Below are 55944 nucleotides of genomic sequence, written 5' to 3'. Positions count from 1 at the left end.
TGGCTTTCTGGCGCACCCCGGAACAGGCTCATCAGCTGGCTCTCGAACTGTCCGGTGCCGACGCCGCGACCTCCCGTGAGGTCGTGCGGCACAAGGCCCACGTCCATGTCGGTACGAGCACCTTCGAGGCACGTGATCTGGACGAGGCCCGCAGCATCGTCGACGAGGGCGACGGCAGCAACCAGGACCTCCACCAGCTGATCGAGGCGGGGTCGTTGCCGCAGCGGCTTCCCCGCACCATGGTCGGAGCCGCCGCCGGACTCGTCATCCTCAGCCTCGCCCTCACCCTCGTCGCCGGACCGCTGTTCGACTACACCGATCGCGCGGCGCGCGACCTCCTCGACCGCGGGATCTACATCTCGTCGGTGCTCACCCAGGGATCCCGATGAGGCCGACGATGAACCGGAAGCGTGACGAATCGAACCGGCCGGCGCGACCGCGGGGACTGCAACTCCCGGTCCTCCTCTGGTTGACGCTGGTGTGGGTCGCGTTGTGGGGAGACCTGTCGGTCGCCAATGTCCTGGGAGGGCTGGCCGTGGCGCTGGTCGTCTGCCTCGTGTTCCCGCTGCCGCCGTTGCGGATGCACCTCCACGTGCGGCCACTGTGGCTGGGCTGGCTCGTCGTCCAATTCCTGGCGGACGTCGTCGCGGCGAGCGCCGAGGTGGCCTGGAAGACCCTTCAGTTTCACCGGCAGCCACGCAATGCCGTGATCGAGGTCGACCTGCGGACCCGCTCGGACTTCGTGCTCACGATCGTCGCCGAGATGGTGTCGCTCGTCCCGGGCAGTCTCGTCGTCGAGGCGCGACGTTCCACCCACACTCTTTTCCTGCACGTCCTCGACGCCCGGGACACAGCGGGCGTCGACAAGATGCGGAAGCAGGTCTTCGCACTCGAACGCCGGGTCGTCCTCGCGCTCGGGGCCGAGATCCAGCAACTCGACGAACCCCCGGGAGGACCGCGATGACCGTCGTACTCACCATCTGCGTCATCATGCTCGGAGTGTCCGCACTTCTTCTGGTCACCCGGATAGCGCTGGGCCCGACGATGCTCGACCGGTTGGTCGCGCTCGACGTCCTGCTCGCGGTGATGATCTGCGGCTTGGCGCTCGAAGCCGCGATCAACCGGCACACCACGACACTGCCGATCCTCGGGGTGCTGTCGCTACTCGGTTTCGTCGGATCGGTCAGCGTCGCCCGGTTCACCCGTGGCAGCGACGATGTCGAAGCGGAGGAATCGTGAACTGGACCGCCGTCGCTGACCTCGCCGCGGTCAGCTGCCTGATCCTCGGCGCGCTTCTCACCGTGATCGCGGCGATCGGGATCCTGCGCTTCCCGGACGTGCTCAGCCGGATGCACTCGGCCACGAAGCCGCAGGTCCTCGGCCTCCTCCTGGTACTGCTGGGACTCGGCCTGCGGCTCCGCGACCCGAGCAGCCTCGGACTGCTCGCCCTCGTCGCGCTGTTCCAGCTCGTCACCTCGCCGATCGCAAGCCACATGGTCGGCCGAGCGTCGTTCCGGGCCGGCCAGGTCCGCCACGACCTACTGGTGGTCGACGAACTCAGCGACGTACTCCCCGACCGTCAGGACCCGCCCCGCGAGTGAGCAACCGCCTTCACCTGTCCGTGCCCTGGATGAGGCGGTCCCAATCGATCCGTGCATGGCCCGGAGCGCCGTCACCCGCGACGAACCTCGTCGGGTTGCCGGCGGCTCGTGCGCCTGAGGCAAGCCATGCGGCCACGCCGGAGGGGTTGCGTCGTTCCAGTTCGTCGAGGTACGCGCGGCGGGCGTCGACTATGCGTAAGCGCTCCGCCGGCGAGGTGGCTCTCTGCAGAGCGGAGAAGCTGGCACGCCAGGCCAGGACCAAGGCGTCGTCGCTCAGTTCGGCCGCCTCGTCGACCGGTTCCGGTTCGAGGCTCATCGCAGTACGAGCGGGTATCGCCTGATGTGCATCAGGATGTCCGGGACTCGGCCGATGCTCGTGTTCTCTGAGCCGTCCGAACCAACGTCGAGCGACGTACGGCGATCCGCCGGCAATCAGCACCAGCATCAGCACCGCCATCGGCGCGCCAAGCAATGTGCCGAGGCTGACGAACGCCACCGTTCCTGCTCCGGCGACGACCCCGCTCCAGGCAACGGTCGGCCATCGATCCCGAGCGATCGGAGTGTTGTCCGCGGGGATCAGGGCGATCATCGCAACGACACCACCAGTGATCGCGGCGAGGAGGAACAAGAGGATGACTGTCGGCGGTGGCAGTGTGAAGGCGGCCAGTCCACCCATCAGTCCGACGACGCCGCAGAATCCCAGCCAGGCGGCCCGATACGCCCTCATCCTTCCTCCTCCACCATGCATCGCTCGTACAAACAACTCTGCACTCACGAAGTCGCGGAGCGTATGGGTGCGACCGGCCATTCCTGGCCCGCCCTGGTGGCCGACGCCCGGCAACCAAGGCCCGGTCAGACGCCTGCGGGCAGGTCCTGTGCCGGCCAGTCCAGGAGGCGTGCGCCGAGTACGGCGGTGTGCAGCACGTACCGCTGGATCGGGTCGCCGGGATCGTGCCCGGTGAGATCCTTCACCTTGGTCAGTCGGTACGTGACAGTGCGGACCGAGATGTTGAGCCGGCGTGCCGCCTCAGTCGCGACCTCACCGGTCGCGAAGTACGCCTCCAACGTCTGCAGAAGCGGCTCGGCGCCGCCGCGCGCCAGGGCCAGCGGCGAGAGCACAGCCTGGATGAGATCGACGATGGCAGCCTGGTCACGAATGACCACCCGGTACACGAGCATGTCGCGGGCGTCGACGACCGAGGCCTCCAGTTGCAGCCGGTTGGCAAGCACGAGCGACTCACGTGCTTCCTCGTACGAGCGCGCGATGCCATAGGCACCGGGATAGGGCCGGCCCGCTGCGACGCGCCACTCACGCCCGGCCCGATGCCGGACCAACTCGTCATGCACGAGGCTCCCCGCATCCTTGGTGACAGTGCGCGGTGCGGTGCTCGGTGCGGTGGCCGGGACCAGCACGACCAGCAGCCCCTCCTTGGTCGCGACGAGCACCTCGCGGTCCCCGAAGCGGTCGAGGATGAACCTTTCCAACAGGCCGGCGCTGGCGTCATCTTCGGCGAGTCCGTCGGCCGGCCTGGCCAGCACCACCTGATGCGGCCGGCCGAGGTCGAGTCCGAACGGCTCGGCGCGCTCGACGATCCCGGAGAGATCGGGGTCACCTCTCAGCAGGTCGTCGACGAGCTCGCGGCGCAGTGACTCCTCCTGCCGGATCAGCTGCTTGGTGGCTGCCTGGTAACTGTCCACCAGGATGGCGATCGCTCGCCCGACCGCCTGCAGGACGGACTGAGCCGATGCCCGAACGGTGTCACGATCGCGGTACGGCACGACATCCGGTAGATCGCGCCACATCCGCCAGGCGGCGGACAGGTAGAGGTCGACCACCCGCCCGGCGGGGATGCCTTGCTCGGCGGCCCGGCGCCCGAGTTCGCGCACGATCGCCAACTCGTGCTCCTGTGGGCGTCGCCCGGAGATGGCGGCGTCGGCAAGCAGGGAGAGGTACTCGACCAACAGTTCGATCGGCGCGTGGGAGTCCCCGGCGGCTGCCTGCGCGATCGCCGTCAGCCAGGCTTCGTCCGCGCTGTTCCCGGGTCCGGAACCCGGCAGCGGCCGACCTTCGGTGGCGCTCATGTCCCTTCCCTCCGCGCTGGACGGGTGCGAGGTTGGGCGTGCTCCCAGTAGACCATCGTCGCCGCTGCCCGACTGCGAGACCATTCACGGAGTGCTTTTATATCGTAACACGATACAATTGGTTTGACGTGGCCGGCCGGCAAAGCCACCGTGAAGGTGATCACTGACGGATCGACAGGACGGAAGACAGTCGCGTGGCCGAACCACTGACGAAGGCGGATTTCGAGGCTCTGGCACGCTTCCGCTTCGGCATTCGCCGGTATCTGCGGTTCAGCGAGCAGACCGTTCGCGCGCACGGACTCACGCCGCAGCAGTATCAGTTGCTGCTCGCATTGAAGGGATATCCCGGTCGCGAGTGGGCCACCCTCAGCGAACTGGCCGACCGCCTCCAACTGCGTCACCACAGCGTCGGCGAACTCGTGAACCGGGCTCAGGCACAAGGACTTGTGGATCGGACCCCACATCCGGGCGACGCCCGCGCCGTCCGGATCCAGCTGACGCCCGAGGGAGACCGTGCCCTGGCTCGCTTGAGTGCCTTGCACCGCGACGAGCTCCGCCGGATGAGAACCGCACTGGCAGTGCCCGACTGGGGCGGTCCCGTCGACGACGACGACTGACGACGTCCCCGCGGGCTATTCCTCCGGGCGCCTCCTGATCTGCAGGCCGGGCCGACGGCGATGGACGGTCAGGTACGACAGTCCGGCCGGGCCCGCGGTGAGCTCGCGGGCGGCGCCGTGGGGCAGCCAGATGAGGTTGCCGTTAGCAACTTGTTGGCGGCCCTCCGGCGTGCCGACCGAACCGTCGCCCGCAACGACGACGAGGACGACGTCCAGATCCGGCTCGACGTGAGAGTCGACCTGCCGGCCGGGCGGGAGATGCACCAGGTTGGCGTCGAGCTGGCGACCTGGCTCGGCCAACGTCCACCGCGCGCCGGCCGGCACGCGCGAGTCGCCGGCCAGCGCGTGCAGGTCCGCCAGGACCCGAGCTGTGGGTTCCTGCGTGATTCCGTCCATCGCCATGCGACCAGGCTGACCGATCGTCCGGTCAACTGCCAGTGGAGTAGTGGCAGGGCAGGCAGAGGCCGGCCATCGGGACGATCTCCAACCGCTCCGCGGAGATCTCGTGGCCGCAGCGTTGACACCTACCGAAGGAGCCGATCGCGAGCCGGAAGAGCGCAGCGTCAATCTCCGCCAGCACGGTCCTCGCGCCGGTCATCAGGGCCTCGGTCACCTCACGCTGGGCGCCGGCGGCGGCGACCGCTTCGTACGACAGGTCTCTGAGCTGGTCGAGCCTGAATCGGCGCTGCTCCTCGAGCTCCCTGCGGAACCAGTCCAGGTCAGTGTCGCGCCGGCCGGGTGGGTCACTGGGTTGCGCTACCTGATTCAGCTGACTCATCGAATCCTCCTCACGGCGGCACTCCACTGCGCCGCCGGCACCTGCGGCGAGCTCGGGGTCCGCACAGACCACAACCATCGCCGCTCCCCGGCGGACTCAGTACGGCGCCGACCGGCGAAGCCAGGACGCCGAGATTGCCGGGGATCGGCAACCCTCGCACGGTTCCTTGGTTTCTATCGCACTACGACATAGTTTCGGAGTGAGCCTTTGCCGGTGACGGTGCATCGGATCGAGTGCGGCGAGTAGGAGGGCTGGGTCTCGCCATGCGCCGTCCGGCAGGGTTCGATCGAGCCGACCCGTCAGGGCTCGATCAGACCCGCCCGGATCGCGTAGCGGGCCAGCTCGAGACGGTCACGCAGCCCGAGTTTCTGCAGCATGTTGGCCCGGTGCCGTTCGACGGTCTTGATGCTGATGAACAGCAACCCGGCGATCTCCTTCGACGAATGTCCTTCCGCCACGAGCTTGAGGACTTCCTCCTCGCGGGCGGTCAGCACCTGCTCGGGGATGTCACGACCGTCGCGGGCACGATCCAGGTAGTTGCGGATCAGCGCCCTGACGGCGCCCGGGTAGAGGAAGGGCTCACCGCGCATCGCCGCCCGGCAAGCCTCCACCAGGTCACGATCAGCGACCGACTTCAGGACGTAGCCGGCGGCTCCGGCCCGCAGTGCCTGGAAGAAGTACTGCTCGTTGTCGTACATCGTCAGCATCAGGATGCGCAGCCCGGGACGCTGCGCCGAGATCTCGCGAGCGGCCTGAAGACCGGTCAGGCGTGGCATGGCCACATCGAGGATCGCAAGGTCGACGTCGCCGGACAGGGCCAGGTCAACGGCTTCCCTGCCGTCGGCCGCTTCGGCGACCACGGTCAGATCGGGCTCGCCCTCCAGGATCAGCCGTACGCCGCGACGTACCAGTGCATGGTCGTCGGCCAGCAGGATGCGCGTCACCGGGTCCGCCTCAGGCATGCCGATCCTCCACTCCCGCCAGCGGCACCCGGAGCTCCACCTCGGTACCGCCGGCCGGCTCGGTGCGTAGCTCGAGGGCGGCGCCGACCAGAAGGGCGCGTTCGCGCATACCCCGGATCCCAGCCCCTTCATGGGAGAGCCCGAGACCTCGGCCGTCATCGCGGATCCGGAGGTTCACCACGTCCCCGTCGTGGGCGAGGCTGATCTCGACCCGGGTCGCGTCGGCGTGGCGAGCGACGTTCGTCAGGCCTTCCTGGGCGACCCGGTACAGCACAAGCTCGGTCTGCTCGTCCAGCGGCGGCAGACCGGGCTGGAAGCGTTGACGGATCGACAACCCGGTGTGGGTGGACAACTCCTCGGCCAAGGCCGACAGCGCACTGACGAGTCCGAGGTCCTCCAAGACGCCGGGCCTCAGTCGTTGAGCCAGCCTGCGGACCTCGTCCAGACTTGCACGGGTCGTCTCCTGCGCGTGGTGCAGCTCGGCGCGCAAGCCTGGCTCGTCGACCCGGTTGGCCGCCCGCTTGAGCTCCAGCAAGACCGCGGTCAGGCTTTGGCCTACCTCGTCGTGCAGCTCCTGCGCGATCCGCCGTCGCTCGGCCTCCTGCGCGGACAAGGCGCGGGTGGTGCTGGCCGCACGCTCGGCCTCCAGCCGGGCCAGCATGTCGTTGAATGCCTGGATCAGGCGCGACACACCACCCTGCCCGGCGATCGGCAACCGCTGGCCGGGACGGAGCAGATCGACAGTCGCCATCCGGCGGGTCAGCCGCTCCAACGGAGCCAGCCCGATCTGCAGCAGCGCGGCGTTGGCCACCAGCATCACGGCCAGGCCGCCAACCAGGACGACGGCTTCGGTGAACAGCACCGGCACAGACACGGTGACCGGCGCCCAGAGCAACAAAGCCGTCGCAGCGGCGAGCACCACCGCGTTCAAACCGAAGATGCGCCAGAACAACGGCGACGAAGGCGCCCTCAGCTTCACCACCGCGACATCACCGCAGCTCCACAGTTCAATTCCGGGCGGTCGCCCGAAATTGCATACCGTACAGCCTGCCCTCTTCCCGATGACAAGTCGATCCGGAGCCGGGCTGCGCGACCGCCGGCGTCTACAGCCCGCCCACCCGCGGAAATGGGTGTCAGGCCCGATGGCCACCGCGCACCGCGTCGGTCATGGTGGTGGCACGACACGGTCCCCAACCCGACCGACGTCGTACGCCGGCCGGCGTGCGCGATGCCTCCTGAGGCGCACGCCGGCTCTCATCATTCCCGAGCACGTTTCGAAAGGACCCGGATCCAGATGACCACGGATGTGGGCCGGACCCAGCACCCGACAAAGCACGAAGCACGCCAGCGCCTGGAACACGAGCGGAACTCCCGGCTCGCCCAGCTCCGAGCGATCGAGGAAAGCGCGCCGCACGCCGACAAGGGCCTGCAAGCTGCTCAGACGTCGGCGATCCGACGCGTCCTCGAGGAGATCGACGCCGCGGGCGAGCGTCTGACCGACGGATCCTACGGAACCTGTCGGAGCTGTCGCAGTGCCATCCCCGCCGAACGGCTGGAGATCCTCCCCTACGTCGCCCTCTGCGTCGGCTGCCAGCAACGCGCACTCTGATCGATGAGGCCACCACGATGATCGAGCTTCCGCGGCGGGGCGTGTTGCGCGACGGCGGTGTCTCGGCCGGCCGGGGTCTCGCACTGGATCTCGGCAGTGCGCGGACGCGGGCCTGGCTGCCCACGGTCGGCCTGGTTGTCGACGCACCCACCATCGCACCCCCGTTCGCGGAAGCCGGTTACCCCGTACGTCGGGGCACCATCGTCGACCCCGCCGGCGCAGCCGCCCTGCTCGGCCACCTGCTGAGAAGCCACCGTGCCCCCAGGTATCGGCCGGCCCTCGTCGTCGTGACCCATCCCGTCCTCTCGACGGATGCCGACAGAAGCGCGGTCCTGACCGTGGTCGAATCCCTCCGGCCGCGGGCTGTACTCACCATCGAGAGCGTCAGAGCCGCTGCCCTCGGAGCAAACGCCGATCTCGTCAGGCCCCTGCTGGTCATCGATCTCGGCGCCGACCTGACCGAGGTGGCCGTCCTGACGGGCGGCGCGCTGATCGAAGCACGTCGTGTCCCACTCGGTACCAGCGACTTCGGCTCGATCACCGTCGACGATCTTGTCGACGCGGTGGGCGAACTGGTGACGGTCCTGCTCCACCGACCCTGTGGCCCTCAGGTGGTCGACGCTCTGGACAGAGGTCCACTCCTCACCGGCGGCGGTGCGATGCGCCCGGCGATCACGTACCGACTCGCCAAGCGACTGTCCAGCCCGATCCAAACAGCTTTCGCACCACACACCGTCGCCGTACGCGGCGCCTGCGCAGCCCTCCTCGCCGCCAATCGCCATCCGGGCACCTCCGCCTAACCCGGCCTCTGCTACTGGTCGACTGATGGAACGGCGTCCGATCTGCAGGCGTTCGATCTCTGCGGGACTGTCCAAGTGCAGGATCTCCCCGACCCGGAGCAGCAGTTCGGCGGCCAGGGGGCCTTCGGTGCTGACACCAAGCGCGGGGTCGGCAAGGCTGTCGGGGTCTAGGGCCCTCACCCCGCGGCCGCGTCCACCTCATCTCCTCTACCCGCCTAACGCTCGTCATCCCGCGACACCGGAGGCCCTGTCGCTCGGTTGAGCGACAGGGCCTCTGGGCCGAAGAAGCGGCGTGGTGTCGTCCGGACAGTGCGGCGTCACTTCACCTCTGACTTCATGAGCAGCCGCAGGCCGAGAAGGGCCGGCAGAAGGATCCAGGCCGACGCTGTGACGGCGACGTTGGCCCACTGCTCAGCAGTCAGGGTGCCTTCGAACAGGGCGGCCTGGGCGTAGTTGAGGTCCACCCACGGCTGCAGGTCCCGGAACCACTCCTGACTGGATGCCAGGACACCGGAGACGGTGGGCAGCAGGAACGCGTAGACGAAGTACGCCACCAGTGCCCCCGCCGACCTGCGGATCACCATGCCCAGCATGGTGCCGGTCAGCAGGCAGAGCAGGCTCCCCAGGACGATGTTCAGCCCCTCGGCGAGCGACACGTCCCACACCATGTCCGTGCCGGCGATCGCGGTGCCGACAACGTTGCCGATCGCACCGATCACGAAGGCGAACAGCATCGAGACGACGCCCACGGCGATCGACGAGACCACCTTGGCCGCGATCACCCGGGTACGGCGCGGAACCAGCGTGAACGTCGTCAGACCGCTGCGTTGGCTCCACTCACCGGTGATCGACAGGATCGCGATCATCGGCAGCACCACGGTCATCGGGAATCCGATCGCCTTGGCGAAGGTGTAGTAGGTGAGGTCCGCGTCGGGGGCGAACGCGATCGTTCCGATCGTGGTCAGCAGGGCGGTGATGACGATGCTCGCCATCAGCCAGAAGCCGGAACGGGTGTCGAACATCTTCCGCAGTTCGACGCCGACGACTCGTCGAAGAGGTACGGCGTCAACGTCGGTGCGCTGGTCACCGACGGGGCGGACGGCGATGGCGGTCATGCTGCTTTCCTTTCTCGTTGGGTGTCGGCCGTGAGCTGGAGGAACATGTCCTCCAGTCCGCCGTCGGCGGTGCGCAACTCGACCAGAGGCACGGCTGCCTGCTGTGCCACTCGTCCGACCTGCGCCGGGTCCGCGTCGGTGTGCAAGGCCCCGTCATCCGCGACGGCGGCGTGGATACCGGATGTGTCGAGTGCCCGCTTGAGGGCGTACACGTCCGCTGCGCGGACAACGGTGCCGGCGGTTTGCAGGAGCTCCGTCTTGGAGCCCTGGCAAACGATCCTGCCCTTGCCGATCATCACGATGTCATCGGCGATGACCTCGATCTCGCGCAGCAGGTGCGAGGACAGCAGCACGGTTCCGCCGTCGTCCGCGTAGTCGCGGAGCAGGTCCCGCATCCAGCGGATGCCGGCCGGATCGAGCCCGTTGGCCGGCTCGTCCAGGATCAGCACGGCCGGGTCGCCGAGCAGGGCGGTGGCGATGCCGAGCCGCTGGCGCATCCCGAGCGAGTAGTTGCCCACCCGGCGGTCGGCCTCGGTCTCGGTGAGGCTGACCAGCCCGAGCATCTCCTCGACCCGGTGGCCGGGTAGCCCCATCATCCGCTGGGCGATGGTGAGGGTCTCCCGGCCGGTCCGGCCGGCGTGCTGGGCGGAAGCGTCGAGCATCACGCCGACCTCACGTCCAGGGTTCGGCAGGTCCGCGAACCTGCGGCCGGAGATGGTGGCACTTCCCGAGGTCGGCGAGGTGAGGCCGACCATCATCCGCATCGACGTCGACTTGCCGGCCCCGTTCGGACCCAGGAAACCTGTCACCCGGCCCGGCGGCGCGACGAAACTGATGGCGTCGACGACTGTGGCGGCGCCGTACTTCTTGGACAGCGAGTCGATGGTGATCATGCGCGATCGCCCCCTCGTGCCCAGACCCGATCATGGTGGTTCATGGCGTTGCTCCTAGCGTGATGGGACTGGTTCGCCCCCTTACCTCGACGTTAGGAACGCGGCGGTGTGCGCGCGTCGTCACGAGGTCGCGCGCTGCTCCGACCAGCCGATGAGTTGTGGGTCCTACTCAGGTAGGACCCTCAGGCCGAGCGGGTCAGGGTGCGCCGTCGGCACCCTGGTCGAACATGCCCGTCTGGTAGGCGAGGACGATGGCCTGTGCGCGATCGCGCAGGTCGAGCTTCTGCAGCAGGCGGGTGACGTGCGTCTTGACCGTCGTATCGCTGATGAAGAGCTGCTGCCCGATCTCCGCGTTGGAGAGCCCCTGTGTGATCAGGCGGAACACCTCCAGCTCGCGCGTGGTCAGGGTGTCCGCCGCCTTCGGCGGAGCCTGCCTGTGAAGGCGGGTGAAGTGCTGGATCACCCTCTTGGTGACGGTCGGCGACAGCAGCGCGTCTCCGCCGGCGACGGTGCGCACGGCGGCGATCAGCTGTTCGGGAGGGTCGTCCTTGAGGACGAAGCCGCTGGCTCCGGCGCGCAGCGCCTCGTAGACGTACTCGTCGAGGTCGAAGGTGGTGAGGATCAGGATTCGCGCAGACCCGTCGGTCGCCAGGATCCGCCGGGTTGCCTCGAGCCCGTCGAGCTCGGGCATGCGGATGTCCATCAGAATGACGTCGGGGTGGAACCGGGCCGCCTGGACCACAGCTTCGCGACCGTTGCTCGCCTCCGCCACCACCTGGAGGTCGGGTTCGTCGGCGAGCAGCAGCCGGAATCCCGCCCGGACCATCGACTGGTCGTCGACCACGAGGACACGGATGGTCATCGGGCACCGCCGTCCAACGGAAGCCGGGCGCGGAGCACGAAGCCGCCGGTGGGCACGGCGCCCGCGGTCATGTCCCCGCCGAAGATCTTGACCCGCTCACGAACACCGACCAATCCGTGGCCGGGGCCGGCCGCGGCGGATGCACCGCCGGGCCCGTCGTCTCGTACTTCGAGCCGCACCTCGGTCGCGGAGTAGTCCACGTCCACCTCCGCCTGGCGCGCGCGGGAATGCTTGAGGGCATTGGTCAGCCCCTCCTGCACGATGCGGTAGGCGGAGAGGTCGAGGCCCGGCGGCAGCGTGAACGGCTCACCACGGATCTGAAGCTTCACCGGCAGCCCCGCAGCCCGTACGTCGTCCACGAGGGTGTCGAGATGGTCGAGACCAGGGTGTGGCAGGAGCTCGGGCGCTTCCCCGTCTTCCCGCATCGCGCCGAGCAGGCGGCGCATCTCCGCGAGCGCCGTACGTCCGGCGTGCTCGACGTTCCTCAGGGTCTCCCGGTCCTCCGTGTCGGTCACGGGCATCCGGTGGCGCACGGCTCCCACCTGAAGAACCATCACACTGACGGCGTGTGCGACGACGTCATGGAGTTCTCGCGCGATCCGTCCGCGCTCCTCGGCCACCGCAACGCGCGCCGCTGCCTCCCGCTCTCTCTCGGCTCGGGTCGCGCGTTCCTCAGCGGCCTCGATCCGCTCGCTTCGCTGCCGCAGCGCGAAGCCGACCATCCAGCCGATCGCGAACAGTACCGGCGTGAAGATGATGTCGCCGGTCTCGTGATACGGGTCGTTGTAGATGACGATCGCCGCGCCACAGAGCACGATCGCCAGACCGACCCGTGCCTGCCGGTCGCTGCGCAAGTTCCCGAGCAGCAGGGCAGCACCCAGTCCGGCGACGAAGAGCCCGGCCTTGTCGACGATGAGCCGGCCGTCCACGAAGGACAACGCCGCACTCGCCAACCAGGTGACCGCCGGTGCGGCGAACGGAAAGCGACGGCGAGCGAGCAGGGTCAGGACGACGGCAGCCACCGCGACCACCTCGAACCACAGCCGCAGCCCGGTCGGATGGCCCGGGTCGTCGCTCAACGCCGTACTGATCGCGCTCTCGACCGCCGCGATCACGATCAGCAGGTCGAGACCGTACTTCGAGAAGAACAGCCGCGCTCGGCTCACACCGTCAACGTACGTCAGCACAACGTTGTCGGCGTCCTACCAAAGTTGTACGACCACTCGTCGCCTGGTGCCCACCCGAACACGGCCTTCCGACGACGCGCCCGAGGAGTGCTCGCCCCTAGCGTCGTGACCACCAGAACCTGAAGGGAAGTGGACGACATGGCGGCCTCGGCGATCCTCGAAATCGACTCGGGCACCTGGACCGGCTCGACCCACCCCCACAACGGCTACTACGCCGGCAACTTCAGCGACGTCCCTTCGCCCACGCAAAGCGACTTGGACGCGATGATCAGCGTCTACCGCGACCTGGCGTCGGAGGGGATGAGCAGCTGACCGGCGACGCCCAGCAGCTGCGCCGCCTCCTGCGGTCAGGGTTAGTAGGCGTGGTTTCGAGCACGACGAGGCGCCGCGGAGCGGACGCGCGGGGAAACACCAGACGTGGAGTCGCCCGACGATGAACGTCCAGGCGACTCCACGGGCTTTCGATCAAGCGGGCGACAGCACGCGCACTGAGCGGGCGATAGCCCGCGCACCTCGGGGCGGGTGGGAGCGGCCGGCGAGCACGGCGACGAAGGAGCCGCGCGTAGCGGACGCGTGGGGAAACACCCGTCGTGGAGTCGCCTGACGATGAAGGTGCAGGCGACTCCACGGGGCTTTCGATCAAGCGGGCGACAGCACGCGCCCGTGGGCGGGCGGGAGCGGCAGCGAGCACGGCGACGAAGGAGCCGCGCGTGCTGCCGCGTGGGAAAGACCTAGTCGTACATCTTGTCCAGCAGGTCGGCGTACTGCGCTTCCACGTGCTTGCGCTTGAGCTTCAGGCTCGGTGTCATCTCGCCGGTCTCCACGGTGAGGTCCCGGTCGAGGATGGTGAACTTCTTGATGGTTTCCCAGCGGTTCAGGCCGGCGTTCAGCTCGTCCACGTAGCCCTGGACCATCGCCCGTGCCGCGTCGGAGCTGACGATCTCGTCGTACGGCTTGCCGCCCAGGCCGTTCGACGCGGCCCAGCCCTGGATGGCTTCGGGGTCGAGGGTGACGAGCGCGCTGACGAAGTTGCGCTTGTTGCCGTGGACAACGAACTGGCCGACGTACGGGCAGATCATCTTGAACCGGCCCTCGATCACCTGCGGGGCGACGTACTTGCCGCCGGAGGTCTTGAAGAGGTCCTTCTTCCGGTCGGTGATGAAGAGGAACTCGTCCTCGAAGTGGCCGATGTCGCCGGTGTGGAACCAGCCGTCGGCGTCGATCACCTCGGCGGTCTGCTCGGGCTGGTTGTGGTAGCCGCTCATCACGCCGTCGCCGCGGATCAGGATCTCGCCGTCCTCGGCGATCTTCGCCTCGGTGGCCGGGAAGATCGGGCCGACGCTGCCGAGCCGGTACTGGCCGGGGCGGTTGAGCGACGAGCCGGCCGCGGTCTCGGACAGGCCGTAGCCTTCCAGGATCAGCAGGCCGGCCGCGTGGAACCATTCGGCCAGCTGCTTGTCGAGGGCGGCGGAGCCGGAGACGAAGAAGCGGATCCGCCCGCCGAAGCGGGCCCGGATCTTCGACAGCACCAGTTTGTCGGCCAGCGTGTACTGCGCCGCGAGCGCACCACTCGGCTCCTTGCCGGCCTGCCTCAACGCGGACACGCGAGCGCCCACCCCGAAGGCCCAGTGGAAGAGCTTGGCCTTGATCCCGCCCTCTTCCTCGATCATGGTGACGATCCGGGCGTGCGCCTTCTCGAAGATCCGCGGCGCGGCGGCCATGAAGGTCGGCTGGACGACGGCGGCGTTCTCGACGATCTTGTCGATCCGGCCGTCGATCGCGGTGGCGAAGCCGATCTGGAACTGGACGGCGAGCAGCACCTGACCGAACACGTGCGACAGCGGCAGCCAGAGGAACTGCAGGTCGTCCGGGCTGAGCACCCGGATCCCCTCCACCGCGGCGCCCTCGTACGTCCAGACCGAGTGCGGCAGCCGGACGCCCTTGGGCCGACCGGTGGTGCCGGAGGTGTAGATCAGCGTGCAGAGGTGGTCCGGCTGGATTTGAGCAAGCCGCTCATCGATCGCGTCGGCATGCTCCTCCAGGTACTTGGCGCCGAGCTCGTCCAGCGCCGCCAGCGAAAGAACCCAGGACGCGTCCTCCGCCGAGGGTTCGCCGTCGATCAGGACGACCTTCTGCAGCGAGGGCGTCTCGGACCGGTGGTCGCGCAGCTTGGCCAACTGGGTGGCGTCCTCGGCGAACACCACCTGTACGTCGGCGTCCGCCACGATGAACGCGACGTCGGTCGCCATCGTGGTCGGGTAGATCGTGGTCGTCGCGGCAGCCGCGAGTACGGCGGCCAGATAGCACTCCACCCACTCCATCCGGGTGCTGGAGGCGACCGCGACCCGTTGTTCGGGCTGTACGCCGAGGGCGATCAGGCCGGCCGCGCGGCGGCGACCCAGCTCGTCGAGCTCCCGCCAGCTGGCGGATTTCCACTGGTCCCCTGACGGGTACCGGAAGGCCTCGCGCGAAGGGGTCGCGGCGACCCGATCGAGGAACATCGTGGCCATGTTCTCTTTGCGATTGCTGAGCAGCGCGAGCTGGCCCTCATCGGCGACTGGCTTCATTGTCTGGCCTCCATCGGGGGTCAAGTAACCGGAGGGTAATGGCTAGCGGGCACGGCTGACTATGCCCCTCGCTTGCCCGCCCCCACTTCTCCATTACGTTTCCGCAACGTGTGCACACGGCCAGTGGCCTATGTCTCACTGTCAGTTCTACTCCTCGCCTGCAAGGCCTCGTCAACCGCCGCGCCGCAGCTGCTCCAGCGCACGCCGGACGACGCCCGCATCGGGGTGGTCCATCGCCTCGAGGATCTCCAAAGCCTCGTTCCAGCTCACCCGGGCAGCGTCTGGCTGACCGGCTCGTTCCTGGACCTCGGCCATCGACATCAGGCACTCCGCGGTCTCGTGGCGACGTCCCTGGGCACGCAGGATGGCGACAGCCGTCGCGTAGCTGGCGATAGCTTCGTGGAGACGGCCGGAGCCGGCCAGGGCGAACGCCATGGTGTCGCTCACCACAGCACGACCGTACTCCGAATCCTGCTCCTCGTAGAGCTTCAGCGCCTGCTGCGCATAGTCGACCGCCGCCTCGAACTCGCCGAGCTGGCCGTAGTACCAGCCGAGGTTGTTCAGCGCGTTGGCCCGCGCATCGGCGTGGCCGGTCCGCTCGTAGATCCGGAGCGCGCGCGTGGTCTTTTCGATGGCCTGGCGATGCTCCCCCATCCGGCTCAGTACTCGCGCCTGACTCAGCGAGCCATGCGCGACACCGGCGTCGTCATCCAGTTCCTCCGCGATGCCGAGCGCCAACTCGTGCTGCCTGATCGCATCGTCCCACTGCCGCAGCGCCATGTGACCCCGGGCGAGGTCCCGGCGTGTCTGCGCCTGCTTGCGCAGATCGCCGAGCCGGACCGCCGCGTCAAGCGCCAGCAGCTCGGACTCCATGTACCCGGGCCGCCCACGGAAGTCCAGATAGTCCGCGATCGTCCACACGTACAACCACAACAGCCCATCGGCCCGGCCGGCAGCAGCCCGCAGTACGGCGAGATTGTTCGGCTGCTCGGAGTCGAACCACGCGAACGCCTCATCCCGGGTCGACGGCAGGACGATGTCAACTCCGGGATCCAGCCCGGGCAGCTCGACCGGATCCCGCCGGGGTGCGAGCAACAGTGCAGCCGCACTGCCGGTGTGCACCAGGTACCCGAGCAGCCGCTCGAACGCCTCATCCGCCTCCTGCTCCTCGCACAGCTCCAGCGCGTAGCTGCGCAGCAGATCGTGCAGTGCATAGCGATTGGGCCCGAGCTCAACTAGTTGATGGTTCGCAACCAGTACGGCGAGCATCCCGCGAGCCTCACGGACCGGCACCCCGGCCAAGGCCGCCGCGGCACCAACGGTGATCTCTGCACCGGGATGCTGAGCCAGCAGCCGGAACAACCGGGCCAGCTCAGGCCGCAGCTGCCGGTACGACCAGGAGAAGATCGTCCGTACGTCGACCCCGTCGCTGGTCGACAATGCATCGAGCGGCGCCTCGCTCAGTGTCTCGACGAACGAGTCGAGCTGTCGTCTCGGCCGCAGCGCGATCTGTGCCCCGAGCAACGAAAGTGCCAGCGGAAGGCCTGCACACCGGGCGATCAGCTCTTCGGTGCTCTGGGCATCTTCCTGCAGCCGCCGCTCGCCAACCCTTGCCGCCAGCAACTGTCTGGACTGTACGGCGTCGAGCACGTCCAGCTGGATCGGCTCCGCCTGCTCGGTCGCGACCAGTCCGGCGAGCTCGTTCCGGCTGGTGACGAGGGTGAGGCAGTTCGATCCGGACGCCGCCAGCGGCCGCACCTGGTCGGCGGACCGGGCGTTGTCCAGGACGACGAGGACCGCGCGCTCCGCGAGCAGACTCCGGTACAACGCGATCTGCTCGTCCGCGGCGATCGGCAACCGATCGGCCGGAATCCCCAGTCCGGCCAGGAAACGCGGCACCACCGCCGCCGGGTCGGCGGGCTCGATCGCGGGTGCGTACCCGAGCAGGTCGGCGTACAGGATCCCGTCGGGGAAGGTGTCCGCGACCTGCCGGGCCCAATGGATCGCGAGCGAGGTCTTGCCGACTCCGGCCGGCCCGATGATGAGGCCGAGGTGCGCGGCGGGAAGCAGTCCGTCGAGCCGCTGCAGGTGTTCGGTCCGCCCGGCGAACACTGGTACGGCGGTCGGCAGCTGCCGGGGAACCACCATGCTCTCGGTGTCTGTCGCCTCCAGCAGTTCGGTGTGGACCCGCTGCAGTTCAGGACCAGGCCCGACCCCGAGGATCTCGCGCAGCCGGCGCGAGACTTCGGCGTACGTCGACAACGCGAGAGCCTGCCGTCCGGACGCATGCTGCGCGCGCATGAGTTGGGCCCAGAACCGCTCTCGCGTCGGGTAGCGCTCGACGAGTTCGGTCAGCTCCGGGATCACCGCGGCCGCGTCGCCCAGCGCCAACCGGGCGTCGAACGACAACTCCTGCGCCTGCAGATGTTCCTCGGCCAGCCGCGGGATCATCTCGCGGGTCAGCGCGCCCGCGTCGAGACCGGCCAGCGGTTCGCCTCGCCAGAGCGCGAGGCCCTCGGTGATCAGCGCGACCCGGTCGGCGGGATCTTCGGCCTCGCCGGCGCGGCGGACCAGGGAACGAAACGTCTCGAGATCGAGCTGTTCCGGGTCGGCATGCAGCGTGTAGCCGCCGTCGCCGGTGCGGATCATCGTCCGCTCGGTGTCCCCCAGCGCGGTCCGGAGCCGGGAAACGTAGATCTGCAGCGCGGCACGCGGACTGCTCGGCAGCTCCTCGTCGTCCCACAGCACGTCGACGAGGTCCTCGGTCCGCACAGTGCGGTTGAGGCGCAGCAACAGCGCGGCCAGCAGTACCGCAGGCTGGTGCGACGGCAGCGGCATCACCTCACCGCTTGCGCTCCGCACCTCCACCGTTCCGAGCAGGCGGAAGCGCAGCCCCGAAGAGCCGTTCACCCCGCGCTGCTCCAGCTCGGTCACCTCCCCTGCAGCCGGCCGAAACCACAGAATCGCCCAGGCCGGCCGGAAGGCTCACCTTATCGCCGCAACGGGATCTACGCCCCCCGTCACCGTTCAGCGAGGAGCTCCGCGATCTGGACGGCGTTGAGGGCGGCACCCTTGCGGAGGTTGTCGTTCGAGACGAACAGCACCAGGCCACGGTTGTCCGGGACCGACTGGTCCTGGCGGATCCGGCCGACGTACGACGGATCCTGACCGGCCGCGAGCAGTGGTGTCGGGAGGTCCGCGAGCGCGACGCCAGGCGCGGCACCGAGCAGCTCGGTCGCCTGCTCGGGCGTGATCGGCGAGGCGAACTCGGCGTGGATGCTCAGCGAGTGACCGGTGAACACAGGCACCCGGACACAGGTCCCGGCGACCAAGAGGTCCGGGATGTGCAGGATCTTGCGGCTCTCGTTCCGGAGCTTCTGCTCCTCATCGGTCTCACCGGTGCCGTCGGCAACGATCGACCCGGCCAGCGGGAGCACGTTGAAGGCGATCGGCCCGGCGTACACCTTGGGCTCGGGCAGGGTGATGCCCTGGGTGCCGCGAGCGAGCCGGCCGCCGGGCTCGACGAGGGCGCGCGCCTGGTCCTCCAGCTCGCTGACTCCCACCCCGCCGGAGCCGGAGACGGCCTGGTACGTCGACACCACCAGCCGGGTCAGCGTCGCAGCGCGGTGCAGAGGCGCGAGCACCGGCATCGCGGCCATGGTGGTGCAGTTCGGGTTGGCGACGATGCCCTTCGGCAGGTTGTCGAGGTCGCCGGGGTTCACCTCGGAGACGACCAGCGGTACGTCGGGGTCCATCCGCCAGCCGGACGAGTTGTCGACCACGATGGCACCGGCGGCGGCGACCTTCGGGGCGAACTCCTTCGACGCCGTCTTGCCGTTGGAGAACAGCGCCAGGTCGAGACCCGAGAAGTCGGCGGTGGCGGAGTCCTCGACGGTGATCTCGGTGTCACCGAACGGCAGCGTCGTACCGGCCGACCTCGCGGACGCGAAGTACCGGATCTCGTCCACCGGGAACTTCCGCTCGACGAGCAGCTCCCGCATGACGCTACCGACCTGACCTGTGGCTCCGAAGACTCCTACTCGCATGCTCTGCACCTTAGTAGTTCACCCACCCGCAGGCGCCCGAGTTTCAGCATGCGGCGGCCTGGCATCCCTGGGGCGGAAGGGAAGCCAGGCCGCGTCGGGGGGCGATCAGGCGTCGGCGACCAGGACGCCGCCGTTGGCCACGTCGGTCGTCTCGATCTCGGTGAAGACGATCCGGACGGATTCGCGCTTGGCGTTCAGGATCGAGATCGCGGACTCGGTCACGGCGGCGACGAACTCACGGCGCTGGTCGAGGGTGCGGCCGGACAGGAGCTCGACGGTGATGTTCGGCATACAGGTCACTCCAACTCGTTGATGTTCTGTGTCACGGGACAGTGTTCCAGGAATCAGCCGACCGCGGCCGCCCGTCTCGCGGCGACCTCGTCGGTCTCGTCGGGGTCGCTGTTCAGCGAGTCGACCAGTTCGTCGACCTCCGGGCGACGTTCCGGCAGCAGCAGGCCGAGGCCGACGTACACCACCAAGGAAGTTGCCAACGGCAACGCGACGACCAGGGTGGTGTCGGTGGACTCGATCCCCCACTTGACGATCGCCCAGACCACCAGGCCGCTCGCCCAGGACGCGAGCGCGGCCCGCGCGCCGCTGCGCTTGAACCAGGGCAGCAGACCGAGCATCAGCGGGATCGAGATCGGTCCCATCGTCGCGGCCACCAGGTCGACGACGATCTTCAGGACGACGCCCTGCCCGTTGGTCAGGATCGCGACCAGCATGCTGATCGTGACGAAGGTGAACGTGGTGATCCGGGCGAACTTCAGGACGCCGGCGTCGCTCAGCCGGCGGAGCTTCGGCACCAGCACCGGCGCGAGATCGCGGGTGATGACGGAGGAGATCACGTTCGCGTCGGAGGCCACCATCGCCATCGTGTGCGAGAAGAACCCGGCCAGCACGAGTCCGATCAGGCCGGTCGGCAACAGCAGTTGGGCGAGTTCGACGTACGACTGCTCCGACTTGCCCGGGCTCACCAGCAGCGGCGCGGCACACATCGGGATGAACAGGATCAGCGGCCAGACCAGCCACAGGAACGACGACAACAGCGCGGACTTCTTCGCCGCGGAGCCGGACGGCGCGGCCATGTAGCGCTGGGCCAGGTTCCACATGCCAGTCCAGTGCGGTCATTGTGAACCTCCCAGGGGCGATGGGCTGTGTGTGGAAGGTTCCATTGACCAGAACACAGTGTCAATCGGCGGAACCTGGAACAATTCCATGCCGGGTTCCGCCTGCTCGGCTGTTTGACAGGAGGTTCCGTGGAATAGAACCTTGTTCTGTGAATCTGCAGATCAGGCATGCCACCCATCCCGATCAGGTGCCCGGGTTCGACACCGCGGCGCTCCGCCGGCACTACCTGGTCGACGACCTCTTCGTCCCGGACACGATCACCGCGGTGCTCACCCACCACGACCGGATCGTCCTGGCAGGCGCGCGCCCCGCGAGCGGCCCGCTCAGCCTCCCCACCTGGCCGGAGCTGCGCAGCGAGTACTTCCTCGAACGCCGCGAGGCCGGCATCGTCAACGTCGGCGGACCAGGCACGGTCACCGCCGACGGGACGAAGTACGAGCTGGCCACCGGAGCCTGCCTGTACGTCGGACGCGGCGTCCGCGAGGTCGTCTTCGACGGCCCGGACGCGGCCTTCTACCTCTTCTCCGCAGCGGCCCACACTGAGTTCCCGACCACGCTGATCAATCCAGGCGAGGGAAACCGGCTCGAGCTCGGCGACCAGCAGACCGCGAACCGCCGCACGATCGACCAGTACATCCACGCGAACGGCGTACGCAGCTGTCAGATCGTGCTCGGCGTGACCACGCTCCACCCGGGCAGCACCTGGAACACCATGCCCGCGCACACGCACGACCGCCGGACCGAGTGCTACCTGTACTTCGGCCTGCCCGAGACCGAGCGGATCGTCCACCTGCTCGGCGAACCCGACGAGACCAGGCACCTGCTCGTCGCCGACCGCCAGGCCGTGATCTCGCCGAGCTGGTCGATCCACTCCGGCGCCGGCACCTCGTCGTACAGCTTCGTCTGGGCGATGGCCGGCGAGAACCAGGCGTTCGCGGACATGGACGGCGTCGACGTACGGGACCTCCGGTGACGGCTGACCCGTTCAGCCTCCAGGGCCGTACGGCGCTCGTCACCGGAGCCCGGCGGGGTATCGGCGCGGCCATCGCCGCCGGGTACGCCGCGGCCGGCGCCGAACTGATCCTGATGGCCCGGGACGCCGCGGTCGAGGACACCCTCGAGGCGATCAAACAGAACGGCGGCGGTGAGGCGACCGTGGTCATCGCCGACTTCGCCGACCCGGCCGCCGTCGAGGCGGCCGCTTCCGAGCTGGCGAGAACGCGCCGGATCGACATCCTGGTCAACAACGCCGGTACGATCCGGCGCGCGCCGGCGGCCGAGACCACCACCGCCGACTGGCAGCACGTGATCGACGTGAACCTCAACTCCACCTGGGCGGTCACCCGGCCGATCGGTGCCGCGATGGTCGAGCGCGGGGCCGGCGCGGTGATCACGATCGCGTCGCTGCTGAGTTTCCAGGGCGGGATCACCGTTCCGGCCTACACTGCGAGCAAGCACGCGGTCGCGGGACTGACCAGGGCGCTGGCCAACGAGTGGGGACCGGCCGGAGTCCGGGTGAACGCGATCGCGCCCGGATACATCAGCACCGACAACACCACCGACCTGCGCGCGGACCCCGGTCGCGAAGCGGCCATCCGGGAACGCATCCCCGCCGGTCGCTGGGGACAGCCCGACGAGGTGGTCGGCGCCGCGGTCTTCCTGGCCTCGGCGGCGGCCGGCTACGTCAACGGTCACGTCCTCGCGGTCGACGGCGGCTGGCTGGCCAGATAGGCACTTCGCCCAGGAGAGAGGTGGCAGGATGACCGACATGAGTTCGCCCTCGGCCATCGACAAGACGCTGATGGTGCTGGACGCCGTCCTCGAACACTCGCGGTTCACCGACGTCGTCAACGCGACCGGTCTGGCCAAGTCGACCGTGCACCGGATCATGGCGTCACTGGTCGAGCACGAGTTCGTCGCCCAGGCCGAGGACGGGTCGTACCACCCGGGCCCGAAGGCGTTGCGGCTCGCCGGGCATGCGCTCACCAACGTCGACCTCGCCACCGTCGCCCGCCCGGTGCTCGCCGACCTGGTCGCCCAGACTCGCTGCACCGTGCATGTCGGCCTGCTGAACGGCGACGAGGCGATCTATGTCGCGCGCCTCGACGGGCCGAAGCCGTACCGGATGCCGTCGCGCGTGGGCAAGGCGTTCTGGCTGCACTGCACTGGGATCGGCAAAGCACTGCTGGCCGAGAAGGACGACGAGGCGCTCGACGCCCACATCACCCGGACCGGCCTCCCGGCCCGCACTCCCCTGACGCACACGACCGCGGCCGCGTTGAAGGCGGATCTGGCCCAGGTGCGGGCTCGCGGCTACGCGCTCGACGACGAGGAGAACGAGCCCGGCATCCGGTGCGTCGCCGCGGTCATCCACGACCACACCGGCGCCGCGATCGCCGCGGTCAGCATCTCCACGCTGTCCCTCGAGCAATCCATCGCCCAGGTCGCCCTGATGGCCCCCGCGGCCATCGAAGCCGCCCGCAAGATCTCGGCCGCCCTCGGCTACCGCGAGCCGACCTAAGCTGCCTGTTGTGGCAGGTCGGCGCGGAACCAGTCGATCGTCCGCCGGAGCCCTTCCTCCGCGGGGATCTTCGGCTCCCAACCGAGCAGGTCCCGAGCCCGGCTGATATCCGGTTGCCGCACCCGCGGATCGTCTTCCGGCAGTGGCCCGAAGACGATCTCGGACGGTGAGCCGACCAGCTCCTTGATCCAGCGGGCCAGGTCGAGAACCGACAGCTCGTGCGGATTGCCGAGGTTGACCGGACCCGGGTCGTCCGCGTGCACCATCCGGATGATGCCCTCGACGGTGTCGTCCACGTAGCAGATGGACCGGGTCTGGCTGCCGTCGCCCGCGACCACGATCGGCTCACCTTCCAGGGCTTGCCGGATGAACGTCGGCACCGCCCGCCCGTCGTCCGGCCGGAGCCGCGGCCCGAAGGTGTTGAAGATCCGGACGATCCCCGTGTCGACGTCGTGGATCGAGCGGTACGCCGACGTGATCGCCTCGGCGAACCGTTTGGCTTCGTCGTACACGGCGCGTGGACCGATCGAGTTGACGTTTCCCCAGTAGTTCTCCGGCTGCGGATGCACGAGCGGGTCGCCGTACACCTCCGACGTGGACGCCAGTACGAATCTGGCGCCCTTGTCGCGGGCGAGTCCGAGCGCGTGGTGGGTGCCGACCGAGCCGACCTCGAGTGTCTGGATCGGCAACCGGAGATAGTCGATCGGCGACGCGGGCGACGCGAAGTGCAGGACCGCGTCGACCGGGCCGGCGACGTGGACGTAGTCGGTCACATCAGTGCGGACCAGGCGGAAGCCCGGATGGTCGATCAGGTGGGCGACGTTGTCCGGCCGCCCGGTCAGAAAGTTGTCCAGGCACAGCACTTCGTAGTCCTCGTCCAGGAGTCGTTCACACAGATGACTCCCGATGAACCCAGCTCCCCCGGTCACGACAGCGCGACGCATGCGGTCCCCCTTGCTCAGTGCCCCCCAAGCAATGAGTGCCGATTATGCACCGACTGTTTGAATCTGGCTACCCTCCTCGCGCCGCGCCGCAGCCCACCGCACAACAGGCACGAACAGCATGCCGATCAGGGCGAACCAGCCACCGAGGATGATCCAGCCCGGTACGCCGAGGCCGAGTGGGAGGAGGGCCAGGACGGTCGGGGCGACCATCGTGCTGATGGACATGCTGGTGTTCCAGACGCCTTGGTACTGGCCCTGAGCGTGGTCGGCGGCGAGGTCGAAGCCGAGCAGGAACGAGCCGGACGACTGCAGCAGCTCACCGAGCACCTGCACCAGCGCACCGACCGCAAGCAGGCCGATCGCGATCGCGGCGTTACCCCAGGACGCGCCGGCGAACAGCACCATCGATGCCATCAGCAACAACCCGGCGGTCCGGGTCGCCCGGGCCGCGGTCGTCGGGTCGGCGATACCTCGCGACGACCGGACCTGGAAGAGCGCGACGACCGCGGTGTTGATGATCAGCAGCAGCGCGACCGTCCACCGGGGTGCGTCGGTGTGGTCGACCACCCAGAGCGGGATCGCGACGTCGAGGACGGCGTAGTGGATCGACATCCCGGCGTTGAGTGCGGCCACCGCGAGGTACCCACGGTCGCGCAGGGCGACCCAGACCGGTCCGTCGTCGCTCTTCGGCAGCGGCGCGACCCGAGGGACGGCCAGGACGACGAAGGCCGCGACGATACTCAGGGCCGCGTCCAGGACGAACATGGAGCGGTACGCCGTACTCGTGTCGAAATGGAGGGCGAACGCACCGATTCCGGCGCCGGCCATGATGCCGATGTTGGTGACTGCCCGCAGGTAGGCGCGGGCCGCGACCCGGTCGGCGCCTTGGGTGATCGCGGCGATCAGCGCGGCCCGGACGGCGCCGGCGCCTCGGTCGATCACGGTGAGCACGACGGAGACGACCAGGAACTGCCAGAAGGTCTCCACGAGCAGGTAGAGCAGCGACAGTCCGCAGAGCATCAGACTCAGTACGACGAACAGCGTGCGCGGACCGCGGCGGTCGGCCAGGTGACCCATCGGGACGGCCGACAACAGCCCCAAGAGTCCGGCGATGGTGAGCCCGAGACCGATCTGAGCGATCGACAATCCGACGATCCGGTTGAAGTACAACACGCTGACCGTCATCAACAACCCGTTGCCGACGCGACTCAGCAGAGTGGCGAGGGCTAGGGGTCGAAGTGGGCCAGATGCGGGGAGCAGGCCCCTCATGCGCGGGCCACGACGCGGTGCGCGATGGCGCGGAGCTCATCCATCAGGTCGACACCCGAATCCAGCATCCGCTGCATCTTCGCCGGGTCCTGAGCACCGAACATGTGCCCGATGGTGACCTCGTGATCCGGCCGGCTCAGCACCTCGACCGGGTCGCCCGCGCCGATGGATCCGGTCCGCAGCACCTTCAGGTACGCGCCGGGACGACCGGCCTGGTGGAACCGCTTGACCCAGTGCGGCTCCTGCATGTGGTGCGCGAACGTGATGCACGGGATCCGCGGTGCCCGGACCATCACCTCGACCTCGTCGCCGATCCGCCAGACCTCCCCGAGCAGCGCACCGGTGATGTCGAGCCCTTCGGTGCGCAGGTTCTCCCCGAACAACCCGGTTGGGATGTCGCGACCGAGCTCCGCGGCCCACCAGTCCGCGTCCTCCTCGGCGTACGCGTAGACCGCCAGGTCGGGACCGCCGTGGTTCTTGGTGTCGCAGACCCGGTCGCCGACGAGACCGAGCTCGCCGACGTGGACCCGGCCTACCTGCGGACGCTTGTCGATCGCGGTCAGCCCGGTCTCTTTGGGACCCGGGATCAGCTTCTCCACCACGTTGACCGTCAACAGCCGCATATCGGCATCTTCCCTCGCCGACTCGGGTGACAGCCACCGGTTTAATCCTGGATGGCCTTCACGATGGCGATGTTGCGGGTGAGCCAATCCTGCGGGAGCGATTCGTCGGAGCCGGCGTCCTCCAGCGTCCACAGGACGTTGAGCATCTGCCGGACGATCACCCAGTCGCGGGCGCGGTCCTCGTCAAGCTCGGCCGCGTCGATCGCGGCGTAGAACCGCTGCCGGACCGCGAACCGAAGGTCGCCGGCGGCAACGACCTCGTCCCAGCGGTTCCAGATCAGCGGCGCAACCTCGTAGTGCGGGTCGCCGGACAGCGGCTTGGGGTCGATCACCAACCAGGGCTCGCGAACGCCGGCCAGCATGTTGAAGTAGTGCAAGTCGGTGTGGACCAGCTTGCCGTCGCAGGCCGGGTCGGTGCTGAAGTCCTCGGCCAGCGCGATCGCCTGTTCGACGTACCGATGCGGCACCGGTGCCGACGCGGGCAGCTGGCGGAACCGTTCGATCCACCGCTTCAGCTCGCCGGAGAGCGTCCGGTACTGCGGACCGGCCGGGACATGCAGTCGTTTGTAGGTCGCACCAACGAGCTCACAGGCCTCGATCGCGTCGATCGTGGTCAGGTCGCGTGCCTCCAACCGCTCGAGCAATAAGGCGAACCGGCGCGGATCCGCGCGTAGCAGCTGCACCGCGCCGTTCCCGGCCCAGTCCCGGAGGGCGAGGTGCTCGGTCTCGGCCTCCCAGTGCGGGAACTGCACCTTGAGCACGGCTTGCTGCCCGTCGGCCGTCATCACCGGTACGACGAGCGCGCAGTTCCCGTACGACGTCGTACCGTCGACCCGGAGATCCCACTCGTCGAGCAGTTCGCGGGTCAGCCGCGGCAACCGGTCCAGCCAGTCGGCCCAGTCCTGACCCCGCGACGCGACCAGCAAGAAGTCCGCAGGGATCTCGACCGGCACTACTTCTTGGCCTTCTCCCCGGACTCCGACGTCCGCAGCGCGGCGATGAAGGCCTCCTGCGGGACCTCGACCCGGCCGACCATCTTCATCCGCTTCTTGCCTTCCTTCTGCTTCTCCAGCAGCTTGCGCTTGCGGGTGATGTCACCGCCGTAGCACTTGGCCAGCACGTCCTTGCGGATCGCCCGGATCGACTCGCGGGCGATGATCCGGGACCCGATCGCGGCCTGGATCGGCACCTCGAACTGCTGCCTCGGGATCAGTTCCTTCAGCTTGCCGGCCAGCGCGACGCCGTACGAGTAGGCGTTGTCGCGGTGCACGATCGCTGAGAACGCGTCGACGGTCTCGCCCTGGAGCAGGATGTCGACCTTGACCAGCGCCGAGGCCTGCTCACCGGTCGGCTCGTAGTCCAGCGACGCGTAGCCCTTGGTCTTGGACTTCAGCTGGTCGAAGAAGTCGAAGACGATCTCGGCCAGCGGCAGCGTGTACCGGAGCTCGACCCGGTCCTCGGACAGGTACTCCATCCCCTGCAGGTTGCCCCGCTTGGTCTGGCACAGCTCCATGATGACGCCGATGAAGTCCTTCGGGCTGAGGATCGTCGCCTTCACCACCGGCTCGTAGATGTCGGCGATCTTGCCTTCCGGGAACTCGCTCGGGTTGGTGACGACGTGCTCCTTGCCGTCCTCCATCTCGACCCGGTAGACCACGTTCGGCGCGGTCGAGATCAGGTCCAGGTCGAACTCGCGCTCGAGCCGCTCGCGGACGATCTCCATGTGCAGCAGACCGAGGAAGCCGCAGCGGAACCCGAACCCGAGCGCACCCGAGGTCTCCGGCTCGTACTGCAGGGCCGCGTCGTTCAGCTGTAGCCGCTCGAGCGCGTCCCGCAGCGTCGGGTAGTCGTCGCCGTCGATCGGGAACAGGCCGGAGTACACCATCGGCTGCGGGTGCTTGTAGCCGCCGAGCGCCTCGGTCGCGCCGTGCACGGCCGAGGTGACGGTGTCACCGACCCGGGACTGGCGGACGTCCTTCACGCCGGTGATCAGGTAGCCGACCTCGCCGACGCCGATACTCGGCGACTTCATCGGCTCCGGGGAGATGACGCCGACCTCGAGCATCTCGTGCACGGCGCCGGTCGACATCATCTTGATCCGGTCCCGGTGGGTCAGCTCGCCGTCGACCACCCGGACATAGGTGACCACGCCGCGGTAGGTGTCGTAGACCGAGTCGAAGATCAGCGCCCGCGGCGGCGCGTCCTTGACGCCCTTCGGTGGGTCGACCTGGGCGACGATCTCGCTCAGCAGCTCCTCGACGCCCTCACCGGTCTTCGCCGACACCTTGAGGACGTCGGACGGGCTGCAGCCGATGATGTGGGCGAGCTCGGCCGCGTACTTCTCCGGCTGGGCGCTGGGCAGGTCGATCTTGTTCAGTACCGGGATGATGTGCAGGTCCGCGTTCAGCGCGAGATAGAGGTTCGCCAGCGTCTGGGCCTCGATCCCCTGCGCCGCGTCGACCAGCAGCACCGCACCCTCACACGCCTCCAGCGACCGCGACACCTCGTAGGTGAAGTCGACGTGGCCGGGCGTGTCGATCATGTTCAGGATGTACGTCGTACCGTCCGGGGCGAGCAGGCCGCCGGGGGTGTCCGGCTTCGGCGCGAACGGCAGCCGGACCGCCTGCGACTTGATCGTGATGCCGCGTTCCCGCTCGATGTCCATCCGGTCCAGGTACTGCGCCCGCATCGAGCGGTCGTCGACCACCCCGGTGATCTGCAGCATCCGGTCCGCCAGCGTCGACTTGCCGTGGTCGATGTGGGCGATGATGCAGAAGTTCCGGATCAGCGACGGGTCGGTACGACCCGGCTGCGGCACGGTCGTGGGGCCTACGGGCACGGAGGGGATCCAGTTCGTCTCGATCTTGCAGGTTCTTGCTGGTCAACCGGTCAATCATCCCATGCGGAGCCAGCGGATTCGAAAATCCCAGGCGGCGACGGCTCCCGGGACCTACGGTTGGGACGCATGGCGCACGCTGCTGGGGTCCGGTTGCCCTTCGAGGAGGTGCCCGCTGCCGTGCGGGCGTGGGGGGAACGCGCGCTGGGATCGGTGGTGGTCTCCGCCAGCACCCAGCAGGGCGGCTTCTCCCCCGGCGTGGCCGCCCGACTGGTCACTGCCTCCGGCCGCCGCGCCTTCGTCAAGGCGGTCGGTACGTCGCTCAACCCCAAGACACCGGAGTTGTTCCGCCAGGAGATCACCGCGGTCCAGGCGATCGGCCCGCTGCCGTCCGCCCCGACGCTGTACGACGTGTACGACGACGGCGACTGGGTCGGACTGCTGTTCGAGGACATCGAGGGCACGCTGCCGGCCCACCCCTGGGAACAGCGTGATGCCGATCGCGTCCTGGACGCGGTCGCCGAGTTGACCGCTGCCCTCGACCCCTCACCGTGGCCGGACGCGCCGGTCGCCGCTGTGCGGAGCGTCGAGTTCCTGAGCCGGTGGGACAACGTGATCGCTGACGGTCTCGCCGTACCTGACTGGGCGGCTGGGCGCGAGGAGGAGCTGGCAGAGCTCGCCCGGACCGGACTGCGGGAGCTCGCCGAGGGCAAGGCGCTCGCACACTGGGATCTGCGGGCCGACAACATCATCCTGACCGACGACCGCGTGGTCTTCATCGACTGGGCGCACCCGGCGCTCGCGCCGAGCTGGGCCGACACCGTCATCCTGCAGGCCGACATGCGCGAGTCTGTGACACTGCCCGATCTGCCGGACGATGCCGCCATCACCGGCTTCCTGGCCGCCATCGCGGGCGGCCTGTGGTGGGGCGCGGCTCAGCCGGCGCCACCTGGCCTGCCGACGATCCGCGCCTGGCAGCGCGAGCACGCCCTCATCCACCTCGACTGGGTGCGCGAACGGCTGGGTTAGCCCTCGGACTCATTTGGCCTCCGGACTGATTTAGCCTCCGGACGCAGCGTTCTGCGGGGATGCGCGTCTCTGGGGGTGTGACGAATCCAATGGTGAGCATCAGTGACCCGCACCGGGCGCTGGCGCAGGACGACGCGCGGACAGCCGTGTCGGCGCTCTACCACCAGCACTGGGTCGGGCTGGTTCGCCTGGCCGTGCTGGTGATGGACGACCGGCAAGCGGCGGAGGACGTCGTACAGGAGGCGTACGCCGACCTGTACCGGCACTGGCCGCTGCGGGACTCCGGCAAGGCGCTGGGGTATCTCCGCACAGCCGTCCTCAACCGCAGCCGCTCGGTCCTGCGCCGCCGCAAGGTCGCCCGCCTCTACACCCCACAACCCGAGATGCCGAACGCGTCCGCCGAGAGCTCGGCCGTACTCGGCGAGGACCGCCTGCAGGTGCGGCAGGCACTGCGTGCCTTGCCCATCCGGACCCGCTCCGTCCTGGTACTGCGCTACTACCTCGACCTCCCGTTCGCCGAGATCGCCGAGACCCTCGGGATCAGCGAATCCACCGCGCGGGCGACCGCGTCTCGCGGCCTGACGGCCCTGACCACGAAGCTGAAGGAAGTCCGATGAACGACACCGAGAACCGCCTGCGCGAGTACCTGCAGACCACGGCCGGCACGGTCCCGGACGCGGCCCAGGGTCCGGGCCTGCAACAGGACGTCACCGGCAAGCGTGGCTGGGTCCCTATCGTCCTGGCCGCCGCCACCATCGGCGCGGTCCTGGTCCTGGCCGTACCGTTCCTCACCCGCCTCGCCGACAAGGAGCCCACAGCGGCCGGTTCTCCGGCCGCACTGCCGACCGGCCCGGTCTCCACCGGCGCTCCGCGGATCCCGTACGCCGTCACCGTCAACAACAACCCGGACAACCCGCTGGACACCTGGTGGGCCGTCATCCAGGACGGCAAGCAGAAGGTCGGCAACCCGGGCGTCAAGGGCGAGGTGCTGGCTCGGCTGGGCGGCGGATGGCTGGTCATGACCGGCTACCCCGACCCGACGAAGTCCCAGGCCGCGATCGTCGACCCGGAGGGCAAGGTCACACCACTCGGACCGACCGGCGGCATCTATCCCGTCATCTCCCCCGACGGACGCCAACTGGCCGTCGCGGTCGCGCCGTACGCGGCCAAGGACAGCCGAGTAGTCGTGGTGAACGTCGAGGACGGCAAGGAAACGGCCAAACTCGACATCCCGATGCCGAACATCAAACTGATCGGCTGGAACAAGGACGGCATCTGGCTGATGCCGGAGCTGGTCGATTCCCGACCGGTGTCGGTCTGGCAGCCCGGAGCGGACCAGCCGCGGCCGGTCGGAGAGCTCGGCCCCGCGGGTGATCTGCAAGTGGTTCGGAGCAGCGACGTGGTCGCGCAGTTGAGCGCCAAGGGCACCGACGGCTACTGCGCCAAGGCTGGCACCCTCGGCGCGAAGGGACTCGAATTGAAGCGCGAGTACTGCTTCAAGACGGCCGGAACGAACCAGGCCGCGGTGTACGTGGCACTGTCACCGGACGGAAGGACGATGGTCCTCAGCACCCGGGTCGCAGTCCACATCGCCACCGGCAAGGCCACCAAGCTCGGGATCCCGGCCAAGTTCGGTGGCTGGACCTGGAACAGCGCGGTGTTCGAAGATCCGGCGACCGTGATCGTGGTCGCCGACACCAGGGGCGTGAAGCCGCTGGAGCAAAAGATGTTCCGCTGCAGCGTCACAACCGGCGAGTGCAAGGCGATCCTGACCGCCAAGGCCAACGAATCACTGGCCGCGGTTCGTCCCTGATCACGCCGGAAACAGACGCAGCGGCAGCCGAGACTGGCTGCCGCTGCGTTCTGCTCCCAACAGGTCCTAGCTGTCCACGCGGACGATGGTCGAGCCGGAGCCGACTCCACCGTCGGTGTACTGCAGGCGGCCCAGGTACCGGGTGCCGGCGGTCAGGCCGGTCCAGGACGCTGTGACCGTGGTCTGGGCGGCTGCCTGGACGGGCTGACTCGCCGGAGTGACGGTCAGGTTGCCCTCCGTGTTGAGCAGCTCCCAGTGGTTGAGCTTCACCTGCTGCTCGTTGGCTCCCGCAAACAGGTCGACGTACACGTCGTACGAGCCTCCGGCCGGTGCCGCGAGGTTGACCTCTTCCTCGGCCGACCCACCGGCACTGCTGCCGAGCAGAGCCGTCGTACCCGTCCGGTAGACGAAGACGTCGAGGTCGGTGCCCGCCGGGTAGTCCGCGTCGAATGTCGAGAACCGGGCGTGCTTCACGCCGGCCGGGACATTCACGGTGAACTTGGCGACGTGGTCGTTGGCCGCCGGGTTCGTGGTCGGGAACGACACGCCACCCGGGTTCTTCAGTGCGGCCTCAGCCACCGTTGCGGCGGTCAGACCGACCGCACTGGTGTTGAGCGTGCCGGTGTACCCGGCCGTGATCGGCACCTGCACCGACCCCGCCGTCCCGGTCCCGTTGACCTGCACCGGGGCCTTGACCGTCAGCGGCTTGATCGCGACCGTGCTGGTCACCGAGTGCTCGGTCGACTTCCAGGTCAGCTTGCCGAACGTGTACTGCTCGAGCGGCGCACCGGTGTTCTCGACGGTGACCTTGTACGTCGCCGTACGGCCCGGCAGCGTGACCAGTATCTTCGGCGACACCGTCACCTTGAAGCCCTTCAGCCCCTCCACCTTCGGGAAGTAGACCTCCGGCAGCTTGCCGACGTTCCGGACCGTGCGAGTGATGGTCTGCTTACCGGCCAGGTCGCCGATCGCGATCGTCGGGTAGTTCAGGTCGCTCGGGTCGATCGTGCCGTTCGCGCACAGCTCGTGCGTGGCAGGCACCTGACCGGAGCCACACACGAACTTGGTCCAGTCCTCGTACGACGAGTCGTAGACGAGGCCCGGGTCCATCGCGTTCTTAGGCTGGACCAGGCCTGCGCCGTATCCGAACGGGTTGGCCGGCGAACCGGAGTCGTTCTGGATCGGCTTGCCGCTGGTGTCCTTGTCGGTGCCGGTGGTGAGCAGGGCCGACTTGATCGCCATCGGGGACCAGGTCGGGTACTTGCTCTTCAGCACGGCCGCGGCGCCGGCGATGTGCGGCGAGGCCATCGACGTACCGCTCATGAACGCGTACTGGCCGCCGGCCGCGCTGAACGCGGTCGTCGCCGCCAGGACGTTCGTGCCCGGCGCCATCACGTCCGGCTTGAGCAGGTCGCCGTTGCCGGCCAGGGACGGGCCGCGGCTGGACGAGCTGGCGACCTTCGGTGCGGTCACGCGAACCGGAGTACCGGCGCTGATCGTGGCGGTCGGGTTGGCGGTGCCGCCGACGTACGCCTTGATCTCGGGCGCGGCGACGTGGTCGAGGTGCACGCTCGGTACCGAGTGAAGGTCCGCGTCCAGCGTGCCCGCGGTGATGTTGACCAGGATCATGCCGACGCCGCCGGCGTTCTTGACCTGCAGGCTCTTGTCGACGCGGGCGTTGCCGCCACGGTCGCAGACGACGATCTTCCCGGTCACCTTGGCCGGGTCGAGGGTGTCCGGCATGCACAGGAGCAGGTTGGCCGGGTTCGCGTTCGGGAGGCCGGCGTCCTTGGCCAGCACGACCGGGGTGCTCGGGAGGCCGGAGCCGATCCCCGCGCCGGTGTAGGACTTGCCGTCGCCCAGCGTCACCGTGGTCTGGATGTCGCGGTCATGGGTGCCGTTGGCAACCGTCGTCACCCACGGGTAGTTCTTGCCGACCGTGCTGACCCCCGGGCCGGTGTTGCCGGCGCTGGTGGCGACGAACACGCCGGCCCGGGCAGCGCGCAGGAAGGCGAGGCCGGTGGCGTTCACGAAGGTCGAACCGGAGCCGGAGATCGAGTAGTTCAGTACGTCGACACCGTCCGCGACCGCGGCGTCGATACCGGCCACGATGTCCGCGTCGGTCCCGCTGCCGCCGCCGGTCTGGTCGACCGCCCACAGCACCTTGTAGATGGCCAGCCGGGCGTGCGGGGCGATCCCGGAGCCCTTGCCGTAGTCGCGGCCCATGACGCTCATCTCGACGCCGTAGTTGCCGCCGGCCGTGCTGGCCGTGTGGGTCCCGTGGCCGCCGAAGTCACGCGGCGACTTGAACTCCTCCGGGATCGGGCGGGTGCCGATGCCCTTGTCGAAGTACCGGGCGCCGATCACCTTGTTGTTGCAGGCAACGGGCGCCTCCTCGCCGGTCTGGCAGGTGCCCTTCCACTTCTTCGCGATGATCGCGTCCGACGTCTTGGTCGTCTTGATCGGCGCGAAGCTGGCCCGCTCCGGGACATAGCCGGAGTCCAGTACGCCGATGATGACGCCGTCGCCGGCCTTGTCGATGCCACCGGCCTGCTGCCAGGCGCCGCCCTTACCGGACAGCCCGAGGAACCGCGGGGTGTCCACGGTGTCCTGGTGCTGCATTTCGCTCGGCTCGACGCTCTTCACACCGGACGACTTGGCCAGCTTGACGGCTTCGTCGTACGACATCTGCGCGGAGAAGCCGGCGTACGTGTAGCTGTAGTCGTACAGCTTCTTTGCGTCAGGGACCTTGGCCAGGACCTCCTGGCGCTCCCGGGCGAGGTGCTGGACGTAGCCGACGACCTGACCGGCGGTCTTGACCAGCTTCCCCCCGGGTGCGACGCGGGTGGACGGCAGGCCGGCGATGCCGCCGCCGTACTCGGCCACCGGGGCGTCGTCGAGCTGGACGATATAGGACCCGGTCGACGACTCCTTGACCTGCGGGTCTGCCGCTGCGGGTGTTTCCTCGGCCTGTAGCGCGTCGGCGGCGCGCGCCGCGAACGGGACTCCGGCCAGCGACGCGACGAGCGCGGCGGCCACGATGATCGGGGTACGGCGGGGCACTGAGTTCCTCCAGGGCTTTGGACGGCGCGATGGTGGAGCTTGGTCTCGCTGCTGGACCCGTGACGACCGCACGCACCACACCCCCTGCGGTGATCAGCGTCACGCGGGCCCGAGTATGCCTGTGGCAGGCACCGATGTCACGCTCAGCACAGCCCGTGTCAGCTGACTGCAAGGGAAAACCCGATGCCCGACCTGAGCGAGTCCATCACCGTGTCCGCGCCGGCGTCGGCGGTGTACGACCTGGTCAGCGACCTGCCGCGGATGGGTGAGTGGAGCCCTGAGTGCACCCGGGTCACCTGGTCGTCCCGTACGCCGGGGCCGGCTGTGGGAGCTCGGTTCGTCGGGCACAACCGGGTGGGCGCCGTCCGGTGGTTCACGTTCGGCCGTGTGGTGGACGCCGTACCGGGGCAGCGGTTCAGCTTCTCGATCCATTTCGGGCCCATCCCGGTCTCGGACTGGTCCTACGACTTCACGGGCGCGTTTGCCGGCGCGGAGGCGGGCTGCGAGGTCACCGAGTCCTGGACCGATCGCCGGCCGGCGGTGTTCCGGCTGCTCTTCCGGCCCTTCTTCGGTGACCGGACCGCACGCAACGTGGAGGGCATCCACACGACGCTGCAGCGGCTGAAGTCCGCTGCCGAAGCCGCTGGTGGCGCGGGCTAACCTGGGCGGGCTGGGTTGCGGCCTGGCTGAGCGGTCTCGGTTTGGTGATGGGTGGGGCTTGTTGGTAATCTGGCTCTTCGCGCACCCACGGGTGATGCTCAGCCGTGCGCGCGACACCTTTCCTGTATTGACCGCACACACCTGATCGAGGCTCTGCTCCGTGGCGAACATCAAGTCCCAGATCAAGCGCAACCGCCAGAACGAGGCTGCGCGACTTCGCAACAAGTCGGTGAAGTCGACCCTCAAGACGGCAGTTCGCCGCTTCCGCGAGGCCGCCGACGCCGGCGACTCCGCGAAGGCGCAGGAGCAGGCCCGCGTGGCCGCCCGCCTGCTCGACAAGGCCGCCAGCAAGGGCGTCATCCACGCCAACCAGGCCGCCAACCGGAAGTCGTCCATCTTCAAGAAGGCCGCCTCCCTCTAAGCACCGCCAAACGATCGGCCGACCCCCGGGACAGGCCGATCGTTTTTGCGTACCCAGAACCCAGCTGGCCCGACGTGTCCAGCTGGGTTCTTGCGTGCGTGCGGGAAGAGGCTTGCGTGCGGGATGAGGCTAGCGGCGGCCGTGGGAACGGCTGACGGTGATGACCATGCGCTCGAGCGCGTAGCCGGCGTCACCGGAGGCGCCCTTCACGTCGGCGTCGGCTTGGGCTACCGCCTTGATCGCGGTCGCCAGGCCGCCGGGCGTCCAGCCGCGAGCCTGCTGCTTGAGCTGCTTCAGCTTCCACGGCGGTACGCCGACCTCGCGAGCCAGATCGGCCTCGCGCAGACCGCCGGGCGCGCTGGAGAACTTCGCGAGTCCGCGCAACCCACCCGCCATCGCACTCGTAACGAGCACCGGTGCGACCCCACAGTCCAGCGCCCAACGCAACTGCTCGAGCGCCGGCTCCGTCCGCCCCGCGATCGCCGCGTCCGCGACCGCGAAACTCGTCACCTCCGCGCGACCCCCGAAGTACTGCCCGATCAGCTCCGCCGTGACCGCCTGGCCGCCCGAGTCCGACACCAGCTGCGAACACGCACCCGCCAGCGCCCGCAGATCATGCCCGACCGCATCGACCAGCGCCGACGCCGCCCGCTCGTCCACGGTCCCGCCGTGCAGCCGGATCTCCCCGGCCACGAACTGCGGCAACTCCCACGTCTTCGGCGCGGTCGCGACCACCTCGTTGACCGATGCCTTCCGCAACTTGTCGAGGACGGCCTTGCCCTTCTGCCCGCCGGAGTGCACCAGCACAACCAGTACGTCGTCCGAGGGCGCGCCGGCGTAATCGATCAAGTGCGGGGCCATCTCGGCCGGCAAGTTCTCCAGCGACCGCAGCACCAGCACCCGCTCACTCGCGAACAACGACGGCCCGGTCAGCTCCGCGAACACCCCGACATCCAGCGTGACCGCGTCGACCTCAGTCGCCTCGACCTCAGCGCCACCCTTCGACACCGCCGCGATCGCCGACCGAACAGCCCGATCCGCCAGAAACGCCTCAGCCCCGGTCACCAGCAGCACATCGCCCAACTTCGGCGCAGAACCCCTACGAGCAGCCACGCCGCCAGCCTCCCACACCCCACCGACAACCCCACAAACCACCGTGACCAACTCGCAGGTCGCCAACTCGCAGGTGGCCACGCCACCCAACCGCTGCCCCGCCACGAACCGGCCCGCAAATGCGTTGGAGGGCGGCGGGACGAGCCGGGAGGATGGCCGCATGACCACAGCTGCATCTCCCGTCGAGGCGCTCATCGTCGTCGACGTCCAGACCGCTTTCGTTTCGGGTGCGAACCCGGTGCCCGACGCGGCTCGCCTGCTCGAGCGGGTGAACGATCTCCTGGACCGCGCACGGCAGGCCGGGGCGCTCGTCGTACACCTGCAGAACGACGGGGCACCCGGCGCGGACGACGAGCCGAACACTCCCGGCTGGGAGCTGTACCTGCCGGTCAAGTCTGGGCCGAGTGAGCACGTGATCCGCAAGCCCAAAGACGACGGCTTCGACGGCACCCCTCTCGGCGAGGTCCTCGTCGGCGCAGGTGTGCGAGCGGTTGCCATCTGCGGGCTGATGTCGGAGATGTGTGTGCAGGCAACCGCACGCACAGCCCTCGCCCGCGGGTACCGAGTCGCCCTCCCCCACGACGCCCACGCCACCTACGACGTCCCCGCAGTCCCGGACGTCAGCGACGTCGTGCCGGCCCACGTCGTCTCCCGAGTGGCCGCCTGGGCGCTCGGCGACCAGCCCGAGAACACAGTCCCGGCCAAGGCCGTCACCTTCACCAACGCTTCAGCGTGAGAGGGCTTGCTGGTTGGTGGTGAGGGTCAGATGGTTGTTCGGGTTGGTGATGGTCAGGGAGCCGTTGGTGAGGGTGGTGGCGGTCCGGGTGGATTGGTGGGACAGGAGGTCGAGGGTTCTTGGGGCTGGGTGTCCGTAGTCGTTGTCTCGGCCGGCGGAGATGAGGGCGAGGCGGGCGTCGGTGGCGGCGATGAAGGCAGGGTCCTGTTGGGCGGAGCCGTGGTGAGGGACCTTGAGTACGTCCGCGCGGAGGTCGGCACCCGTGGCGAGGATCGCGCGTTGGGACTCGGGTTCGAGATCGCCGGTCAGGAGGATCCGGAGGCCGGAGACCTCGACCATCATGGTGATGCTCGCGTTGTTCTCCGGCGAACCCTCGTCGGTGGAGGTCGCTGCGGTTCCGGGCGGCGGCAGCGCCGGGACGCGGGCCGGCCACAGCGTGGTCCAACTGAGCGACCCAACGACGCGCTTCTCCTGGTAGGTCACCGTGCGCAGACTGATGCCGTGATGCGACGCGAGGTCGACGACCCGGTCGTACTCCGCGGGCGGCGAGAAGTACGGCGTTACCTCGATCTCGTCGACCCGCCGATCCTTCAGTACGCCGGCCAACCCGCCGGCATGATCCGCGTGGAAATGACTCAGCACCAGGACCGGGATGTACTCGACCCCGAGGTCACGCAGGCACCGATCCATCGCGGCCGGATCGGGACCGGTGTCGACGACCACAGCCGCCTTGTCGCCTGCCCGCAGTACCAGGCCGTCTCCTTGCCCCACGTCACACATCACGAAGAGCCAGTCGTCGGGCGGCCAACCGATCGAACCGACCGGACGCAGTACGACGACCGCCAGCAGGACCACCGCTAGCACCATGGCGATCGGGCGAGCCAGGATGCGGTGCAGGCCGAAGACGAGCGCGATGCACAGCAAGGTCAGTACGGCGACTCCCACCGCGGTCGCCGGCCAGGCGTTCGCGGCACCGGGGAGATCTGCGCCTTCGCGGGCGATGAGGATGATCCAGCGAGCCGGCCACCCCGCTGCCCAGCCGACGAGGTGGGCCGCCTCCGAGCTCAGCAGCGCGACACCGGCCGCGGTGAATCCGAGGATGGTCGCCGGACCGACGGCCGGACCTGCCAGCAGATTGGCGCCGACGGCAACCAACGACACCTCTCCGGACAACCAGGCGACGACCGGCGTACACGCGAGTTGCGCGGCCAACGGACACGAGATCGCGTCGGCCAGCCACACCGGCATCCACCTGGCGAGCGCATCCCGCCAGCCCGGGCCCAGCAGCACGATGCCCGCGGTCGCCAGCACGGACAACGCGAACCCGGCCGACCTCGCGAGCGACGTGTCCAGGAGCAGTAAGCCGATCACCGCGAACGACAGGCTCCGCACGGCGCGACGACGCCCTCCACCGCTTGTCATTGCCGCCAACGCGATCAGGCCCATCGCGGCCGCGCGGAGGACGCTGGGTTGAGGTCTGGCCAGGATCACGAAGACGACGACCGTCATCAGGCCGATCGCGGTCAGACCACGCGCACGTACGCCGATCAGCCGGGCGAACGGGAGCACGAACGCCAGTAGCAAGGTCAGGTTGGTGCCGGAGACCGCCGAGAGGTGGGTCAGGCCGGTTGTCTGGAAGTCCTCGGTGAGGTCGGCGGGCAGGCCGGACTCGTCGCCCATCACGAGCGCGGGAACGAGGCCGCGTACGTCGTCCGGCTGGCCGGCGACGGACTCGCGGAGACCGGCGCGGACCTTCTCGGCGGCGCGCAGCCACCAGGGTGGTTGGTCCACGATCCGAGGAGCTGAGCGGATCGAGAGCATCGCAGCGACGTCCGATCCGCGCTCGACTGCCTCGAGCCGACCGTTCGCGTCGACCCGCTGCCCGAACCGGACGTGCTGCCATTGGGTCGACCCGATCACGAAGACCGGCGTACGCACTCGGGTCACGCTCCCTCGTGCTCGCACCTCCTCGATGGTTGCTTTCACCACCACGTACGGCGGGCGTCGGCTGCCGGGACTTCGCCGTACGGATGGATCACCGTCGACCTTCAGCCTCACGCCGACCGATGCGCTCTCCGCCGCCAGCCCTGTTACCGGCCCGGCCCGCAACCCCTCGACTTGCAGCCCGGCTGCCAGCCCCATCCCCGCGACTACAACCAGCACCCCCACCGCAGCCCAGCCGACCTGCGTTCGAACGGTGCCGCCAGTCGTCGGGGGCTCGTTGCGGGAGCGGCGCAGCGGTCGTGACGGGTGATCGCGGTGCACGTGGTGCAGCAGAGGCAGCGCGCGGACGAGGACGAATACGAGGATGAGGGCAAGGGTGACGGCGATGGCTGAGGTGAGCACACCGACGAGCGGTCGGTGGGCGATTAGCAGAACCGCCGCCAGCCAACCTGCTGCGGCCGGGACCAGCAACCGCACGTCAAGCGGCTCGCCCGCCTCCTCAGCCTCCTCCCCCGTCTCCTCGGGCTCGGTGGGGTCGGTGGGGTTAGAGGCGGACATGGGGTTTGAGGGAGTCGAACTTCTTGGGGCCTACGCCGGGGACCTCCTGGAGTTGGTCGATGGTGGTGAAGGGGCCGTTCTGGGTGCGGTAGTCGAGGATTCGTTGGGCCAGGACGGGGCCGACGCCGGGGAGGGTGTCGAGTTGGTCGAGGGTGGCGGTGTTGAGGTTGACGGGTGTGCCAGGTGGTGCGGCGGATGGGTTGGGGGTGGTGCCTGGTGCGGTGGAGGCGGGGCCGGGTGGGGTGGGTTGGCCGACGAGGATCTGTTCGCCGTCGGTGACCTCGCGGGCGAGGTTGAGGGTGGTGAGGTCGACGCCGGGGAGCGGGCCGCCGGCGAGGGTGAGTACGTCGGCGACGCGGGAGCCGGTGGGCGCGCGGACCAGGCCAGGGCGGCGTACCTTGCCGGCGACGTGGACGACGACGGTGGCCGCTGCCTGACCGGGCGCGCCGGGTGACGGCTGGACGCCGGGTGTTGGCTGGGCGCCGGGTGAAGGCTGGACGGCTCCAGATGGTTGAGGGCCTGTAGATGGCTGGGCGCCGGGGCAGGGCTGGCCGTTGGGGCACGGTTGGGTGACGGGGGCGCCGGAGGTGAGGGTGGTGGGTGGGCGTGCGTCGGGGAGGGTTTCGGGGCGGGCGCGGAACACTGACCAGGCGGCCCAGGCCAGACCGATGGACAGTACGGCGGCCAGGACCACGACGTGGCGTGGTGACAGGGTCCAGCGGGCACCACGTAGTCGCTCGGGCCGGACGGCTTCGGGGATCCATCCACCTCGCACCTCCTCATCACGCTCCTCCAGTTCTCTATCGGCTTCGTCGTGCCGACGTGCGTGGGCGGTGAGACGCGCCAGCGCACGCTCGCGCGCTCCCGGGTCGGGGGCGGCGGCACGGCGGAAGACCTTCACGCCAGAGAAAGTACGAGTCTGCCGACGTGCTGGGACGTCGAATTCAGACCTGTGGAAATCGCCGGGAAGGTAGGCGCGAGGCGCCGCGGAGTGGGTGGAGGGGTGGGCGCAGGCAGGGGCAGGGCGCAGCACAGGGTCGCGAGGCGGGAGGCGCGGGACTGGGCGAGGCGGGGGCGCAATGCCGGGCTGGACGGCGCCGGGTGCGGGTTAGCGGGGAGCTATTACTACGGCGAGGAGGCCCGGGCCTACGTGGGCGCCGATGACGGCGCCTACTTCTCGGAGGACTATTTCGTCGGCTTGGGGGAGGCGTTCGGCGAGGCCGTCGGCGAGGGTGTGGGCCTTTTCGAGGTTGGCCAGGTGGTGGACGGCGACCTGGACGGGGCCGTCGCCGGCTCGTTGGACGGCTATGTCGGCGAGGCGGGCGATGGCGCGGCTCGAGGTGCGGACCTTTTCCAGCGGGACGATCCGGCCGCTGCTGATCGTCAGCAGAGGTTTGACGGCGAGCGCCGTACCGAGGAGGGCTTGGGCGGCTCCGATGCGGCCGCCGCGGCGGAGGTACTCGAGGGTGTCGACGTAGAAGTACGCCGAGATCGACGCCATCCGGACCCGCGCCGCGGCCTCGACGGCGGCCTGGTCCTCCCCCGCCGCGGCGCACGCGGCAGCGGCCAGGACCGGGAACCCGAGTCCCATCGCGATGGAGCGGGAGTCGATCACCCGGACCGGGATCGGCGACTCCTTCGCGCCGATCATGGCGGCCTCGACCGTCCCCGACATGTCGCCGGAGAGGTGGATGGACACGACCGACTCGGCTCCGGCCGCGGCACAGGCGGCGTACGCCTCCGCGAAGGTCTGTGGCGCCGGGCGACTGGTGGACACCGGCGTGAAGGTCTTGAGCGCCTCCGCGACCGCGTCGGCCGAGGTGGCGCCGTCGTCGTACGACGTGCCGCCGATGACGACCTGCACCGGTACGACGGTCAGCGGGAGGCGGAGCACCTCGTGCGTGGACAGACCGGCCGTGGAGTCGGTGACGACGTGCACGCGGGCTGACATGCAGTGAGGTTACCGGACAGTTTTTGTCGGCGCGCGGTGTCAGACTCCAGAAGATGAGGGAGACAGCAGCGGAAGTCGCCAAACTGCAGCAGCTCCTGGATGCCGTGTATCCACGGGCGACGGAGCATCTGCGCAGCATCATCAGGGGTCCCAACCAGCTGGATGCCGACGCCATGGTGCGGATCCTGACCGGCATGCGCGTCCTCAACCTGGCGACCGTCACCGCGCGTGGCGAGCCACGGATCAGTGCGGTCGACGGGCACTTCCTCCACGCTCGGTGGGTGTTCACGACGGCAGGCTCGGCCGCGAAGGCGCGGCATCTCAGCGTCCGACCGGCGGCCAGCGCCGCGTACGTCGACGCGGAGCGGATCGGCGTGTTCGCCCACGGGCAGGTGGAGTTCCTGACGCCGGAGCACGCGGATTTCGCGGAGATCGAGGAGTACATGGTGAAGCACTACGGAGACTCGCCGTCGAGCTGGGGTCCCGACATCGTGTACTGCCGGCTCCAGCCGACCTGGATGGTCGGGTACGGCGACAAGGCCACCTTGCTGGCGGCAGGGGTGGAGAAGAAGCGGAAGAAGTAGCCCACAAAGGCAGCGAGGTGAAGGCCACCCCTCCGGGGCCTTCACCTCGCTCTGCTGACTTCGCCTGTGAGTCAGCTCTTCACCTCACTGCGCTGACGTCCCCTGTGCGTCAGCACTTCACCGCTGCGTCGACCTCCCCTGTACGCCGACGCCGTGCTGACTCCCCCTGTTGTCAGCCGAGTTCAGTCCTCGCCGAGCTACTCCCCGTGCCGGTTCCGCGAAAGACCGGCCTGACCGCGAGCTCGTCGAGGTCCCGGGAGGCCCCAGCGGCTGACCCGCCGGCGGGTGACCAAACCCGCCGGCTTCCCCGTGTCAGCCGGACCGGCACTCGTCCCCTGTGTCGTGTGCCCGGTCCAGTGCTGGGACCCCGCCCCGGGTGTGGTGCCCTGACGGCGCACGGCACCCGGTTCAGGCAGGACAGATCCACACGAGACAGCACCCCGGAGCTCTCGACAGCCGATCGGCGCCCCCACCGTCCGGCCGCCGGATGCCCTCCGCGTCGCCTCCCCCAAGCTGGTCGGCAGTCCAGCGCAGCACCATGGCCTCATCACGGTTCACCGCCCATTTCTCTGCCTGTGCCCGGCTTCGGACTCTGCTTCGTGGAACCTGTCCTACGGCTGTAATTCTTCGGCCGGCAGGCATGTCAGGACGAGGCAGAAGTACCGGCAGTTACCCGGCAGCTTCAGTGAATGGGCGTCATGAAAGAGCGGTGAGTACGTCGTTCGCCAGCCGCAGCACCGCGGCCGCGGGGTCGGGCTCGGGCCAGCCGTCGGCGACCGCAGCGCTCTCGCAGGACTCCTGCAGGATCGCCCACGCGGTAGGCAGCATCGGCGGGTCCATGGTCTGCTGCCACGCCAGCAACTGACCGCACAAGGCATCGCCGGCCGCAGACTTCCCCAGCGCGTGCAGCACGGCCACGGCCTCAGGCAGTACTTCGAGCAGGTACACGACCCGGCCCTCGACCAGGAGCCGGTTGACCGCGTCCCGGATGCACAACCGGGCTTGCTCCACGTCATCGGCGTCGCGGGCCAGTCGGGAGCGATAGAGCATGACCAGGTAGTCGAAATACCCCCGGTGCCCCCGGATGTCGGCGTCCGCGTCGTCGAGTAGCGCCCGCGCCTCCTCGTACCGGCCCTCGTGGTACTCGACCATCGCGAGGCAGCCGGCCACCTTCGTACGCTCCGGGTCGTCGGAGGCCTGGCTGTCGCGCGCGAGCTTCGCCCAGCGCCGCGCCTCGGCCAGGTTGCCCAACTCGAGCTCCACCCGGCTGAGGGCCATGTAGGCGATCTCGTCCGGGTAGACGCCCGGGTTGACCAGTGCGGCCTCCCAGGCGAGCAGCAACTCCTTCGCCTCAGGCAGGCGCCCCCAGCGCAGCAGCGCGAGGGCGCAGCTGGCTTGGACGGTCGCGGACCGCTGCACGTCGCCGTGTTTGCGTGCGTCCTCCACGAGTCCCGGGATCTCGGCCAGGCTCTGTGTGTCGAGCAGGTGCGAGCCGGACGACACCCACCCGCCTCGGGCGACCAGACCCATCTCTGTCTCGCCAGGGATGAGCTGACGCGCCTCACCGTAGTACCGCCGGGCGCCACGTACGTCGCCGGTCAGACTGGACAGCCGGCCGGCAATGGCCAGCAGCCTGCCGCTCACTTCCTTGTCCGCGACATTCTCGGCGCACAGGGTCGCCCAGCGGATGCCACTCTCGGCCACGCTCGCCTGGTACTGCCACGCGATCCGGAACCCGAGCACGATCCGCGCAGCCACGTCCCACTGCTCCAGCTCGGCCGCACGTTCCAGCGCCACCTCGAAGAGCGCGGAGTTCGCATGCGCGGCCCGATAGCGCCGGTCACGGTCGGGCGAGGACCAGGCGCCACCGAGTCCGTCGACGTACGTCGAACACCACACGACCGCTCGATCCCGGAACTCGATCAGGTCGTCAGCCTGCGACGACAGACCTGCGTACGCGTGCTCCCGGATCGTCTCCAGCAGCTTGTAGCGAGCGCCGTACAACTGCTCGAACTCGGTCACCGGCTGCAGCAGCGACTTGTCCACCAGCTCGGCCAGCAGCATCGGTACGTCGGCCGCGTCGATCGGATCGCCCGTACACACCCCCGCCACCGCGTCCAGCGTGAACGGCGACCCGAGCACCGACGTCCGGTACAGCAACTGCCGAGCGGCGTCCGACAGCGCGTCCACACTCCACGCGATCGTGTCAGCCAGCGTCCGCTGGTGCGGCGCTCCGAACCGCCTCGGCCCCGACAGCAGGCGGAACCGGTCGTCCAACGCGGCCAGTATCGTCTCGACCGACAGCGACCCAGCCCGCGCGGCCGCCAACTCGAGCGCCAGCGGCAGCCCGTCCAGCCGGCGGCACAGGCGTGCGACGGTCGGAGCGTTGTCCTCAGTCAGCTGGAAGTCGGGTCGAACTCGAGCGACGCGCCGGCAGAACATCTCCACCGCCGGGCTGGCCGCGATCTCTTCGAAGTCTTTGTCGTTCGCCGGTACGCCGAGCACCGCCACCCGCCGGACCACCTCGTCGGGCAGGCCGAGCGGGATCCGCGACGTCACCAGTACGCCGACGCCCGGGAAGCTGCGGACCATCCGGTTCGCCACCGTCGCGACCCCATCGAGCACGTGCTCGGCGTTGTCCTCGACGATGACCAGGTCCCCCGGCTGGCGGCCGGACAGTACATCGTCCAGGTCCGACGTACCGGGTGCTGTGCCGAAGGCGTCCAGAATGGCCGACGGTACGGCGGCATCCCGCTGGACGGTCGTGAGGTCGACGACCACGACGGTCGTGTCGGCACCGGAGAACCGGTCGGCCGCGGCGAGGGCGAGCTCGGTCTTGCCGACACCACCCGGGCCGACGAGCGTGACGAGCCGGTTCTGCCGCAGCAGCGTCTCTAGCTCCAGCAACTCCTGCTCACGACCGACGAGACCGTCGGGAATGGGCCTGGTGCCGCGCCAGCGCAGTCCGGTCGGCGCGGGGTCGGCAACTGCGATGACCGGCCGCACTGTGCCGTGCCCGGCCGCGGCGAGGAAGCGTCCGGCGTCGCCGTCCTGCAGACCGAGTGCAGAGCCGAGCAGCCGGACGGAGTCCTTGCGGGGCCGCGCCACCCGGCCGGCCTCCAGCTCACGGATGGTGCGCACGCTGAGCCCGGCGCGGTCGGCCAGCTCCTCCTGCGAGAGCCCTGCCTGAACCCTCAAGTCGAGCAAGAGATCGGCGAAACCCCGCCGTCCCTCAGCCCGGCCATCCGTGTCCGACAAAGCCCGTCACCCCTCTTGAGCCTCACGTTCCCGTCACAACATAGCGTGACAGGGGCGTCCGTGCCGGGGACGCCCGGTGAGCGGGATGCGGCGCGGGTCACACCAGACGGTTGATGAAGGCAACGAGTTTGGTGCAGGATGCAATTACTGAAGGTGCAGAAAAACGCCCAACAGCTATTTCAAGCGGTTGCGCGAACCGAGGGTTGTTCATTTTCACCGGTGTAAAGGGAAAGGACCCCGGTCCAGTCGTCGAGTCGGGCGCTGGTGTCGGCCCGGCCGGTGTCGGCGTTCAGCAGGCTCCCGTCACAAATACCACGCGTGGCGCGGATCAGGAGTTCGGTGCCAAGCCCCACCCACTGGGCCCGAAGGGTTTCAAGCGCTGCCATGCCGGCAATTCAAGCGGAGTCGTGTTTCGCATGCGTAACGCAACCCGCAACATCACGATAAGTCACAAGAATTCCGGAACGCCTTGTTACCCGGTGGTCCATTAACCGGGCAGCCAGGAAAGCCGGACCTGCCGGCGTGGATTGTCGACGTTGGTGTCGACCAGGCAGATGGACTGCCAGGTGCCGAGCATCATCCGCCCGTCCAGCACCGGGACGCTGGCAAAGGGAGGCACCAACGCGGGCAGCACGTGGTCGCGACCGTGGCCCGGGCTGCCGTGCTTGTGATCCCAGCCGAAGTCGCGCGGCAGCAACTGCTCGAGCACCGCCAGCAGATCGGTGTCGCTACCCGCACCGGTCTCCAGGATCGCGATCCCGGCCGTCGCGTGTGGCACGAACACGTGCAGCAGTCCGTCACCCTGGGCCTGGTGGGCCTCACGGGCGACGAACTGCTCGCACCTGCTCGTCAGGTCGAAAACGACCTCGGTACCGCCGGTCGCGATATCGATCAGCTCAGAACGCATCTGAGCAGACTAGTCCGTGTCTGACAATCCCGCGCCGCCGCGCAGGAGGCGGGGATTACCAGACGTCGACCTCAGGCCGGGACGATGTTGACCAGTTTGGGCGCGCGGACGATGACCTTGCGGACACCGCGGCCGTCCAGAGCCTTCTGAACCGCGTCGGACGCCAGCGCCAGCTGCTCCAGGTCGACGTCGCTGATGTCCGGGGATACCTCCAGCCGGTCCTTCACCTTGCCGGCGATCTGAACCACGCAGGTGACCGTGTCCTGGACCAGCAGTGCCGGGTCGACCTTCGGCCAGCCGGCCTTGGCGACAGTCGGCTCGTGGCCCAGCGTCTCCCACATGTCCTCGGCCGTGTACGGCGCGACCAGGCTCAGCAGGATCGCCACCGTCTCGGCCGCCTCGCGGACGGCCGGATCGGCCGCACCCGGGCCGGCGTCGACCGCCTTCCGGGTCGCGTTCACCAGCTCCATGATCCGGGCGACCATCACGTTGAACCGCATCGAGTCGATCAGCTCGGCCGCGTCGGCCACCGTCCGGTGGGTGATCTTGCGCAGCTCGACGTCACCGGTCGCGGGGTCCGAGCCCACCGGCGCCCCGACCGATCCCGCCAGCCGCCAGGCGCGCTGCAGGAACTTCAGCGCACCTCCCGGCGACATGTCGGCCCAGTCGATGTCGTCCGCGGGCGGACCGGCGAACACCATGGTCAGCCGGACCGCGTCGACGCCGAACTCGTCGATCTGGTCGCCCAGGTTCACGCCGTTGCCCAGCGACTTGCTCATCGACTTGCCCTGGTTGATCACCTGGCCCTGGTTCAGCAGCCGGGTGAACGGCTCGACCGCGGTCAGCAGACCCATGTCGTGCAGCGCCTTGACGAAGAAACGCGCGTACAGGAGATGCAGTACGGCGTGTTCCTTGCCGCCGACGTACTGGAACACCGGCATCCAGCGCTCGGCCGCCTCCGGGTCGAACGGACCCTCGGTGTAGTCCGGCGACAGGTAGCGCAGGAAGTACCAGGACGAGTCGACGAAGGTGTCCATCGTGTCGGTGTCCCGCTCGGCCTTGCCACCGCACTTCGGGCAGTCGACCTCGACCCACTCGCGGGCGGCCGCCAGCGGCGAGACACCCCGCGGCGCCAGGTCGGCACCGCGCAGGTCGGGCAGCTCCATCGGCAGCTGGTCGTCCGGGACCGGGACCTCACCACAGGACGGGCAGTGGATGATCGGGATCGGGCAACCCCAGTACCGCTGCCGGCTCAGCAGCCAGTCGCGCAGCCGGTAGTTGATCGTCCGCTCGCCCAGGCCCTTGCTCTCCAGCCAGTCGCTGATCCGCGCCTTGGCCTCGACGACATCCAGCCCGTCCAGGCTGACCTCGTCGTTCGCGCTGTTGATCGCCGGGCCGTCACCGGTGTACGCCTTGCCCTCGAAGTCGGGCGCCGGCTGCACGGTCCGCACGATCGGCAGGCCGAACTTCTCCGCGAACTCCCAGTCCCGGGTGTCCTGGCCGGGCACGGCCATGATCGCGCCGGTGCCGTAGTCGGCCAGCACGTAGTCGGCCGCCCAGATCGGGATCCGCTCACCGGTCACCGGGTTGATCGCGTACGAGCCCAGGAAGACACCCGTCTTCTCCCGCTCGGTGCTCAGCCGCTCGATCTCGGTCTCGGACTTGACCGCGGCCAAGTACTCGTCGAAGGCGGCCTGCTGCTCGGGCGTGACCAGCTCGGCGGCCAGCTTCGCGTCGGGCGCGACCACCATGAAGGTGGCGCCGAACAGCGTGTCCGGGCGGGTCGTGAACACCCGGATCGGCTCGTCCCGGCCCTCGACCTGGAAGGAGGCGAAGGCGCCCTCGGACCTGCCGATCCAGTTGCGCTGCATCAGCAGGATCTCTTCCGGCCACTGCAGCAGCTCCATGTCGTCCAGCAGCCGCTGGGCGTACTCAGTGGTCTTGAAGTACCACTGGGTCAGCTCACGCTTGGTGACCTCGTGCCCGCACCGCTCGCACCGGCCCTGCACCACCTGCTCGTTGGCCAGCACGGTCTGGTCGTTCGGGCACCAGTTCACGTACGACGCCTTGCGGTATGCCAGCCCGCGCTCGTAGAACCGCAGGAACAACCACTGCGTCCACCGGTAGTACTCCGGGTCGGACGTGTGCAGCCGGCGCGACCAGTCGAAGCTCAGGCCGTACCGCCGAATCGACTCCGCCTGGGTCTCGATGTTGGCGTAGGTGTACGTCGCCGGGTGCTCGTTGCGCTTGATCGCCGCGTTCTCGGCCGGCAGCCCGAACGAATCCCAGCCCACCGGGTTCAGCACGTCGTACCCCTGCTGGAACCAGTAGCGCGCCAGGACGTCGTGCAGCGCGAACACCTCGGCGTGGCCCATGTGCAGGTCGCCGGACGGGTAGGAGAACATCGTGAGCGCGTACCGGCGCTCCGCCGAGCCGTCGTCACGCGTCTTGAACGGGTCCAGCTTCTCCCACACCGGCCGCCACTTGGCCTGCATCGCGTCGAAGTCGTACCCGCCCCGGTCGATAGGGGCGTCGTCCACCTGCTCGCTCACGGTCCTACTCCTGCTCGTGTGTTTGTTGAGCCTAAATCTGCCAGAGGCAGCTTCCAGAAATGAAAAAGCCCCTCACACAGGAGGGGACGCCGCACTGACCGGCGCTCTAGCGCCTGGATGCCAGTACGGCTAACTAAGGAGCAGGCTCACTCGCATGTGATCAGTCTAGCGGGTCAGGCCGGAGTCCGGACAACAAGGCATCGAGGGCGAACTCGAAGCGCGCGTCGGCACCCCGCGGAGTGGCCGCGCTCACCGCCTCGGCCAGCAGCGGGAACACGGCCGGATCCAGTGCTGCCAGGTGATCCACCGGGTCGTCCGCCGGCGCGGGCGCGGTGACCACGTGCCCGACGACGAAGCCGGTCACGGCGTACAGCACATCCAGCGCGTCGGCGGGCCGCAGACCAGCTGCCCGCATGCCTTCCAGGGCCGCCTCCATGACTTGCAGGTTCTGTGTGGTGACGGCGGGCCGCGACGCGACCAGGGCCACCACGTTCGGGTGCGCGAGCAAGGTGGTTCGCAGCTCACGCGCGTACGAACGCAGGCTGTCCTGCCAGGACCCCGACTCGAAGGCCGGCGGGGCGATCGGCGCGACGAGCAGTTCGACCAGGCCGTCCAGCAGCGCGTCCTTGTTCGGGATGTGGTGGTACAGCGTCATCGCCTCGACGCCCAATTCCGCGCCGAGCCGGCGCATCGAGAGCGCCTTCAGGCCGTCCCGGTCGGCCAGTTCGAGGGCTGCCCGGAGCACCGCCTCGCGGGTCAGCCCCACGCTGTGGCCAGGGGTACGGCGGCCAGGCATCGAAACTCCCTCGGTTGGATGATTCTTACGACGTAAGATTACCGCGGATTGGAATCTTACAGCGTAAGAATGGAGATCGCGATGACCACCATCGCCGCACCACCCCGCTCGCCGGCCTACGTCAAGAAGGCGCTGTACGCCGGCCTGGCGCTGACCCTCATCGCCACCCTCGCCCCGCTGATCGACCTCGTGACGGCCGACAGCATCGGCGACCACGTCCGGGCCGCCTATCCCGACTGGTCCGCCGATCTGGTCGCCAAGGACCGGAACGCCATCACCATCTACCTGGTGGCGGTCGGAGCCCTCGGCCTCGCGGGCTGGCTGTGGTCGATCGTGGCCGTGACCCGCGGCAAACGCCGGGCCCGTGGGATCAGCACCACGCTGTTCCTCATCGGCGCGACCGTCCAGCTGATCGGTCTGTCCATCGGCGGCGAGGCCTACACCACAATCGTGCCGACGCTCCACGGCGTCCTTGGCTTCCTGCCGTCACTCGCGGGCCTGGTCGCCGTCGTCGGCCTCTGGCGGCACAAGTAGGTGCCGCGACCCACTGAGACGGGTCGCGGCACCAGTAGTGCGGGACAATCAGCCGAGCGGCACGCCGAACGTCTTCAGCCAGTCCTGGACGACCTTGATGTCGATCCGCTGCAGACCGTCGAGGTAGCGGCAGTTCTGTGTGTAGCCGTAGCTGGTCACCGTCACCACGTAACCACCGTGGTACGTCGGTCCGCCGGAGTCACCGAAGCAGGTGCCGCCGGTGCCGCGGTTGTCGTGCTCGTTGCCGTTCACCTGCAGGATCTGCGGGGTAAGTTTCTGGCCAGGCTCCTCGGCCCAGCGGCGCAGCAGTGGGTACGACATCGGCGTGGGCTTCTGCGGGCCGGAGTCGGCCTTGCGGACCTCGGTCCCGTAGCCGACCGACGTGAAGATCGTGCTGTTCAGCTTCGGCTGCTGGTAGGCGTTCAGGTAGTTGGCCGGCGCGATCTTCGCCGGTGCGATGTTCGTCACCGGACGGTCGAGCACGATCACCCCGACGTCGTTCCAGTTGTTCAGGTCGGTGAAATCGGAGTACTGCGGGTGCGAGGCCGCCGTACCGGACTTGTAGCCGGCCTTCTCCAGCTCGGCCTGGGTGTAGCCCTTCGCCGGGTCCGTCGCGACCGGGAAAGGCGACGGCGGCTGCTCGGCGATGACCGAGTCGAACGTGACCAGCGTCTTGCCGAGTGTGCCCTGGGTGCAATGGGCCGCGGTCACCAGCACCGTCGGCGACACCAGGGTCGCCGTGCAGCGGAAGCGTCCGTCGGGCATGTAGAACAGGATCAGACCGACATTGGGATGGCCGTTCCCGTCCGGCTCGCCTCCGGTGATTGCGGATGCGGGCACCAGGGATGTGGCTGCGAGGCCGAGCGCCAGCGCGATGACGCCGGCGATTCGGCTGAGGCGACCCCTCATATGTCTCCTCCAGGAGTACGGCGGAAAATACCTGGGTGCATTTGAGCAGTCACCGTCTGCCCTGTCCAGACGTCAATTGACTACTCTCCGTGTCACATCGTTGGCAGAGGTGGTTCAGACGAACTCTGTGCCGCCGGCGCGCCGGTGCTCACCCGGCGTGCGTCCGTAGTGCCGCCGGAAAGCCGTCGAGAACGGGCGTACGTCGGAATAGCCGCAAGCGCGCGCCACCTCGGTCACGGTCACCGAAGGGTCCAGCAGCAACTGCGCGGCGAGCTCGAGACGCAGCCGGCGCAAGGTGGACATGATCGACGCACCCGTCTGCTGGTGGAACAGGCGCTCCGCGTGCCGCTCCGACAGGTGTGCGACCGCGGCCACGTCCCTGACGGTGATCGGCCGGGACAGGTTGTCGCGCAGGTGCCGCTGCATCGCCTCGACCACCAGAGGGCCGCGGTCACGCCGGACGGTTTCCACAGCCAGGTCGTCGTCGAGTGCGAAGGCGCGGGCGGTTTCCATGACCAGCGTGGCGCCGAGGGCCGTCAATGCTGTGTCGTAACCGGAGACCGGTGCCGCTGCTTCGGCGGCGAGCGCTGTGATGAGGGCCGGAAGTGAACCGGTGCGACGGGACATCACCGGCCCGTCGGCTCTGGTGAGACCTGACCACCAGCCAGGTTGATCGGAGCCCGGACGGAAGGTGAAGCCCCAGAAGGCGATGCCCAGCGGTTCTGACCGGCTGGACTCGATCTCGTGTACGTCGCCCGGGCGGGCGATGAACACCGACCCGGGCCGGACGTCGTACTCCGTGTCGCCCGAGTTGAAGCGGCCGGAGCCGGAGTACGCCAGGCAGATCTCGTGGAACGAGTGGCTGTGCCAGTAGTTGCGCCAGTACTCCGGCTGGTAGTGCCCCCAGCTCAGGAAGTCCGCACGGAACCCGTCGACCTCGCAGGACTCGAGCAGCCCCGCGAGGTCGACGAACCGGTCCGCGTCAGCGACATCCGCGAGGGTCAAACGGCACTCCTGCCGGTCGGGTCGACTCCACGAAGCATCATGCCCTGGCCGAGGGAGAAGTCGTGCGTCTTCACCGTCGGCGGGTCCGCCGGGTCGCGGTACTGGATCAGCCAGGTGGTCCGGGCCTCGTCACTCACGTTCACCCCGGACCCGTGCACGGTCAGGTAAGTGAAGAACAGTACGTCGCCTGCCTCGGCCGGCTGCGGTGTCGCAGACTCGAACGGTACGTCGGGCAGGTGGTACGAGCCCTCCGGGTCGTGCTCGCGCGGACCGTCCTTGTGGCTGCCCGGGATGACCCGGACACAGCCCTTCTCCTCCGGCGCGTCGTCGAAGTGGAAGATGGCCGCGCCGACCCGGTGGTACTTGTGCGGGAAGAACGGGTAGTCCTGGTGCAGCGGGAACGGCGACCCGTTCTCCGGCGGCTTCACGAACAGCTTGGTGTGGTGCAGCTGCACACCCTCCACACCCATCACCGCGGCGGCCACGTCGGTGAACCGAGGATCCACCAGCAGTCGGGAGAAGGCGGCGTCGTAGAACTGTGCGTCGTGCAGATGCTGCAGCTTCGTCGGCGCATCCGTCATGTCCCGGGCGGCGGCCCAGGTTGGGTCGTCAGACCGGTGCAACAGCTCCAGCAGGTCGTGGCTGCGCTTCCGGTAGTAGGCCGCTTCCTCCTTGCTGAGCAGGCCTTTCACCAGCATGAAGCCGTCGTCGGCGTACTGCTGAGCCAGCGTGGTCAGGTCCGCGCCGCTCGAAGTGATCGTCATCTCGAAGTCCTCCTGATCGGGTACTCCGAGCCTAGGAAAATCGGCGCCCGGACGGCAGGACCGCTCCGGACGCCGATGTTCGTCAAACGGACACTGTTCGATTCCTTCCCCACCCCACCGCCCCGGTCAGGCTCAGAGACCGAGCTGCCCCAACCGGACGCTGATCCGCGGATCCGTGGACACGACAGGGGAGCTCGAGCGCACCCACGGGTCGCCGCCGAAGTACGTCTGGAGAATCTTCTCCGCCGTCCGCGTCGCCAGCGCCTGCGACGTGAGCGTCGGGTTCGGACCGCCGAGGCCGTTCGACAGGGCGGAGTTGTCCGCCACGAACAGCCGCTTCACCGCCCGGGTCTCGCCGCGCGGATCGAGCACCGAGTTCTTCTCGGACGAACCCATCCGCATCGACGACTGCACGTGCAGGATCAGCGGTGCCCAGTCGATGCGATAGACCTTGCGAGCGCCGGCGCCGCGGAGCAGCTCGGTCGCCTTGCGGGCCATGAACTCGCGGTTCCGCAGCGTCCGCGCGGTCCGTTGCCGCTGCTTGAAGGTGACCTTCGGGATCGGCCCGATCTCGTCCGCGGGCAGTGCCGAGAGGGTGACCCGGTTCTGCGCCTCGACGTCGTCGTCGGTGATCACCAGCACGCTCAGCAGCCGATCCAGTCCGTGCGACAGAACCTCCTTCAGCTCCGGTCCCATCACTCGCCCGGCCGGCCCGTCCCACGGCCCGGACCGCCCGCGACCGTTCTTGTACTGACCGCGGATCCCGCTGTCCGACAAGGTCCCCGCGAACGCGGCCAACGCCGGCGGCAGGCCGACGTTCTCCAGGCCGCCGTACGGCGGGTAGTCCAGCCGCGCACTCGAGCCGACGCCCTTCGGGTTGCCGGTGTAGTCGTCGAAGACACCGAACACCCAGTCGAAGAAGTGATCGGTGTAGCCGCGGCCGACCCAGCCGTTCGGGTTCGGCAGCCCGCTGTTGAACCAGAGCCGCGGGTTCTCCGTGCAGCCACCCGACATCACCACGACGCGAGCGTCTTCACGATGCTCAACACCCTGGGCCAGCCACGTCACCCCAGTGGCCGTCAGTACGCCGTGCCGCTTCTCGGTGTGAACCCGGGTGACAAAGGCATCCGTGATCAGCTCGATCGGCCGCCCGGAAGACCACACCTCGGCCGTCAACGCCATCGGCACGTAGCTGTTGTCCGTCGACCGCTTCGCGAACTGGTTGCGCGGAGCACCGTTCGGCCGCATGCAGCCCTGGAAGCAGTAACCGCAGAATGTGCACCCGGTCGCCTTCGGATAGACAAGCAGATCCGAGGACGACGTCTTCCCCGCCGTCCCACCCGGCTGCAGGATCGCGTTCTCCTGTGGCCGGTACGACGGCCGATGCGTCGTCTTCGTGGTCTGCACCGGCAGCCCGAGGGTCTCGGCACCGCGGAAGAAGGTCTGCTCCTTGTGGCCCATCGCCGCCGTCATCACCGGCATGGTCGCCTCGACCCATTCGAAGTACGGCACCATTTCGCCGTACGTGAACGGGAACCGGTGGTCGACGTCGTACCCGTTCTTGTCGGCGCCGTCGTACCCCTCGAAAACACCCGGGTACGCGCGCGGGTAGTTGCCGTAGAAGTGTTGCGTGGTGCCGCCGACGCCGGACAGCTGCCAGACGAAGGAGTTCTGCGGCCACTCCCGGAACCAGCCCGGCTTCGTGCGGTCCGACGGACCCCAGCGCAGGTAGCCGGTCAGCGGGTTGTTCGCGTCGTCCTCGAAGGTGGTCCACTCCTCGCGAGGATTGGCGTGCCGCGGCCCGGCCTCGAGCAGCAGTACGTCGAGACCCTGAGCGGCCAGCTCCTTGGCCACCACCGGGCCACCGCCGCCGGCCCCGATCACGATGACATCGCGCATCAGTCGCTCACCTTCTGCCGACCCTGGTAGTACCCGATGAAGTCGTCCCAGCCCTCGACCGGGCCGTTCGGCTGGTAGCCGGTGTGGCTCCACCCGACCGGCCGCGCCCGCAGCGTGCGGCTCACCTTGTCGTAGACGGCCGATTCGCCGTACGCGCCGAAGGTGGCGAACTCGATCAACGCGCCGCCGACGAACTTGAGGAGCCCGGACACCGACGCCTTCAACGGCTCGGGGAACTGCACATCCAGCAGTGCGACCAGGTCGGAGTCGGTCCGCTCGATCAACTCGAACGCCTGCGCCTTCTCGGCGTACGACAGCCGCGCGAACGGCGACAGGTGCGGCCCGTTCACCGCCAGCGGGTTCACCTGGGTCGCCATCAGGTTCAGCAGCCCGGCGATCGGGAACGACAGCGGCATCGCCTCGTCGCTCTGCAGGTACGCCGCCAGCGCCCGATCCAGCCGACGGAGCTCGACCGGGAGCACTTCGAGACCCGGCAGCGCGATCCCCGAGTCGGCCAGGCCGGTCACCAGAGCGGCCCCGACCGGCTGGGCGACCGCGTCCGGGAACGGGACGAAGTTGTCCAGGGAATTGATGATGAAGTCGCTCGCACCGGCCTCGATCGCACCCGGCGTACTGCTCGGCGTCCCCTGCGTGCGGGAGTACGCATCGGGGCCCGGCATCGCGAACACCGTGAGCCCGTTGAGAGTGTCGCGAGCGAGGGCGGCGAGGACCGGCCGGATCAGGTCCACCGTCGTCGGCAGCAACGGATTGGTGGCGGCGTCGGCGGGCGCCAGCAGGCTGCGGGCAACGAGCCCACCACCGCCGAGCGCCGCGCCGAGCACCCCGATACGCGCCAGAAAGGCTCGTCTGGACAAGACTTGTCCGCGGACCATGCGTCCTCCGTGGTGGGACCAGTGGGCTACTGGTCTCACAACGAGCCGCACCGACCGCGGTTACTGCTCCGTGTGCGCGTCCATCGGTACGACGATCGGCCGCAGCCGGGCC

The 55944-nt window shown here is 68.7% G+C and carries 54 protein-coding genes (1 of these 54 running past the window's edge); 19 read left to right on the top strand and 35 right to left on the bottom strand.

Features of this window, described 5'->3' with window-relative positions:
• The 4 genes in view from ACGFIF_RS00545 to mnhG are tightly spaced (at most 8 nt apart) and all read left to right on the top strand, a layout consistent with a single transcriptional unit that may run on beyond the window.
• Positions 1 to 389, top strand: the 3' portion of a protein-coding gene (locus ACGFIF_RS00545; protein ID WP_393149838.1) for a Na+/H+ antiporter subunit D. It extends 1294 nt beyond the left edge of the window; only the last 389 of its 1683 coding nucleotides appear in the window; its start codon lies off the left edge, out of view; the stop codon is at positions 387 to 389.
• Positions 390 to 397: 8 nt separating this feature from the next.
• The gene (locus ACGFIF_RS00540) at positions 398 to 964 is read left to right on the top strand and encodes a Na+/H+ antiporter subunit E (protein WP_393149836.1); all 567 of its coding nucleotides are present in this window, start codon (positions 398 to 400) and stop codon (positions 962 to 964) included.
• Positions 961 to 1239, top strand: a complete 279-nt coding sequence (locus tag ACGFIF_RS00535) for a monovalent cation/H+ antiporter complex subunit F (RefSeq protein WP_393149834.1) — start codon at positions 961 to 963, stop codon at positions 1237 to 1239. The genes ACGFIF_RS00540 and ACGFIF_RS00535 overlap by 4 nt, the downstream gene beginning before the upstream one ends.
• Complete coding sequence (gene mnhG, locus ACGFIF_RS00530; RefSeq protein ID WP_393149832.1) at positions 1236 to 1601, top strand: monovalent cation/H(+) antiporter subunit G; 366 nt, start codon at positions 1236 to 1238, stop codon at positions 1599 to 1601. Before ACGFIF_RS00535 ends, mnhG begins: the two co-directional genes overlap by 4 nt.
• Positions 1602 to 1611: 10 nt before the next feature.
• Here mnhG and ACGFIF_RS00525 read toward each other — a convergent pair whose 3' ends face one another.
• Both ACGFIF_RS00525 and ACGFIF_RS00520 read right to left on the bottom strand, forming a co-directional pair.
• Positions 1612 to 2328 (bottom strand): hypothetical protein, encoded by a 717-nt coding sequence (locus ACGFIF_RS00525; RefSeq protein WP_393149830.1) that lies wholly within the window; start codon positions 2326 to 2328, stop codon positions 1612 to 1614.
• Positions 2329 to 2453: 125 nt separating this feature from the next.
• The gene (locus ACGFIF_RS00520; protein ID WP_393149828.1) at positions 2454 to 3683 is read right to left on the bottom strand and encodes a PucR family transcriptional regulator; all 1230 of its coding nucleotides are present in this window, start codon (positions 3681 to 3683) and stop codon (positions 2454 to 2456) included.
• A 194-nt stretch (positions 3684 to 3877) separates the two neighbouring features.
• Between ACGFIF_RS00520 and ACGFIF_RS00515 the strand changes: the two genes are divergently transcribed.
• The gene (locus tag ACGFIF_RS00515) at positions 3878 to 4300 is read left to right on the top strand and encodes a MarR family winged helix-turn-helix transcriptional regulator (RefSeq protein WP_393149826.1); all 423 of its coding nucleotides are present in this window, start codon (positions 3878 to 3880) and stop codon (positions 4298 to 4300) included.
• A 15-nt stretch (positions 4301 to 4315) separates the two neighbouring features.
• On the opposite strand, the gene ACGFIF_RS00510 is transcribed toward ACGFIF_RS00515, so the two are convergent.
• From ACGFIF_RS00510 to ACGFIF_RS00495, 4 genes are all read right to left on the bottom strand, one after another.
• Positions 4316 to 4702 carry a hypothetical protein gene (locus ACGFIF_RS00510; protein WP_393149824.1) on the bottom strand — a complete coding sequence of 129 codons (387 nt, stop codon included), beginning with the start codon at positions 4700 to 4702 and terminating at the stop codon, positions 4316 to 4318.
• A 25-nt stretch (positions 4703 to 4727) separates the two neighbouring features.
• Positions 4728 to 5078 carry a TraR/DksA family transcriptional regulator gene (locus tag ACGFIF_RS00505; protein ID WP_393149822.1) on the bottom strand — a complete coding sequence of 117 codons (351 nt, stop codon included), beginning with the start codon at positions 5076 to 5078 and terminating at the stop codon, positions 4728 to 4730.
• Positions 5079 to 5377: 299 nt separating this feature from the next.
• Positions 5378 to 6040 carry a response regulator gene (locus ACGFIF_RS00500; protein ID WP_393149820.1) on the bottom strand — a complete coding sequence of 221 codons (663 nt, stop codon included), beginning with the start codon at positions 6038 to 6040 and terminating at the stop codon, positions 5378 to 5380.
• Positions 6033 to 7022 carry a sensor histidine kinase gene (locus ACGFIF_RS00495; protein WP_393149818.1) on the bottom strand — a complete coding sequence of 330 codons (990 nt, stop codon included), beginning with the start codon at positions 7020 to 7022 and terminating at the stop codon, positions 6033 to 6035. The genes ACGFIF_RS00500 and ACGFIF_RS00495 overlap by 8 nt, the downstream gene beginning before the upstream one ends.
• A gap of 312 nt (positions 7023 to 7334) precedes the next feature.
• On the opposite strand from ACGFIF_RS00495, the gene ACGFIF_RS00490 reads away from it, so the two are divergent.
• Entirely contained in the window at positions 7335 to 7649 is a 315-nt protein-coding gene (locus ACGFIF_RS00490) for a TraR/DksA family transcriptional regulator (RefSeq protein WP_393149816.1), read from the top strand.
• A gap of 17 nt (positions 7650 to 7666) precedes the next feature.
• Positions 7667 to 8449: a rod shape-determining protein gene (locus tag ACGFIF_RS00485; RefSeq protein ID WP_393149814.1), complete on the top strand. Its 783-nt coding sequence runs from the start codon at positions 7667 to 7669 to the stop codon at positions 8447 to 8449.
• A gap of 317 nt (positions 8450 to 8766) precedes the next feature.
• On the opposite strand, the gene ACGFIF_RS00480 is transcribed toward ACGFIF_RS00485, so the two are convergent.
• From ACGFIF_RS00480 to ACGFIF_RS00465, 4 genes are all read right to left on the bottom strand, one after another.
• On the bottom strand, positions 8767 to 9564 hold the full coding sequence (locus ACGFIF_RS00480; protein ID WP_393149812.1) for an ABC transporter permease: 798 nt from the start codon (positions 9562 to 9564) through the stop codon (positions 8767 to 8769).
• The gene (locus ACGFIF_RS00475; protein WP_393149810.1) at positions 9561 to 10457 is read right to left on the bottom strand and encodes an ABC transporter ATP-binding protein; all 897 of its coding nucleotides are present in this window, start codon (positions 10455 to 10457) and stop codon (positions 9561 to 9563) included. Before ACGFIF_RS00475 ends, ACGFIF_RS00480 begins: the two co-directional genes overlap by 4 nt.
• 196 nt (positions 10458 to 10653) lie before the next feature.
• Positions 10654 to 11319 carry a response regulator gene (locus tag ACGFIF_RS00470; RefSeq protein ID WP_393149808.1) on the bottom strand — a complete coding sequence of 222 codons (666 nt, stop codon included), beginning with the start codon at positions 11317 to 11319 and terminating at the stop codon, positions 10654 to 10656.
• Positions 11316 to 12485 (bottom strand): sensor histidine kinase, encoded by a 1170-nt coding sequence (locus ACGFIF_RS00465; protein ID WP_393149806.1) that lies wholly within the window; start codon positions 12483 to 12485, stop codon positions 11316 to 11318. Before ACGFIF_RS00465 ends, ACGFIF_RS00470 begins: the two co-directional genes overlap by 4 nt.
• A 150-nt stretch (positions 12486 to 12635) precedes the next feature.
• Between ACGFIF_RS00465 and ACGFIF_RS00460 the strand changes: the two genes are divergently transcribed.
• Positions 12636 to 12818, top strand: a complete 183-nt coding sequence (locus ACGFIF_RS00460; protein ID WP_393149804.1) for a hypothetical protein — start codon at positions 12636 to 12638, stop codon at positions 12816 to 12818.
• Positions 12819 to 13237: 419 nt separating this feature from the next.
• Here the strand turns inward: ACGFIF_RS00460 and ACGFIF_RS00455 are convergent, their stop codons facing one another.
• From ACGFIF_RS00455 to ACGFIF_RS00435, 5 genes are all read right to left on the bottom strand, one after another.
• Positions 13238 to 15073: an AMP-dependent synthetase/ligase gene (locus ACGFIF_RS00455; RefSeq protein WP_393149802.1), complete on the bottom strand. Its 1836-nt coding sequence runs from the start codon at positions 15071 to 15073 to the stop codon at positions 13238 to 13240.
• A 171-nt stretch (positions 15074 to 15244) separates the two neighbouring features.
• Positions 15245 to 18007, bottom strand: coding sequence for a BTAD domain-containing putative transcriptional regulator (locus tag ACGFIF_RS00450; protein WP_393149800.1), 2763 nt, complete (start codon positions 18005 to 18007; stop codon positions 15245 to 15247).
• 86 nt (positions 18008 to 18093) lie between these two features.
• Positions 18094 to 19119: an aspartate-semialdehyde dehydrogenase gene (locus ACGFIF_RS00445; protein WP_393149798.1), complete on the bottom strand. Its 1026-nt coding sequence runs from the start codon at positions 19117 to 19119 to the stop codon at positions 18094 to 18096.
• A gap of 105 nt (positions 19120 to 19224) precedes the next feature.
• Positions 19225 to 19410, bottom strand: a complete 186-nt coding sequence (locus tag ACGFIF_RS00440) for a tautomerase family protein (RefSeq protein WP_360470570.1) — start codon at positions 19408 to 19410, stop codon at positions 19225 to 19227.
• 53 nt (positions 19411 to 19463) lie between these two features.
• Positions 19464 to 20231, bottom strand: a complete 768-nt coding sequence (locus tag ACGFIF_RS00435; protein WP_393149795.1) for a hypothetical protein — start codon at positions 20229 to 20231, stop codon at positions 19464 to 19466.
• 167 nt (positions 20232 to 20398) lie between these two features.
• On the opposite strand from ACGFIF_RS00435, the gene kduI reads away from it, so the two are divergent.
• From kduI to ACGFIF_RS00420, 3 genes are read left to right on the top strand one after another with little or no spacing between them, the layout of a single operon-like run.
• Positions 20399 to 21223, top strand: a complete 825-nt coding sequence (kduI, locus tag ACGFIF_RS00430) for a 5-dehydro-4-deoxy-D-glucuronate isomerase (protein ID WP_393149793.1) — start codon at positions 20399 to 20401, stop codon at positions 21221 to 21223.
• The gene (locus tag ACGFIF_RS00425) at positions 21220 to 21981 is read left to right on the top strand and encodes an SDR family oxidoreductase (protein ID WP_393149791.1); all 762 of its coding nucleotides are present in this window, start codon (positions 21220 to 21222) and stop codon (positions 21979 to 21981) included. Before kduI ends, ACGFIF_RS00425 begins: the two co-directional genes overlap by 4 nt.
• Before the next feature lie 28 nt (positions 21982 to 22009).
• On the top strand, positions 22010 to 22771 hold the full coding sequence (locus ACGFIF_RS00420) for an IclR family transcriptional regulator (RefSeq protein WP_242001518.1): 762 nt from the start codon (positions 22010 to 22012) through the stop codon (positions 22769 to 22771).
• Here ACGFIF_RS00420 and ACGFIF_RS00415 read toward each other — a convergent pair.
• The 5 genes from ACGFIF_RS00415 to lepA are packed head-to-tail and all read right to left on the bottom strand — an operon-like array spanning position 22768 to position 28446.
• Entirely contained in the window at positions 22768 to 23715 is a 948-nt protein-coding gene (locus tag ACGFIF_RS00415) for a UDP-glucuronic acid decarboxylase family protein (RefSeq protein ID WP_393149788.1), read from the bottom strand. The two genes, ACGFIF_RS00420 and ACGFIF_RS00415, sit on opposite strands and share 4 nt — an antisense overlap.
• 42 nt (positions 23716 to 23757) lie before the next feature.
• Positions 23758 to 24984, bottom strand: a complete 1227-nt coding sequence (locus ACGFIF_RS00410; protein WP_393149786.1) for an MFS transporter — start codon at positions 24982 to 24984, stop codon at positions 23758 to 23760.
• Complete coding sequence (locus tag ACGFIF_RS00405; protein WP_393149784.1) at positions 24981 to 25607, bottom strand: MOSC domain-containing protein; 627 nt, start codon at positions 25605 to 25607, stop codon at positions 24981 to 24983. The genes ACGFIF_RS00410 and ACGFIF_RS00405 overlap by 4 nt, the downstream gene beginning before the upstream one ends.
• Positions 25608 to 25648: 41 nt before the next feature.
• Entirely contained in the window at positions 25649 to 26560 is a 912-nt protein-coding gene (locus ACGFIF_RS00400) for an aminoglycoside phosphotransferase family protein (RefSeq protein WP_393149782.1), read from the bottom strand.
• Positions 26560 to 28446, bottom strand: coding sequence for a translation elongation factor 4 (gene lepA / locus ACGFIF_RS00395; protein WP_393149780.1), 1887 nt, complete (start codon positions 28444 to 28446; stop codon positions 26560 to 26562). The genes ACGFIF_RS00400 and lepA overlap by 1 nt, the downstream gene beginning before the upstream one ends.
• 126 nt (positions 28447 to 28572) lie before the next feature.
• On the opposite strand from lepA, the gene ACGFIF_RS00390 reads away from it, so the two are divergent.
• The 3 genes from ACGFIF_RS00390 to ACGFIF_RS00380 all read left to right on the top strand — a co-directional run bounded on the left by ACGFIF_RS00390 (position 28573) and on the right by ACGFIF_RS00380 (position 31285).
• A complete protein-coding gene (locus ACGFIF_RS00390) occupies positions 28573 to 29472 on the top strand; it encodes an aminoglycoside phosphotransferase family protein (protein WP_393149778.1) in 900 nt (299 codons plus the stop codon).
• Positions 29473 to 29561: 89 nt separating this feature from the next.
• A complete protein-coding gene (locus tag ACGFIF_RS00385) occupies positions 29562 to 30089 on the top strand; it encodes a SigE family RNA polymerase sigma factor (RefSeq protein ID WP_393149776.1) in 528 nt (175 codons plus the stop codon).
• Positions 30086 to 31285, top strand: coding sequence for a hypothetical protein (locus tag ACGFIF_RS00380; protein ID WP_393149774.1), 1200 nt, complete (start codon positions 30086 to 30088; stop codon positions 31283 to 31285). Before ACGFIF_RS00385 ends, ACGFIF_RS00380 begins: the two co-directional genes overlap by 4 nt.
• 66 nt (positions 31286 to 31351) lie before the next feature.
• On the opposite strand, the gene ACGFIF_RS00375 is transcribed toward ACGFIF_RS00380, so the two are convergent.
• Positions 31352 to 34348, bottom strand: coding sequence for a S8 family serine peptidase (locus tag ACGFIF_RS00375; protein ID WP_393149772.1), 2997 nt, complete (start codon positions 34346 to 34348; stop codon positions 31352 to 31354).
• Between the two features lie 183 nt (positions 34349 to 34531).
• On the opposite strand from ACGFIF_RS00375, the gene ACGFIF_RS00370 reads away from it, so the two are divergent.
• Complete coding sequence (locus ACGFIF_RS00370) at positions 34532 to 35008, top strand: SRPBCC family protein (RefSeq protein ID WP_393149770.1); 477 nt, start codon at positions 34532 to 34534, stop codon at positions 35006 to 35008.
• Between the two features lie 160 nt (positions 35009 to 35168).
• On the top strand, positions 35169 to 35429 hold the full coding sequence (rpsT, locus tag ACGFIF_RS00365; protein ID WP_012920011.1) for a 30S ribosomal protein S20: 261 nt from the start codon (positions 35169 to 35171) through the stop codon (positions 35427 to 35429).
• 129 nt (positions 35430 to 35558) lie between these two features.
• Here the strand turns inward: rpsT and holA are convergent, their stop codons facing one another.
• On the bottom strand, positions 35559 to 36542 hold the full coding sequence (gene holA / locus ACGFIF_RS00360) for a DNA polymerase III subunit delta (protein WP_393149767.1): 984 nt from the start codon (positions 36540 to 36542) through the stop codon (positions 35559 to 35561).
• Positions 36543 to 36702: 160 nt separating this feature from the next.
• Here holA and ACGFIF_RS00355 point away from each other — a divergent pair, with 160 nt between their 5' ends.
• Positions 36703 to 37278 (top strand): isochorismatase family protein, encoded by a 576-nt coding sequence (locus ACGFIF_RS00355; protein ID WP_393149765.1) that lies wholly within the window; start codon positions 36703 to 36705, stop codon positions 37276 to 37278.
• On the opposite strand, the gene ACGFIF_RS00350 is transcribed toward ACGFIF_RS00355, so the two are convergent.
• The 3 genes from ACGFIF_RS00350 to ACGFIF_RS00340 form a co-directional block, all read right to left on the bottom strand.
• A complete protein-coding gene (locus ACGFIF_RS00350; RefSeq protein ID WP_393149763.1) occupies positions 37270 to 39780 on the bottom strand; it encodes a ComEC/Rec2 family competence protein in 2511 nt (836 codons plus the stop codon). The two genes, ACGFIF_RS00355 and ACGFIF_RS00350, sit on opposite strands and share 9 nt — an antisense overlap.
• Complete coding sequence (locus tag ACGFIF_RS00345) at positions 39767 to 40681, bottom strand: helix-hairpin-helix domain-containing protein (protein ID WP_393149761.1); 915 nt, start codon at positions 40679 to 40681, stop codon at positions 39767 to 39769. Before ACGFIF_RS00345 ends, ACGFIF_RS00350 begins: the two co-directional genes overlap by 14 nt.
• 207 nt (positions 40682 to 40888) lie before the next feature.
• Positions 40889 to 41731 (bottom strand): DegV family protein, encoded by an 843-nt coding sequence (locus ACGFIF_RS00340; protein WP_393149759.1) that lies wholly within the window; start codon positions 41729 to 41731, stop codon positions 40889 to 40891.
• 53 nt (positions 41732 to 41784) lie between these two features.
• Between ACGFIF_RS00340 and ACGFIF_RS00335 the strand changes: the two genes are divergently transcribed.
• The gene (locus ACGFIF_RS00335) at positions 41785 to 42315 is read left to right on the top strand and encodes a pyridoxamine 5'-phosphate oxidase family protein (RefSeq protein WP_393149757.1); all 531 of its coding nucleotides are present in this window, start codon (positions 41785 to 41787) and stop codon (positions 42313 to 42315) included.
• Positions 42316 to 43011: 696 nt separating this feature from the next.
• On the opposite strand, the gene ACGFIF_RS00330 is transcribed toward ACGFIF_RS00335, so the two are convergent.
• The 5 genes from ACGFIF_RS00330 to ACGFIF_RS00310 all read right to left on the bottom strand — a co-directional run bounded on the left by ACGFIF_RS00330 (position 43012) and on the right by ACGFIF_RS00310 (position 49828).
• Entirely contained in the window at positions 43012 to 45573 is a 2562-nt protein-coding gene (locus tag ACGFIF_RS00330) for an ATP-binding protein (RefSeq protein WP_393149755.1), read from the bottom strand.
• A gap of 179 nt (positions 45574 to 45752) precedes the next feature.
• Positions 45753 to 45959 (bottom strand): hypothetical protein, encoded by a 207-nt coding sequence (locus ACGFIF_RS00325; protein ID WP_393149753.1) that lies wholly within the window; start codon positions 45957 to 45959, stop codon positions 45753 to 45755.
• A 101-nt stretch (positions 45960 to 46060) separates the two neighbouring features.
• Positions 46061 to 46480: a YjbQ family protein gene (locus ACGFIF_RS00320; protein WP_393149751.1), complete on the bottom strand. Its 420-nt coding sequence runs from the start codon at positions 46478 to 46480 to the stop codon at positions 46061 to 46063.
• Between the two features lie 71 nt (positions 46481 to 46551).
• Entirely contained in the window at positions 46552 to 49032 is a 2481-nt protein-coding gene (gene leuS / locus ACGFIF_RS00315; RefSeq protein ID WP_393149749.1) for a leucine--tRNA ligase, read from the bottom strand.
• A gap of 160 nt (positions 49033 to 49192) precedes the next feature.
• Entirely contained in the window at positions 49193 to 49828 is a 636-nt protein-coding gene (locus ACGFIF_RS00310; protein ID WP_393149747.1) for a TetR/AcrR family transcriptional regulator C-terminal domain-containing protein, read from the bottom strand.
• Between the two features lie 81 nt (positions 49829 to 49909).
• Here ACGFIF_RS00310 and ACGFIF_RS00305 point away from each other — a divergent pair, with 81 nt between their 5' ends.
• Positions 49910 to 50362, top strand: a complete 453-nt coding sequence (locus ACGFIF_RS00305; protein ID WP_393149745.1) for a hypothetical protein — start codon at positions 49910 to 49912, stop codon at positions 50360 to 50362.
• Positions 50363 to 50410: 48 nt separating this feature from the next.
• Here ACGFIF_RS00305 and ACGFIF_RS00300 read toward each other — a convergent pair whose 3' ends face one another.
• The 5 genes from ACGFIF_RS00300 to ACGFIF_RS00280 all read right to left on the bottom strand — a co-directional run bounded on the left by ACGFIF_RS00300 (position 50411) and on the right by ACGFIF_RS00280 (position 55832).
• A complete protein-coding gene (locus tag ACGFIF_RS00300; RefSeq protein ID WP_393149743.1) occupies positions 50411 to 51271 on the bottom strand; it encodes a trypsin-like serine protease in 861 nt (286 codons plus the stop codon).
• A 114-nt stretch (positions 51272 to 51385) separates the two neighbouring features.
• The gene (locus tag ACGFIF_RS00295; RefSeq protein ID WP_393149741.1) at positions 51386 to 52276 is read right to left on the bottom strand and encodes a helix-turn-helix domain-containing protein; all 891 of its coding nucleotides are present in this window, start codon (positions 52274 to 52276) and stop codon (positions 51386 to 51388) included.
• Complete coding sequence (locus ACGFIF_RS00290; protein WP_393149739.1) at positions 52273 to 53040, bottom strand: phytanoyl-CoA dioxygenase family protein; 768 nt, start codon at positions 53038 to 53040, stop codon at positions 52273 to 52275. Before ACGFIF_RS00290 ends, ACGFIF_RS00295 begins: the two co-directional genes overlap by 4 nt.
• Positions 53041 to 53172: 132 nt before the next feature.
• Positions 53173 to 54939 carry a GMC oxidoreductase gene (locus tag ACGFIF_RS00285; RefSeq protein ID WP_393149737.1) on the bottom strand — a complete coding sequence of 589 codons (1767 nt, stop codon included), beginning with the start codon at positions 54937 to 54939 and terminating at the stop codon, positions 53173 to 53175.
• On the bottom strand, positions 54939 to 55832 hold the full coding sequence (locus tag ACGFIF_RS00280; RefSeq protein ID WP_393149735.1) for a hypothetical protein: 894 nt from the start codon (positions 55830 to 55832) through the stop codon (positions 54939 to 54941). Before ACGFIF_RS00280 ends, ACGFIF_RS00285 begins: the two co-directional genes overlap by 1 nt.
• Positions 55833 to 55944 lie beyond the last annotated feature (112 nt).

The organism is Kribbella sp. NPDC049174 (assembly GCF_043197365.1).
GTDB lineage: Bacteria > Actinomycetota > Actinomycetes > Propionibacteriales > Kribbellaceae > Kribbella.
The sequence above is the reverse complement of the archived record's forward strand: the minus strand, read 5'-3'. Positions and strand labels throughout refer to the sequence as shown.

Coding starts and splice junctions, on each gene's coding strand:
- ACGFIF_RS00540 (WP_393149836.1), top strand. CDS start 398: ATGAACCGGAAGCGTGACGAATCGAACCGGCCGGCGCGACCGCGGGGA.
- ACGFIF_RS00535 (WP_393149834.1), top strand. CDS start 961: ATGACCGTCGTACTCACCATCTGCGTCATCATGCTCGGAGTGTCCGCA.
- ACGFIF_RS00525 (WP_393149830.1), bottom strand. CDS start 2,328: ATGAGGGCGTATCGGGCCGCCTGGCTGGGATTCTGCGGCGTCGTCGGA.
- ACGFIF_RS00520 (WP_393149828.1), bottom strand. CDS start 3,683: ATGAGCGCCACCGAAGGTCGGCCGCTGCCGGGTTCCGGACCCGGGAAC.
- ACGFIF_RS00510 (WP_393149824.1), bottom strand. CDS start 4,702: ATGGCGATGGACGGAATCACGCAGGAACCCACAGCTCGGGTCCTGGCG.
- ACGFIF_RS00505 (WP_393149822.1), bottom strand. CDS start 5,078: ATGAGTCAGCTGAATCAGGTAGCGCAACCCAGTGACCCACCCGGCCGG.
- ACGFIF_RS00500 (WP_393149820.1), bottom strand. CDS start 6,040: ATGCCTGAGGCGGACCCGGTGACGCGCATCCTGCTGGCCGACGACCAT.
- ACGFIF_RS00490 (WP_393149816.1), top strand. CDS start 7,335: ATGACCACGGATGTGGGCCGGACCCAGCACCCGACAAAGCACGAAGCA.
- ACGFIF_RS00485 (WP_393149814.1), top strand. CDS start 7,667: ATGATCGAGCTTCCGCGGCGGGGCGTGTTGCGCGACGGCGGTGTCTCG.
- ACGFIF_RS00480 (WP_393149812.1), bottom strand. CDS start 9,564: ATGACCGCCATCGCCGTCCGCCCCGTCGGTGACCAGCGCACCGACGTT.
- ACGFIF_RS00475 (WP_393149810.1), bottom strand. CDS start 10,457: ATGATCACCATCGACTCGCTGTCCAAGAAGTACGGCGCCGCCACAGTC.
- ACGFIF_RS00470 (WP_393149808.1), bottom strand. CDS start 11,319: ATGACCATCCGTGTCCTCGTGGTCGACGACCAGTCGATGGTCCGGGCG.
- ACGFIF_RS00455 (WP_393149802.1), bottom strand. CDS start 15,073: ATGAAGCCAGTCGCCGATGAGGGCCAGCTCGCGCTGCTCAGCAATCGC.
- ACGFIF_RS00445 (WP_393149798.1), bottom strand. CDS start 19,119: ATGCGAGTAGGAGTCTTCGGAGCCACAGGTCAGGTCGGTAGCGTCATG.
- ACGFIF_RS00440 (WP_360470570.1), bottom strand. CDS start 19,410: ATGCCGAACATCACCGTCGAGCTCCTGTCCGGCCGCACCCTCGACCAG.
- ACGFIF_RS00435 (WP_393149795.1), bottom strand. CDS start 20,231: ATGTGGAACCTGGCCCAGCGCTACATGGCCGCGCCGTCCGGCTCCGCG.
- ACGFIF_RS00420 (WP_242001518.1), top strand. CDS start 22,010: ATGACCGACATGAGTTCGCCCTCGGCCATCGACAAGACGCTGATGGTG.
- ACGFIF_RS00415 (WP_393149788.1), bottom strand. CDS start 23,715: ATGCGTCGCGCTGTCGTGACCGGGGGAGCTGGGTTCATCGGGAGTCAT.
- ACGFIF_RS00410 (WP_393149786.1), bottom strand. CDS start 24,984: ATGAGGGGCCTGCTCCCCGCATCTGGCCCACTTCGACCCCTAGCCCTC.
- ACGFIF_RS00405 (WP_393149784.1), bottom strand. CDS start 25,607: ATGCGGCTGTTGACGGTCAACGTGGTGGAGAAGCTGATCCCGGGTCCC.
- ACGFIF_RS00390 (WP_393149778.1), top strand. CDS start 28,573: ATGGCGCACGCTGCTGGGGTCCGGTTGCCCTTCGAGGAGGTGCCCGCT.
- ACGFIF_RS00385 (WP_393149776.1), top strand. CDS start 29,562: ATGGTGAGCATCAGTGACCCGCACCGGGCGCTGGCGCAGGACGACGCG.
- ACGFIF_RS00380 (WP_393149774.1), top strand. CDS start 30,086: ATGAACGACACCGAGAACCGCCTGCGCGAGTACCTGCAGACCACGGCC.
- ACGFIF_RS00370 (WP_393149770.1), top strand. CDS start 34,532: ATGCCCGACCTGAGCGAGTCCATCACCGTGTCCGCGCCGGCGTCGGCG.
- ACGFIF_RS00355 (WP_393149765.1), top strand. CDS start 36,703: ATGACCACAGCTGCATCTCCCGTCGAGGCGCTCATCGTCGTCGACGTC.
- ACGFIF_RS00350 (WP_393149763.1), bottom strand. CDS start 39,780: ATGTCCGCCTCTAACCCCACCGACCCCACCGAGCCCGAGGAGACGGGG.
- ACGFIF_RS00340 (WP_393149759.1), bottom strand. CDS start 41,731: ATGTCAGCCCGCGTGCACGTCGTCACCGACTCCACGGCCGGTCTGTCC.
- ACGFIF_RS00335 (WP_393149757.1), top strand. CDS start 41,785: ATGAGGGAGACAGCAGCGGAAGTCGCCAAACTGCAGCAGCTCCTGGAT.
- ACGFIF_RS00325 (WP_393149753.1), bottom strand. CDS start 45,959: ATGGCAGCGCTTGAAACCCTTCGGGCCCAGTGGGTGGGGCTTGGCACC.
- ACGFIF_RS00320 (WP_393149751.1), bottom strand. CDS start 46,480: ATGCGTTCTGAGCTGATCGATATCGCGACCGGCGGTACCGAGGTCGTT.
- ACGFIF_RS00310 (WP_393149747.1), bottom strand. CDS start 49,828: ATGCCTGGCCGCCGTACCCCTGGCCACAGCGTGGGGCTGACCCGCGAG.
- ACGFIF_RS00305 (WP_393149745.1), top strand. CDS start 49,910: ATGACCACCATCGCCGCACCACCCCGCTCGCCGGCCTACGTCAAGAAG.
- ACGFIF_RS00300 (WP_393149743.1), bottom strand. CDS start 51,271: ATGAGGGGTCGCCTCAGCCGAATCGCCGGCGTCATCGCGCTGGCGCTC.
- ACGFIF_RS00290 (WP_393149739.1), bottom strand. CDS start 53,040: ATGACGATCACTTCGAGCGGCGCGGACCTGACCACGCTGGCTCAGCAG.
- ACGFIF_RS00285 (WP_393149737.1), bottom strand. CDS start 54,939: ATGCGCGATGTCATCGTGATCGGGGCCGGCGGCGGTGGCCCGGTGGTG.
- ACGFIF_RS00280 (WP_393149735.1), bottom strand. CDS start 55,832: ATGGTCCGCGGACAAGTCTTGTCCAGACGAGCCTTTCTGGCGCGTATC.